Annotated in this window: 59 protein-coding genes and 1 tRNA gene (2 of these 60 cut by a window edge); 23 read left to right on the plus strand and 37 right to left on the minus strand. The window is 75.6% G+C overall.

The window, feature by feature from the left end; genetic code table 11:
* Positions 1-856 carry the 3' portion of an alpha/beta hydrolase gene (locus WJX68_RS12160; protein ID WP_340289779.1) on the plus strand. The gene continues 107 nt to the left of window position 1, outside the view, so the window shows 856 of its 963 coding nt (coding positions 108-963); its start codon lies beyond the left edge, outside the window; it ends in the stop codon at positions 854-856.
* A 51-nt stretch (positions 857-907) separates the two neighbouring features.
* Positions 908-1,981 (plus strand): CdaR family protein, encoded by a 1,074-nt coding sequence (locus tag WJX68_RS12165; RefSeq protein WP_340289781.1) that lies wholly within the window; start codon positions 908-910, stop codon positions 1,979-1,981.
* A gap of 265 nt (positions 1,982-2,246) precedes the next feature.
* On the opposite strand, the gene WJX68_RS12170 is transcribed toward WJX68_RS12165, so the two are convergent.
* The 6 genes from WJX68_RS12170 to WJX68_RS12195 form a co-directional block, all read right to left on the minus strand.
* Positions 2,247-2,320: transfer RNA gene (locus WJX68_RS12170), tRNA-Thr, on the minus strand.
* Positions 2,321-2,369: 49 nt separating this feature from the next.
* The gene (locus tag WJX68_RS12175) at positions 2,370-2,876 is read right to left on the minus strand and encodes a 2'-5' RNA ligase family protein (protein ID WP_340289785.1); all 507 of its coding nucleotides are present in this window, start codon (positions 2,874-2,876) and stop codon (positions 2,370-2,372) included.
* A complete protein-coding gene (locus WJX68_RS12180; RefSeq protein ID WP_340289788.1) occupies positions 2,869-4,020 on the minus strand; it encodes a DNA polymerase III subunit delta' in 1,152 nt (383 codons plus the stop codon). The genes WJX68_RS12175 and WJX68_RS12180 overlap by 8 nt, the downstream gene beginning before the upstream one ends.
* Complete coding sequence (locus tag WJX68_RS12185; protein ID WP_340289791.1) at positions 4,017-5,291, minus strand: MFS transporter; 1,275 nt, start codon at positions 5,289-5,291, stop codon at positions 4,017-4,019. Before WJX68_RS12185 ends, WJX68_RS12180 begins: the two co-directional genes overlap by 4 nt.
* A gap of 135 nt (positions 5,292-5,426) precedes the next feature.
* A complete protein-coding gene (locus WJX68_RS12190; protein WP_340289794.1) occupies positions 5,427-6,338 on the minus strand; it encodes a hypothetical protein in 912 nt (303 codons plus the stop codon).
* A gap of 92 nt (positions 6,339-6,430) precedes the next feature.
* Positions 6,431-8,809 (minus strand): penicillin-binding protein, encoded by a 2,379-nt coding sequence (locus WJX68_RS12195; RefSeq protein ID WP_340289797.1) that lies wholly within the window; start codon positions 8,807-8,809, stop codon positions 6,431-6,433.
* A gap of 157 nt (positions 8,810-8,966) precedes the next feature.
* Between WJX68_RS12195 and WJX68_RS12200 the strand changes: the two genes are divergently transcribed.
* Positions 8,967-9,329, plus strand: a complete 363-nt coding sequence (locus WJX68_RS12200) for a WhiB family transcriptional regulator (RefSeq protein WP_340289799.1) — start codon at positions 8,967-8,969, stop codon at positions 9,327-9,329.
* A 17-nt stretch (positions 9,330-9,346) separates the two neighbouring features.
* Complete coding sequence (locus WJX68_RS12205; protein WP_340289802.1) at positions 9,347-10,024, plus strand: class I SAM-dependent methyltransferase; 678 nt, start codon at positions 9,347-9,349, stop codon at positions 10,022-10,024.
* A 23-nt stretch (positions 10,025-10,047) separates the two neighbouring features.
* On the opposite strand, the gene bagB is transcribed toward WJX68_RS12205, so the two are convergent.
* Together bagB and bagA are read right to left on the minus strand one after the other, a co-directional pair.
* Entirely contained in the window at positions 10,048-11,187 is a 1,140-nt protein-coding gene (gene bagB, locus WJX68_RS12210; RefSeq protein ID WP_340289804.1) for an ArsA family ATPase, read from the minus strand.
* Positions 11,184-12,236, minus strand: coding sequence for an ATPase BagA (bagA, locus tag WJX68_RS12215; RefSeq protein ID WP_340289806.1), 1,053 nt, complete (start codon positions 12,234-12,236; stop codon positions 11,184-11,186). The genes bagB and bagA overlap by 4 nt, the downstream gene beginning before the upstream one ends.
* A gap of 134 nt (positions 12,237-12,370) precedes the next feature.
* Here bagA and WJX68_RS12220 point away from each other — a divergent pair, with 134 nt between their 5' ends.
* The 4 genes from WJX68_RS12220 to WJX68_RS12235 are packed head-to-tail and all read left to right on the plus strand — an operon-like array spanning position 12,371 to position 16,098.
* Positions 12,371-12,541 (plus strand): Sp36 family protein, encoded by a 171-nt coding sequence (locus tag WJX68_RS12220; protein WP_340289809.1) that lies wholly within the window; start codon positions 12,371-12,373, stop codon positions 12,539-12,541.
* Entirely contained in the window at positions 12,538-12,996 is a 459-nt protein-coding gene (locus WJX68_RS12225) for a RidA family protein (RefSeq protein ID WP_340289812.1), read from the plus strand. The genes WJX68_RS12220 and WJX68_RS12225 overlap by 4 nt, the downstream gene beginning before the upstream one ends.
* 1 nt (position 12,997) lies before the next feature.
* On the plus strand, positions 12,998-13,561 hold the full coding sequence (locus tag WJX68_RS12230) for a hypothetical protein (RefSeq protein WP_340289815.1): 564 nt from the start codon (positions 12,998-13,000) through the stop codon (positions 13,559-13,561).
* Between the two features lie 23 nt (positions 13,562-13,584).
* Complete coding sequence (locus tag WJX68_RS12235) at positions 13,585-16,098, plus strand: hypothetical protein (protein WP_340289818.1); 2,514 nt, start codon at positions 13,585-13,587, stop codon at positions 16,096-16,098.
* A gap of 23 nt (positions 16,099-16,121) precedes the next feature.
* Here WJX68_RS12235 and WJX68_RS12240 read toward each other — a convergent pair whose 3' ends face one another.
* Positions 16,122-17,015: a Gfo/Idh/MocA family protein gene (locus WJX68_RS12240; protein WP_340289820.1), complete on the minus strand. Its 894-nt coding sequence runs from the start codon at positions 17,013-17,015 to the stop codon at positions 16,122-16,124.
* Between the two features lie 51 nt (positions 17,016-17,066).
* Between WJX68_RS12240 and WJX68_RS12245 the strand changes: the two genes are divergently transcribed.
* A complete protein-coding gene (locus WJX68_RS12245; RefSeq protein WP_340289822.1) occupies positions 17,067-17,873 on the plus strand; it encodes an NUDIX hydrolase in 807 nt (268 codons plus the stop codon).
* Positions 17,870-18,658, plus strand: coding sequence for an MBL fold metallo-hydrolase (locus WJX68_RS12250; RefSeq protein ID WP_340289824.1), 789 nt, complete (start codon positions 17,870-17,872; stop codon positions 18,656-18,658). Before WJX68_RS12245 ends, WJX68_RS12250 begins: the two co-directional genes overlap by 4 nt.
* A gap of 3 nt (positions 18,659-18,661) precedes the next feature.
* Here the strand turns inward: WJX68_RS12250 and WJX68_RS12255 are convergent, their stop codons facing one another.
* From WJX68_RS12255 to WJX68_RS12270, 4 genes are all read right to left on the minus strand, one after another.
* Positions 18,662-19,360, minus strand: a complete 699-nt coding sequence (locus tag WJX68_RS12255) for an HD domain-containing protein (RefSeq protein ID WP_340289827.1) — start codon at positions 19,358-19,360, stop codon at positions 18,662-18,664.
* Positions 19,357-20,619, minus strand: a complete 1,263-nt coding sequence (locus tag WJX68_RS12260; protein ID WP_340289830.1) for an MFS transporter — start codon at positions 20,617-20,619, stop codon at positions 19,357-19,359. Before WJX68_RS12260 ends, WJX68_RS12255 begins: the two co-directional genes overlap by 4 nt.
* A gap of 51 nt (positions 20,620-20,670) precedes the next feature.
* Complete coding sequence (locus tag WJX68_RS12265; protein WP_340289832.1) at positions 20,671-21,345, minus strand: Crp/Fnr family transcriptional regulator; 675 nt, start codon at positions 21,343-21,345, stop codon at positions 20,671-20,673.
* Positions 21,346-21,485: 140 nt separating this feature from the next.
* Positions 21,486-21,734, minus strand: a complete 249-nt coding sequence (locus tag WJX68_RS12270; protein WP_060714143.1) for a hypothetical protein — start codon at positions 21,732-21,734, stop codon at positions 21,486-21,488.
* A gap of 224 nt (positions 21,735-21,958) precedes the next feature.
* Here WJX68_RS12270 and nth point away from each other — a divergent pair, with 224 nt between their 5' ends.
* From nth to WJX68_RS12295, 5 genes are read left to right on the plus strand one after another with little or no spacing between them, the layout of a single operon-like run.
* Entirely contained in the window at positions 21,959-22,792 is an 834-nt protein-coding gene (gene nth / locus WJX68_RS12275; protein ID WP_422785695.1) for an endonuclease III, read from the plus strand.
* Positions 22,789-23,454, plus strand: a complete 666-nt coding sequence (locus WJX68_RS12280; protein WP_340289840.1) for a TlpA family protein disulfide reductase — start codon at positions 22,789-22,791, stop codon at positions 23,452-23,454. Before nth ends, WJX68_RS12280 begins: the two co-directional genes overlap by 4 nt.
* A complete protein-coding gene (locus tag WJX68_RS12285) occupies positions 23,451-24,191 on the plus strand; it encodes an NUDIX hydrolase (protein WP_422785696.1) in 741 nt (246 codons plus the stop codon). Before WJX68_RS12280 ends, WJX68_RS12285 begins: the two co-directional genes overlap by 4 nt.
* 2 nt (positions 24,192-24,193) lie before the next feature.
* Positions 24,194-25,393 (plus strand): MarP family serine protease, encoded by a 1,200-nt coding sequence (locus WJX68_RS12290; protein WP_340289961.1) that lies wholly within the window; start codon positions 24,194-24,196, stop codon positions 25,391-25,393.
* Positions 25,394-25,449: 56 nt separating this feature from the next.
* Positions 25,450-26,667, plus strand: coding sequence for an MFS transporter (locus WJX68_RS12295; RefSeq protein ID WP_340289842.1), 1,218 nt, complete (start codon positions 25,450-25,452; stop codon positions 26,665-26,667).
* Here WJX68_RS12295 and WJX68_RS12300 read toward each other — a convergent pair.
* Positions 26,657-27,931 (minus strand): adenylosuccinate synthase, encoded by a 1,275-nt coding sequence (locus WJX68_RS12300; protein WP_340289845.1) that lies wholly within the window; start codon positions 27,929-27,931, stop codon positions 26,657-26,659. The two genes, WJX68_RS12295 and WJX68_RS12300, sit on opposite strands and share 11 nt — an antisense overlap.
* Before the next feature lie 204 nt (positions 27,932-28,135).
* Here WJX68_RS12300 and WJX68_RS12305 point away from each other — a divergent pair, with 204 nt between their 5' ends.
* On the plus strand, positions 28,136-28,717 hold the full coding sequence (locus tag WJX68_RS12305; RefSeq protein WP_340289847.1) for a hypothetical protein: 582 nt from the start codon (positions 28,136-28,138) through the stop codon (positions 28,715-28,717).
* Here the strand turns inward: WJX68_RS12305 and WJX68_RS12310 are convergent, their stop codons facing one another.
* The 7 genes from WJX68_RS12310 to fbaA all read right to left on the minus strand — a co-directional run bounded on the left by WJX68_RS12310 (position 28,718) and on the right by fbaA (position 34,552).
* On the minus strand, positions 28,718-30,070 hold the full coding sequence (locus WJX68_RS12310; protein ID WP_340289850.1) for a hypothetical protein: 1,353 nt from the start codon (positions 30,068-30,070) through the stop codon (positions 28,718-28,720). It lies immediately after the preceding gene.
* Positions 30,071-30,081: 11 nt separating this feature from the next.
* Positions 30,082-30,408, minus strand: coding sequence for a hypothetical protein (locus tag WJX68_RS12315; RefSeq protein WP_340289852.1), 327 nt, complete (start codon positions 30,406-30,408; stop codon positions 30,082-30,084).
* Positions 30,409-30,525: 117 nt separating this feature from the next.
* A complete protein-coding gene (locus WJX68_RS12320; protein WP_340289854.1) occupies positions 30,526-31,059 on the minus strand; it encodes a DUF3558 family protein in 534 nt (177 codons plus the stop codon).
* Between the two features lie 43 nt (positions 31,060-31,102).
* Positions 31,103-31,780 carry a lysophospholipid acyltransferase family protein gene (locus tag WJX68_RS12325; RefSeq protein ID WP_340289856.1) on the minus strand — a complete coding sequence of 226 codons (678 nt, stop codon included), beginning with the start codon at positions 31,778-31,780 and terminating at the stop codon, positions 31,103-31,105.
* Between the two features lie 120 nt (positions 31,781-31,900).
* A complete protein-coding gene (locus WJX68_RS12330) occupies positions 31,901-33,043 on the minus strand; it encodes an FUSC family protein (protein ID WP_340289859.1) in 1,143 nt (380 codons plus the stop codon).
* A gap of 7 nt (positions 33,044-33,050) precedes the next feature.
* Positions 33,051-33,464 carry a DUF3151 domain-containing protein gene (locus WJX68_RS12335; RefSeq protein ID WP_340289862.1) on the minus strand — a complete coding sequence of 138 codons (414 nt, stop codon included), beginning with the start codon at positions 33,462-33,464 and terminating at the stop codon, positions 33,051-33,053.
* Between the two features lie 59 nt (positions 33,465-33,523).
* Positions 33,524-34,552, minus strand: a complete 1,029-nt coding sequence (gene fbaA, locus WJX68_RS12340) for a class II fructose-bisphosphate aldolase (RefSeq protein ID WP_340289864.1) — start codon at positions 34,550-34,552, stop codon at positions 33,524-33,526.
* A gap of 181 nt (positions 34,553-34,733) precedes the next feature.
* Between fbaA and WJX68_RS12345 the strand changes: the two genes are divergently transcribed.
* From WJX68_RS12345 to WJX68_RS12355, 3 genes are all read left to right on the plus strand, one after another.
* A complete protein-coding gene (locus tag WJX68_RS12345) occupies positions 34,734-35,423 on the plus strand; it encodes an RNA polymerase sigma factor (RefSeq protein ID WP_340289866.1) in 690 nt (229 codons plus the stop codon).
* Positions 35,420-35,761 carry a hypothetical protein gene (locus WJX68_RS12350; RefSeq protein WP_340289868.1) on the plus strand — a complete coding sequence of 114 codons (342 nt, stop codon included), beginning with the start codon at positions 35,420-35,422 and terminating at the stop codon, positions 35,759-35,761. The genes WJX68_RS12345 and WJX68_RS12350 overlap by 4 nt, the downstream gene beginning before the upstream one ends.
* Positions 35,762-35,850: 89 nt before the next feature.
* Positions 35,851-36,870, plus strand: a complete 1,020-nt coding sequence (locus WJX68_RS12355; RefSeq protein WP_340289870.1) for a DedA family protein — start codon at positions 35,851-35,853, stop codon at positions 36,868-36,870.
* 24 nt (positions 36,871-36,894) lie between these two features.
* Here WJX68_RS12355 and WJX68_RS12360 read toward each other — a convergent pair whose 3' ends face one another.
* From WJX68_RS12360 to WJX68_RS12370, 3 genes are read right to left on the minus strand one after another with little or no spacing between them, the layout of a single operon-like run.
* Positions 36,895-37,569, minus strand: a complete 675-nt coding sequence (locus WJX68_RS12360; protein WP_340289872.1) for a TrmH family RNA methyltransferase — start codon at positions 37,567-37,569, stop codon at positions 36,895-36,897.
* A complete protein-coding gene (pyrE, locus tag WJX68_RS12365; protein ID WP_340289874.1) occupies positions 37,566-38,126 on the minus strand; it encodes an orotate phosphoribosyltransferase in 561 nt (186 codons plus the stop codon). The genes WJX68_RS12360 and pyrE overlap by 4 nt, the downstream gene beginning before the upstream one ends.
* Positions 38,123-38,896, minus strand: a complete 774-nt coding sequence (locus tag WJX68_RS12370) for an SDR family NAD(P)-dependent oxidoreductase (RefSeq protein WP_340289876.1) — start codon at positions 38,894-38,896, stop codon at positions 38,123-38,125. The genes pyrE and WJX68_RS12370 overlap by 4 nt, the downstream gene beginning before the upstream one ends.
* A 150-nt stretch (positions 38,897-39,046) precedes the next feature.
* On the opposite strand from WJX68_RS12370, the gene WJX68_RS12375 reads away from it, so the two are divergent.
* Positions 39,047-40,645, plus strand: coding sequence for a flavin-containing monooxygenase (locus WJX68_RS12375; RefSeq protein ID WP_340289878.1), 1,599 nt, complete (start codon positions 39,047-39,049; stop codon positions 40,643-40,645).
* Between the two features lie 51 nt (positions 40,646-40,696).
* Here the strand turns inward: WJX68_RS12375 and WJX68_RS12380 are convergent, their stop codons facing one another.
* Positions 40,697-41,695, minus strand: coding sequence for an adenosine deaminase (locus tag WJX68_RS12380; RefSeq protein WP_340289880.1), 999 nt, complete (start codon positions 41,693-41,695; stop codon positions 40,697-40,699).
* Between the two features lie 199 nt (positions 41,696-41,894).
* Here WJX68_RS12380 and WJX68_RS12385 point away from each other — a divergent pair, with 199 nt between their 5' ends.
* A complete protein-coding gene (locus WJX68_RS12385) occupies positions 41,895-42,524 on the plus strand; it encodes a nucleoside/nucleotide kinase family protein (protein ID WP_340289882.1) in 630 nt (209 codons plus the stop codon).
* Between the two features lie 18 nt (positions 42,525-42,542).
* Here WJX68_RS12385 and WJX68_RS12390 read toward each other — a convergent pair whose 3' ends face one another.
* The 8 genes from WJX68_RS12390 to WJX68_RS12425 all read right to left on the minus strand — a co-directional run bounded on the left by WJX68_RS12390 (position 42,543) and on the right by WJX68_RS12425 (position 50,075).
* A complete protein-coding gene (locus tag WJX68_RS12390) occupies positions 42,543-43,571 on the minus strand; it encodes an SDR family NAD(P)-dependent oxidoreductase (protein WP_340289884.1) in 1,029 nt (342 codons plus the stop codon).
* Between the two features lie 90 nt (positions 43,572-43,661).
* Complete coding sequence (locus WJX68_RS12395) at positions 43,662-44,309, minus strand: type III secretion system chaperone family protein (RefSeq protein WP_340289886.1); 648 nt, start codon at positions 44,307-44,309, stop codon at positions 43,662-43,664.
* 74 nt (positions 44,310-44,383) lie between these two features.
* On the minus strand, positions 44,384-45,247 hold the full coding sequence (locus WJX68_RS12400) for a WXG100 family type VII secretion target (protein ID WP_340289889.1): 864 nt from the start codon (positions 45,245-45,247) through the stop codon (positions 44,384-44,386).
* A complete protein-coding gene (locus WJX68_RS12405; RefSeq protein ID WP_340289891.1) occupies positions 45,244-45,582 on the minus strand; it encodes a type VII secretion target in 339 nt (112 codons plus the stop codon). The genes WJX68_RS12400 and WJX68_RS12405 overlap by 4 nt, the downstream gene beginning before the upstream one ends.
* Entirely contained in the window at positions 45,579-45,911 is a 333-nt protein-coding gene (locus tag WJX68_RS12410; protein WP_340289893.1) for a YbaB/EbfC family nucleoid-associated protein, read from the minus strand. Before WJX68_RS12410 ends, WJX68_RS12405 begins: the two co-directional genes overlap by 4 nt.
* A 49-nt stretch (positions 45,912-45,960) precedes the next feature.
* Positions 45,961-48,585: an ATP-dependent chaperone ClpB gene (gene clpB, locus WJX68_RS12415; RefSeq protein ID WP_340289895.1), complete on the minus strand. Its 2,625-nt coding sequence runs from the start codon at positions 48,583-48,585 to the stop codon at positions 45,961-45,963.
* A gap of 223 nt (positions 48,586-48,808) precedes the next feature.
* Entirely contained in the window at positions 48,809-49,162 is a 354-nt protein-coding gene (locus tag WJX68_RS12420; RefSeq protein WP_340289897.1) for a hypothetical protein, read from the minus strand.
* 205 nt (positions 49,163-49,367) lie between these two features.
* Positions 49,368-50,075: a pyridoxamine 5'-phosphate oxidase family protein gene (locus WJX68_RS12425; RefSeq protein WP_340289899.1), complete on the minus strand. Its 708-nt coding sequence runs from the start codon at positions 50,073-50,075 to the stop codon at positions 49,368-49,370.
* Between the two features lie 407 nt (positions 50,076-50,482).
* Here WJX68_RS12425 and WJX68_RS12430 point away from each other — a divergent pair, with 407 nt between their 5' ends.
* A complete protein-coding gene (locus tag WJX68_RS12430) occupies positions 50,483-51,655 on the plus strand; it encodes a globin domain-containing protein (protein ID WP_340289901.1) in 1,173 nt (390 codons plus the stop codon).
* 40 nt (positions 51,656-51,695) lie between these two features.
* Here the strand turns inward: WJX68_RS12430 and WJX68_RS12435 are convergent, their stop codons facing one another.
* Genes WJX68_RS12435 through WJX68_RS12450 form a run of 4 tightly spaced genes read right to left on the minus strand, consistent with a single transcriptional unit; the run spans position 51,696 to position 55,899 of the window.
* Positions 51,696-52,505, minus strand: coding sequence for a TauD/TfdA family dioxygenase (locus WJX68_RS12435; RefSeq protein WP_340289903.1), 810 nt, complete (start codon positions 52,503-52,505; stop codon positions 51,696-51,698).
* A gap of 57 nt (positions 52,506-52,562) precedes the next feature.
* On the minus strand, positions 52,563-53,417 hold the full coding sequence (locus WJX68_RS12440; protein ID WP_340289905.1) for an ABC transporter permease: 855 nt from the start codon (positions 53,415-53,417) through the stop codon (positions 52,563-52,565).
* On the minus strand, positions 53,414-54,355 hold the full coding sequence (locus WJX68_RS12445; RefSeq protein WP_340289907.1) for an ABC transporter permease: 942 nt from the start codon (positions 54,353-54,355) through the stop codon (positions 53,414-53,416). The genes WJX68_RS12440 and WJX68_RS12445 overlap by 4 nt, the downstream gene beginning before the upstream one ends.
* Positions 54,352-55,899 carry an ABC transporter substrate-binding protein gene (locus WJX68_RS12450; RefSeq protein WP_340289909.1) on the minus strand — a complete coding sequence of 516 codons (1,548 nt, stop codon included), beginning with the start codon at positions 55,897-55,899 and terminating at the stop codon, positions 54,352-54,354. The genes WJX68_RS12445 and WJX68_RS12450 overlap by 4 nt, the downstream gene beginning before the upstream one ends.
* Positions 55,900-56,056: 157 nt before the next feature.
* Here WJX68_RS12450 and WJX68_RS12455 point away from each other — a divergent pair, with 157 nt between their 5' ends.
* Positions 56,057-56,187 carry the start of an MDR family MFS transporter gene (locus WJX68_RS12455; protein WP_340289912.1) on the plus strand. It continues 1,168 nt past the right edge of the window, so the window shows 131 of its 1,299 coding nt (coding positions 1-131); it begins with the start codon at positions 56,057-56,059; its stop codon lies beyond the right edge, outside the window.

Genomic DNA, 56,187 nt, shown 5'->3' on the forward strand with positions numbered 1-56,187 from the left:
GCGGCGGTCTTATGCCTCCCCGCCGATCGACGACACCCTGCGGGGACGCGCGATCATACGCAGCGAGCACACGATCGCCGGTCATCGAGGCGAGCCGATCCAGGTGTCGGTGCTGCGCCCCACCCGAGCCGGCTCCCCCCGGCCCGGCATCGTCTTCGTCCACTCCGGTGGGCTGATGTTCGGCGACCGCTTCAGTGGAGCTGACCTGGTGCTCGACTGGGTCGACAAACTCGGCGCAGTCCTGGTCGCCGTCGAGTACCGGCTCGCGCCGGAGTTCCCGGACCCCTTCCCCAGGGAGGACTGCTACGCCGCGTTGGAGTGGGCGGCGGCGATGGCCGGGCAGTTGGGCATCCGCCACGACCGGCTCATGGTGGCCGGGGCCAGTTCTGGTGGTGGGCTCGCGGCCGGGATGGCGCTCGCGGCGCGGGATCGCGACGGCCCAGCCCTGTGCGGCCAGGTCCTCGACTACCCGATGCTCGACGACCGCGGCGTCACCGCCTCCACCGGCCAGTTCGACGGCGTCGGGGTCTGGGACCGCGTCAGCAACGAGACCGGCTGGTCCGCGCTGCTCGGCGAGGCGCGCGGTGGGCCGGACGTCTCCCCGTACGCGGCGCCGGCCCGGGCGACGGACCTGTCCGGGCTCCCGCCCGCCTTCATCGACGTCGGCGCCGCCGAGATCTTCCGCGACGAGGCGATCGCCTACGCCGACGGTCTCTGGGCCGCCGGTGGCGACGCCGAGCTGCACGTCTGGTCCGGCGGGTTCCACGCGTTCGACATCTTCGCCCCGCACACCGTCGTCGCCCGAGGCATGGTCCGGACGCGGGACACCTGGGTCGAGAAGATCCTCGCGGACTGATCCGGTGACCCACGCCACTAGACTGCACCCACCAGTCGTCGGGAGGTGCCCGTGCAAGAACTCCTCGGTCGGATCTCGGCGCTCGACCCGCAGGCGAGCCTCGGTCTGCGAGTCATCGCCTGCTTCGACGAACTGATCATCGGCAACGTCAACACCCGAGCACTGCTGAGTGCGGCCGCCTCCCTCTCCGGGTGCAACGCCGGCTACCAGAGCGTTCTCCCCCCGCGGTCGCTCCGGGTCAGCCCGCGCGGCGAGATCGTGGCCCCCGACGACGGGCCGCCGACGCCAGGGAGCTGCTCAGCCATCACGGCCGAGGGGTTGACCGTGTGGATCGAGCGCGACGGCGAGCCGCATGCGAACGACGCGATCGTCCTCGAACGCCTGGCGCTGGCCGTCCGCATCCGCCTCGGAGGAGGCCGACGAGAGATCGACGGCCGCCGCGATCTCGGCCTGCTGCTCGACCCGACCGTCCCGACCGAGACCCGTCGTCTCGCCGCGGCCCGACTCAATCTCGTGTCCACCGCGCGATACCGCGTCATCGCGGCGCCGTTGTTCGCGGTGTGGGACGAGCACCCGTCCGGCGCCGAGGACGTCGTCGCGACCCCCTACGGATCGATCCACGCCCTGGTCGTACCCCACGACCACGCGCCCGTCCCGGCACGGCCGATCGGAACCGGGCAGGCCACCGACGTCGACCACCTGCACAGGTCGTTCCGCACGGCGGTGGTCGCCCTGCGTCTGTGCGATCCCGAGTTCGCACCGTCGGTCCTCGCCGACGACTACGGCGGCCTGGTCGGCCTACTCGCCGATCTCCCCCTGGACAGCGACCTGCCCGACGTCGACTCCCTGGACGCGATCATGTCCCACCCGTGGGGTTCGGCCACCGTCGACGCACTCGTGCGAACCAGCTCCGTACGCCAGGCGGCGCGGAACGCCGGAGTCCACCACAGCACGTTGCAGACCCGGCTCGACACGATCATCACCGAACTGGGTTACGACCCCCTCGACAACGGCATCGGACGAACCCGATTCGGACTCGCTTCACTGGTCTGGCGACTCCGCAACTCCCGCGTTCTGGACCTTCCCGCCCCGACCACACCGTCGTCGCCCACCCCACTCCGATAACGAAGCGCCCGACGACGGTGTGGGTGGCTCCGCCGTCCCACCGATGTCGGTGATCACCGCCGACGACCGGAAGCAACGATCAATGTCGGACAGCCGCGCCCGCTGTGGACAGAGAACCATGAGCAAGGAGGTGCAACCGAGCGACGCACTCACGCGTGGAGGCCACGTCGCAGGCAACTGACCGGCAAGAACCCGCCTGAGAGAGGCCACGAGCCACGAAAGGAGACAGGAAAGATCCATAAGCGCGATCTGACCTGCGAAAACGAGCCGCCTTGGGGAGTCGAACCCCAGACCTACGCATTACGAGTGCGTCGCTCTAACCGACTGAGCTAAGGCGGCGTGGTGCGATCCCAGTGTACCGACCGGCCCGAACCCGCCCGCAGCCCCCTCACCCGCTGAACGGGAACCGCGGCCCGGGCTCCCAGGGCCCGCCGTCGTAGCGCCACAGGGCCAGGCCGGGGACGCCGGCGTCCCACGGCGCGAACCCCGCGGCCAGGTCGTCGTGCAGCGCCCGGGCCGCCGCCGGGGCGACCTTGTTCTGCACGGTGACGTGCAGGTCGGACTTCCCCGCGTCCTGATGGGTGAGCCGGTCCCGCCACCGGTCGGCGACGGCGCGGCGCAGGGTCGTCAGCCCGGGACAGTCCAGGGTGTACGCGACCCCGCGCCCGAGCAGCCGCAGCCCGGTGACGCGGGCGGTCATCGGACCGCGCGCGGTCGCGGCCGTCAGGTCGGCGGTGAGCCCGGCGACCGCGTCGCCGGGCAGGGCGTGGAACAGGGTCAGGTGCGCGGCGAGGTGGTTGCGTCCGGGCGGGAAGTGCCGGGTGCGCAGGTCGTCGAAGCGGCCCTGGGTGTCGTCGTCGAGCAGGGCCGTGAGGATCAGCGGCCGGTCATCCACGGTGCAGCGCGGTCATCATGGCCTCGACGGCGATCCGCGGCTTCACGTTCTGCAGCAGCGCCTCCCGGCAGGCCAGCACGGCCTCCAGCCGGCGCAGCGACGACACCGGGCCCCACTCGGCGGCGGCGATGCGGATCTCGCGGTCGCGGTCGGGATTGGTCAGCGGGACCGTCGCGCCGGTGGCGGCGACGATCGTGTCCCGGTAGAAGCCGGCGAGATCGACCAGGGCACGGTCGAGCGCGTCGCGCTGGGTCCGGGTCGCGCGGCTCTTCTGCCGCTTCTCCAGCTCGCGCTCGGCGGCCTTCGCCGAGCGGGCGGCCGTCGCGGCGCCCTTGCCGGTGCCGCCGGCACCCATCGCGACGGCGAGCTCCTCGCGCTCGGCCTCGTCGCGCGAGGACCGCAGCTCCTCGGCCTCCGCCTCGGCCGCGCGGATCAGCACGTCGGCGTGGAAGAACGCGTCGCCGAGGCGGCGCAGGGCCGTCGGCACGGCGAGGATCTCCTCGCGCCGGGCCCGGGCCTGCGGGTCGCGGGCCAGCCGGCGGGCGCGGCCGACGTGCCCCCCGCACACCGACGCCGCCCACTGCGCCTGCTCCGGGTCGACCCCGTCGCGGTCGCGCAGCACCCCGGCGACCGCCTCGGCCGACGGGCTGCGCAGGTGCACCATGCGGCACCGCGAACGGATGGTGATCGGCACGTCCTCGGGGTGGTCGGACGGCGCGCACAGCAGGAACACCGTCTCCGGCGCGGGCTCCTCGACGGCCTTGAGCAGCGCGTTCGACGCGCCCTCGGTGAGCCGGTCGGCGTCGGAGATGATCACGATCTGCCAGCTCCCGGTGGCCGGGCGGCGGGCGGCCAGCTGCACCAGCGAGCGCATCTCGGCGACCGAGATGGACAGTCCCTCGGGGACGATCTCGCGGACGTCGGAGTGGGTGCCGGCCAACACCGTCCGGCAGGCCGCGCACTCGCCGCACCCGTGGTACGGGCACTGCAGGGCGGCGGCGAAGGCGCGTGCGGCGTTCGACCGTCCCGAGCCGGGCGGGCCGGTGAACAGCCAGGCGTGCGTCATCGCCGAGGGGTCCGACGCGGCCCCGTCCAGCTCCGCGACGGCGGCGGGCTGGCCCACCACGTCGTCCCACACGCTCACCGTGACCGGCCTCCCGTCATCTGCCGGCGCGCGAGGGCGCCCACCACCGCCGCCAGGACCCCGCCGCCGGCGAGCACGAACCGGGTGCCGTCGACCGGGAGCACGGTGTCGCCGAGGGTGAGGGTCCGCGTCGCCACGATCCCGACGACGACCGGCACCACCGACATCGCCCCGAGCAGCACCAGCCGCACCAGCGACTGCACGAACGCGTTGACCCGGCCGCGGACCTCGTCGGCCACCTCGGTGCCGATGATCGTCAGACCGGTGAGGAACGCGACCCCGGCGAACGCGCCGACGGCCAGCACCGCGGCGATCGCCATGAACAGGTGCACCGCCACCGCGACGACGACCAGCGCCACCCCGGCGCCGACGATCGCGCTGCCGAACAGCCGCCGGTGCGGCACCCGCCGCGCCAGCCACGGCCCGGCCGCCATCCCGCTCGCGAGCCCGGCGAACACCGACGCGAACAGGATCGAGTACGCCGCGTCGCCCCCGCCGAGGCTGGACGCGTACAGCTTCGCCGTCGCGATGACGGCGCCGCCCGCGGTGAACGCGCCCACGATGCCGATCACCAGCCCGCGGACGAGCGGGGTGTGGACGACGAACCGGTAGCCGTCGCGCAGCAGGAACAGCATCGAGGGCGGGGCCTGGCGCCGCTCGCTCTCCGTCGCCCGCCCGGAGATCTCCGGGATCCGGAAGAACACCACCAGCGCCGAGAGCAGGAACGCGAACGCGTTCACGCACAGCGCCACGTACACCGTGCCCGTCCGGTCCGCGCCGAGCAGCGGCGCGACCTTGCTGATCAGCGCGAACAGCCCGGCCCCGCCGGCGACGGCGACGCCGTAGGTCACGACCAGCCCGAGCTGGGCGGCGCTCTCCATCTGGGCCGGGCTGCGCAGCAGGTTGGGGACCGCCGCGTCCTTGGCCGGGATCCAGAACATGGTGCACAGCTCGATGAGCAGGGTGACCACCAGCAGCCACCACAGCGCCCCGACGAACGGGATCGTCAGCAGCAGCGCGAACTTCGCCAGGTCGCAGGTGACCATGACCTTGCGGCGGTCGAAGCGGTCGGCGAGCACCCCGGCCAGCGGCCCGAACAGCAGCGACGGGATCAGCTTCGTCGCGACGACGCCGCCGAGCGCGAAGCTCTGCGCGGTGTACCCGGCCTCCGCGGTGAGGTGGGTGGCCAGCGACGTCAGCGCGAGCAGCGACATCCACTCGCCGGTCGAGGTCACCGCGGTGACCGACCAGAGCCTGCGGAAGGCCGGCACGGCCAGCACCGGGGTGCGGGGCGGCGCGACGGGCGTGACGCGCTCGGGCGGGGTCGTGATCGCGACACACCTCCTCCGGGCCGGGCCGTGCGGATCACCAGGCTAGACGGGGGGTCCGACAGCCGGCGGGCGGCCTCAGACGATGGAGGACAGCGTCTGGATCAGGATCACGAGGTAGACCAGGACGAAGACGGCCGTGAACACCCGGGCCCCGAACCGGCCCCGGGTGAGGCGGGAGAAGCCGAGCAGGCCCTCGTCGAGGTCGACCGGGGGGCGGGCGGAGACCGCAGGCGGCCGGTAGACCACCGGCGTCGCACTCTGCGGGCGCGGGGGGCGCGGCGCGGGCAGGCGCGGGGCCGGCCCGGTCGTGTTGCGGCGCGGGACCGGCGGGACCGGCGACGACGGCGCGGGCCCGCCGGGGCGACGCGGGCCGGGGACGGTGTCCGCGGGGGCGTCGGGGCCGTCGGGACCGGCCGGGTCGCGGGGACGGACGGGGGTCAGGGTCCGGTCGGTGGGCACCTCGACCGGCGGGGTCCCGGAGCGTTGCGCGCGGGGGGTGACCGGGGTCAGGGTGCGGGCGGTGGGGACCTCGGTGCCGTCCGGGTCCTCGCCGGGTCCCCCGTCGCCGGGCGCGTCCTCCCCGGTCTCCGGGCCACCGGGGTCGTCCGTCACGACCTCCGGGGCACCGGGGTCGTCGCCCGCGTCTGCGGCGCCGTCCTGGTCGGAGGACGCGGAGTCGCCCGCGGCGGACTCGCGGTCCGCGGGATCGGTGTCGGCGGGATGCAGATCCGCGCGATCGGTGCCGGCGGGATCGGAGACAGCGGGATCGGGGTCGGCGGGATCGGGGGCGGCGGGATCGGGGACGGCGGGATCGGGGACGGCGGAATCCGCGGCCGCGGGCCCGGCCGGGGATCCGGCGGTGCGTGGTGCGGCGCCGCCGCGGGCCCGGCGCTCCGCCTCGCGCTCGGCGACGAGCCGCGCCACGCCCCAGCGCCCGTCGTCGGCGGGGGCCGGCGCGGTGCGCCTGGTCCTCCACCGCACGGCCATGAGCGCATGCTAGGCCGCGACCAGCGGCGATGCCGTGTCACGCGATGGTGTGCCGCGCGCTCCCGCCCGGCCGGGTGACGGCCGGGGCGGGATCAGCCGCCGTCCGGCGGGCGGGCCTGGCCGGCGTCCGGCGGGCCGGTGGGCGGCGCCGGACTCGGGCTCGGGCCGGGGGGCGGCGGCGGGGCCGGGACCGAGCCGCTGCTGACCTGCAGGGTCACCTGCTCACCCGGCAGTGCGGCACCGCGCGGCTCCTGCCCGACGACCGTGCCCTCCGGCGCGTTGTTGTCCACGGTGCGGGTCGTGACCTGCCAGCCCGCGCCCTCGAGCTCGCCGCGCGCGGCCGAGGCCGAGCGCCCGACGACGTCCGGGATGCGGGACTCGGCGCCGCCGTCGAGGTAGCGGGGGTCGGTCGCGGGCAGCGGGGTCGGTGGCGTGTTCGCCACCAGCGGGGTGACGGCGCCGTACCAGGTCCGGGCCGGGGTCTTGCCGCCGAAGATGTTGCCGTTGCCGCAGGCGAACGGGGCGCCGCCGCCGTCGCAGAGCGGGCGCGGCCGGTTCGAGTTGTCGAAGGTGATGACCGCGCCGGCCATCTCCGGGATCGCGCCCATGAACGCGGCCGACTTGTGCTGCTGGGTGGTGCCGGTCTTGCCCGCCATCGGGCGGGCCCAGCCGGCGGCCTTCGCCGCGGCCGCCGAGGTCCCGGCGACGTCGTCCTTGCTCAGGCCGGTGACCAGGGTGTTCGCCAGCGCGGGCTCGACGGCCTGCTGGCAGGGCTCCTCGGTGATCGCGACGTTCTTGCCGTCGGCGTCGGTGATCGAGTCGATCGGCGTCGGCGGGCACCACGTGCCCTGGGAGAACAGGGTGGCGCCGACGTTCGCGAGCTCCAGCACCGACGTCGGGGTCACGCCCAGGGTGAACGACGCCAGCCGCTGGTCCTTGATGACCTCGGCGATCGACTTGTCGGTGCGCTTGCCGGTCCCCGGGTCGACGAACGGGGTCGTGGCCAGGGACTTCATCCCGAGACGGACGGCCATGTCGACCACGTCCGGCACCCCGGTGAACTCCTCCAGCTTGATGAACGCGGTGTTCGGCGACTGGGCGAGCGCGTCGGTCAGGCTCATCCGGCCGGGGTAGTTGCCGGCGTTCGCGACCGGGATGGGGCGGCCGCCGCCGTCGGTGTAGATCGGGGAGGCGTAGCCCGACGGCGGCACCTGCATCGAGTAGTTGATGCCGAGGCCCTTCTCCAGCGCGGTGGCCGCGGTGAAGATCTTGTACGTCGACCCGGCACCCAGGTTGACCGGCTGGTACGGCAGGCCGTAGCTGGTCTCCTCGGCGTCGGCGTTCAGGCCGAAGGTGCGGCTGGAGCCCATCGCGAGCACGCGGTGCTTGTCCTTGCCGGGCTGCACCAGCGACATGACGTTCGCGACGTTGGGCGTCTCCGGCGCGACCTCCTTGTCCAGCGAGCGCTTCACCTCGGTCATCGCGCGCCGGTCCAGCGTGGTGCGGATGGTGTAGCCGCCGCGGTTGATCTGCTCCTCGGAGAAGCCCGCCTCGGTCAGGTACTGCACGACGTACTTGCAGAAGAAGCCCATGTCGCCGGCGCCGATGCAGCCGTTCGGCACCCGGACCAGCGGATTCGCGACGCCCAGCGGCGCGGCCATGGCCTGCCGGGCCTGGACGTCGTCGATCATGCCCTGCTGGCGCATCTGGTCGATCACGACGTTGCGGCGCTGCAGCGCGGTCTGCGGGTTCTGCACCGGGTCGAACTGGGTGGTCGAGCGGACCATGCCGGCGAGCATCGCGGCCTGCGGGACGGTCAGCTTGTCCGGCGTGGTGTTGAAGTAGGTGCGCGCCCCGGCCGCGACGCCGTAGGAGCCGTTGCCCAGGAAGACGATGTTGAGGTAGCGGTTGAGGATCTCGTCCTTGGACAGCTGGCGCTCCAGCTGCAGGGCGATCCGCGCCTCCTTCAGCTTGCGCGCCGGGGTCTGCTCGGTGGCCTTGAGCCGCTCGGCCTCGGTCGTCGCGTCGACGTAGAGCATGTAGTTCTTGACGTACTGCTGGGTGATCGTCGAGGCGCCCTGCACGACGTCCCCGGACGCCGAGTTGGCGACGACCGCGCGCAGCGTGCCCTGCCAGTCGACGCCGTCGTGCTCGTAGAAGCGGCGGTCCTCGATCGCCAGCATCGCGCCCTTCATCGCCGCCGAGATCTGGTCGTTGGTGACCTCGGTGCGGTTCTGGTCGAACAGGTAGGCGATGGGTCGGCCGTCGGAGTCGGTGAGGGTCGTGGTGAGCGGCGCGCGGGTGCCGACCAGGTCCGCGGAGCTGGAGGTGACGCTGTCACCGGCCTCGTTCGACAGCACACCGAGGCCACCGGCCAGCGGGAAGGCCATCCCCGCCGTGACCACACCGAGCAGGACGCACAGGCCCGCGAGCACGCCGAGCGGGCGGAGCAGACGCCGGGGGAACCTCACGCGGGCCAGCGTACGGGCCGGGAGGTCAGACGGACGTCAGGTCGGTGTCCCCGGGTTGCGTAGTTTTGCGCGCTGACCCGGGCCCCCCGTGCGGTCGAGGATCGAACCGTCACGACGCGGGCCGGTCCGGCCCGCCCCGGCCCGAGAGGCGAGCACGATGCCCGACACCCTGCGTCCCGTCACCGGCAGGCCCCGCCTGCGCCCCGCCGTCGTCGTCCGCGCCTGCACCGCGGTGTGGAACTGGCGCTCCGCGGCGCGCTGCCGCACCGAGAACGCCGAGGAGCTGTTCGTGACCGGCGCGGACCAGCGCGAGGCCCGCGAGTTCTGCCTCGCCTGCCCGGTGCGGACCGAGTGCCTGGCGCACGCGCTGGACCACCAGGTCGAGTTCGGGGTGTGGGGCGGGATGACCGAGCGCGAGCGGCGGGCGGTCCTGCGGCGCCGCCCGGACGTCCGCGACTGGGCGGGCCTGCTGGGACGCGCGCGCTCCGACCACTACGCCGGACGCCGCAGGAGCGCCTGACCCGATAGCGTCGCCGCGTGCTCGACCTCCTGACCGGCCTCTACCGGACGCACGCCGACGACCTCGTCGCGGTGATCGGGCAGCAGCGCGCGCTGCTGGCCACGGGGACGATCACCCCGCAGCTCGACGACGTCGAGGCCGAGCTCACCTACCTGCTGCTGCGCCACCACCGGCCGGAGCAGGTCGTCGAGATCGGCACGTTCTACGGCTGGTCCACCACGTGGATCCTGTCCGCCCTGCGCGACAACGGGACCGGGCACCTCCACTCGTTCGACCGCGTGGAGCACGTGCGGAGCACCGTGCCCGCGGAGCTCGCCGGGGACCGCTGGACGTTCCACCCGGGGGACCTGCGCGACACCGTGGACCGGGTGCCCGCCGACACCGGCTACCTGTTCGTCGACGCCGACCACGGGCGCCGGTTCGCCCGCTGGTACCTGCGGCACCTGTTCGACCGGGTCCCGGCGGGCACCCCGACCAGCGTGCACGACGTCTACCACCTGCCCTGGGCGCGTCCGTTCACCGAGGGCGCGGAGGTGCTGCGCGCGCTGCGGTCCCGGGGGACGCCGTGGTTCACCGCGGCCCGGCCCGCCGCGCGCGCCACCCTGCGGGCGATCGAGGCCGTCCGCGGCGAGCTGGGGATCACCGGGGCGCGCGGGACCGACCGCAACCCGATGATCTTCTTCGCGATGCCCTGACCGCGGCCGGGCGCCCCGGCCGGTCAGCCGACGGTCGCGGCCGCCCCCGGCTCGCCCGCCCCGGCCAGCAGCGCGCCGACCCGGCGCAGCCCGTCGAGGTCGGCGATGTCGCCGGCCAGCGCGGGCACCCGCACCACGGGCACGCCCGGGTGCGCCGCGGAGAACCGGGTGAGCAGGTGCTCCTCGCGGTCGTGCAGGTCGGCGCGGTCGGCGTGCAGGCGCAGCACCGCGGCGGCGATCTGCGAACCGGGCCCGCCGACCTGTTCGGCACCGGCCCGGGCGCGGGCCGCGGACACCGGCGCGAGCACCGGGTGGGTGCGGTTGAGCACCAGCCCGGCCAGCGGCATGTCCTCCGACGACAGCCGCTCGGTGAAGTACGCGGCCTCGCGCAGCGCGTCCGGCTCCGGGGCGGCGACGACGAGGAACGCCGTCCCGGGCGAGCGCAGCAGGGCGTAGGTCTTCTCGGCCCGCTCGGCGAACCCGCCGAACAGGGTGTCGAAGGCCTGCACGAACGCCGACGCGTCCTGCAGCATCTGCCCGCCGATGATCGACCCGACGGCCTTGGCGAACAGGCCGAACCCCGCCTCGACGATCTTGCGCAGCCCGCGGCCGCCAGCCCGGGCGGGCGCGGCGAGGAGCCGGATCATGCGGCCGTCGAGGAAACGGGACATGCGCTGCGGCGCGTCGAGGAAGTCCAGTGCCGAGCGCGACGGCGGGGTGTCGACGACCACGAGGTCCCAGGTCCCGGCGCCCGCGAGCTGCCCCAGCTTCTCCATCGCCATGTACTCCTGCGTCCCGGAGAACGAGGAGGAGATCGTCTGGTAGAAGGGGTTCTCGATGATCTTCTGCGCCCGCTCGGGCGGCGCGTGCGACTCCACCATCTCGTCGAAGGTGCGGCGCATGTCCAGCATCATCGCGGCGAGCTCGCCGGTGGTCTCCTTCACCGGCGCCGGGTCGTTGGACAGCTCGTCGAGCCCGAGGGCCTGGGCGAGCCGGCGGGCCGGGTCGATCGTGAGCACGACGACCGAGCGGCCCCGTTCGGCGGCGCGCACGGCCAGCGCCGCCGACGTCGTCGTCTTGCCGACGCCGCCGGAGCCGCAGCACACGACGACGCGGGTGGCGGGGTCGTCGATCAGGGCGTCCAGGTCCAGGTCGGGGCTCATCGGCGGGCCTCCAGGTGCACGCCCTGCGCGGTCATCGACTCGGCGAGCTCGTAGAGCGAGCCCAGGTCCACGCCGCCGAGCAGGGCGGGCAGCGTGAGCCGCGGCAGCGGCGGGTCCGGCTCGGTCTCCAGGCGGCGCAGCGCCGCGGTCTCCCCCTCGACGGCGACGGCGTGCTCCACCGTCTCCGCGACCAGGCCGTCGATCTCGTCGGGCGCCAGCTCGATCCCGGCGCTGAGCAGGCCGTTGCGGATCCGGGCGGCGTCGACGCGGCCGCCGGCGGCCGCCGTCACCGACCGGTCCGGCAGCCACTGCTCGCGCATCCGGTTGACGACGACGGTGCCCAGCGGGATGCCGGCGGCCTCCAGCTCGCCGGCGGCGTCGAGGGTCTCGGTGACCGGGAGGTCCGACAGCAGCGTGACCAGGTGGACCGCCGTCAGCGGCGAGTGGATGAGCGCCTCGACGCCCTTGGCCTGGCCGTGGATGGGACCGACCTTGGCCAGGTCGGCCATCGCCCGGGTCACGTCGAGGAAGGTCACCAGCCGCCCGGTGGGCGGGGCGTCGAGGACGACGGCGTCGTAGGCGGGGCGCCCGTCGGGGTCGGTGCGGGTCACGCACTCCTTGGCCTTGCCGGTCAGCAGCACGTCGCGCAGGCCGGGGGCCAGCGTCGTCGCGAACTCGATCGCGCCCATCCGGCGCAGCGTCCGCCCGGCCATCCCGAGCCGGTAGAACATCTCGAAGTACTCGAGCAGCGCGGCCTCGGTGTCCACCGCGAGCGCGCGCACCTCGCCGCCGCCCGGGGCGACGGCGATGCGGCGCTCCTCGTAGGGCAGCGGTGCGGTGTCGAAGACCTGGGCGATGCCCTGGCGCCCCTCCACCTCGACGAGCAGCACCCGCTTGCCGCCGCCGGCCAGCGCGAGCGCCAGCGCCGCGGCCACCGTGGTCTTGCCGGTGCCGCCCTTGCCCGACACCACGTGCAGCCGCGCGCGCGACAGCGCCGCGGGCCACGGGGCGGGGCGGGTTCCGGGGTCGGTCCGGACGGTCGTCGTCACGGGGCCCAGCCTACGAGCGGGTACCGGCGGCGGCCCGCCGGCGAGGCGCGGCCCACACGGACGTCCGTCGCAGGGGGACGGCCATCCGTCGCGCCACGGCCGTGCGGGTCCGGCGCCCGGGATACAGTCCGCCCATGAGCTCCCCGGCCCTGAAGTGGGAATACCTGACCGCCCCGCTGCTGATCCACAACACCAAGGCGATCCTGGACAACTTCGGCCAGGACGGCTGGGAGCTGGTCACGGTCACGACCGGCGCGAACGCCGAGCAGCTGGTCGCGTTCTTCAAGCGCCCGGTGCAGCAGTGAGCGCACTCGCCCGCCTGCGGGACCTCGGCCTGACGCTGCCCGCGGTGGCGGCCCCGGCCGGCGCCTACATCCCGGCCCGGCGCAGCGGGAACCTGGTGTTCACCGCCGGGCAGGTCCCGTTCGTCGACGGGAAGGTCGCCGCGACCGGCAAGGTCGGCGCGGGGATCGACGCCGAGCAGGCGTACGACCTGGCCCGCATCTGCACCCTGAACGCGCTGGCCGCGATCGACGGCCTGGTCGGCCTCGACTCCGTCACCGGCGTGGTCAAGGTCGTCGGCTTCGTCGCCTCCGACCCGTCGTTCACCGGGCAGCCCGGAGTGATCAACGGCGCGTCGGACCTGCTCGGCGAGGTCTTCGGCGAGTCCGGGGCGCACGCGCGGTCGGCCGTCGGCGTCGCGGTGCTGCCGCTGGACGTGCCGGTCGAGGTGGAGCTGACCGTCGAGGTCGGGGGCTGACGTGTCGGCGCCCGCCCGGGTCCCGGCCGGTCACGAGCTGCTGCTGCGGCTCGCGGGCCGGGTCCCGGACGAGCTGCTCTGGCGGCTGCGCGACTGGCTGGCCGCCGGGGACACCGCAGCGCTCGGTGCCGTCCTGCCCCGCACGCTGCTCCGGCACCGCATCGGTCTGACCGACGGCGAACGCGCCCTGCTGGCCGACGTCGTCGGCCCCGGCGCCCCGTCGCGCCGCCTGGTCGACGCGGTCCTGCCCGGCGCGCCCCCCGCCCCGCCCGCGTTCACCGCGGGCGAGCCGGACCTCGCCGCCTGGTCGGCGCTGTCCGTGGTGCGCGACGAGGCGTCCGCGCTGCTCCTGGCCGTCCGGGCCGACGGGGCCCGGGTCCTGGTCGTGCGCGACGCACGCCGGCCGCACCTGCTCGCCGCCGCGGTGGCCCGCCTGCTGCGGGTGCACGGCGAGCGGGTCCCGCGCGTCGAGGTCCTCACCGGCGACGCCCCGACCGAGTACCACGAGGCCGCGTGCACGGCGGCGGCGTCGCTGTGGAGCCGCGAGCCGGTCCCCACCGGCTGACGCGGGACCGCGAAGGAGGCCCCATGTCCGACCCCACGTACCGCCTGCTGCGGGAACTGGCCGGCCGGGTGGACGACGACCTGCTCGCCACCGGGCGCGAGCTCGTCGCCGTCGGCGAGGAGGGGCACGCGCTGGAGCTGCTGGTCGCCGAGCTGGTCGCGGCCCGCGCCGTGCTGCCGGCGGCGCTGCGCGCGGGGCTGGTCGCCGCGGCCTCGGCGCGCCGGGTGCAGCCCGACGCCGGGCAGTGCCTGCCGGCGGCCGGGGAGGCGGCCGGGACCGCGCACCGGTTCACCGCCGAGGGCCCGCCCGGGGCGGCGGAGGCGATCGCGGCCGCGCTCGACGGCGTCCCGTCGCCGGGGACGGGCTGGACGCTGGCCTGGCGGACCACGCCCGCCGGCGCCGCGCCCGGACCGCTGCCGCAGCCGGTGCTGCTGGCACGGACCGGTCCCGGCGGTGCGCCGGAGGTCCTGACCTACCAGGCGCAGTCGGCGCTGGCCCGGGCCGGACTGGTCGTGTCGGTCGAGGTCGGCGACGGCGACGCGCCCGACCCCGGCTACCACCGCGCCGCCGACGACGTCGCGCGCCCGCTGCCGGTGGGGACCGCCGGTGCCGGTGCCCCCGAGGACGGGAGCTCCGCGGGGCCGGGAACCGCGCCGTCCTCACGGGTCCCCTCCGACGTCGTCCCGCACGACCGCACGGCCGTCACGGAGCCGGCCGGCACCGCCCCCGCGGCGACGGACCCGGCGCCGGCGGACCCGGCCGACCACGGTCCGGCCGACCACGGTCCGGCCGACCCGGGCCCGGCGGACCCGGGCCCGGTGGACCTGAGCCCGACCGACCTCGGCCCGGCGGACCTCGACCCGACCGACCTCGACCCGACCGACGACGGCCGGGCCGACCCCGTCCCGACCGACACGAGCCCCACCGACACGGGTCCGACCGGGATCGGCGCGGCCGGTGCCGGCCCCGTCGGCGACGCGCTGCCCGGTGACACCACGGCCCCCGGCCCCGGCGCGGCGGAGCGGGAGCCGGACGGTCCGGCGGGGGGCGCCCCGGGCGCCGAGCTGCCCGCCGTCGAGCCGCTCCACCCGGACTCCGCGGACGCCGACGGCGGTCCGGCGCCCGCCGACCCCGTCGGCGACGCCCCCGTGCCCCCCGGGGCCGGGCACGGAACACCCACCGGCGAGCCGGCCGCGGGACCGGAGACCCCCGTCGGCGGACTGCCGGTCCGCCGCCCGGCCGGCGACGCCGCGCACGGGACCGGCGACCTCCCCTCCAGCACCGGCGCCGGGCCCGCCCCGGGCGCGGGGACCTTCGACGCGGCCGTCCCCGGCCCCGGCGGACCGCGCAGCCCGGCCGGCCGTCGCTCCACCGCGCCGGCCGGGGACGCCGACGACACCCCCCATCCGGCGCCGCGGCCGTCGCCCCCGATCCGGGCGTTGCGGGAGGCCTCGGCGGGCGACTGGTTCGACGCCGCCGGCGACCGGGACGCGGTGGCGACCCCGGGCCACGGCCTCCCGCGCGACCTGCCGGGCGACGACGTCGCACCGGAGCCGGCCGCCGCCGCACCGCCGGACACGGACGGTGCGCACGCGTCGGCCCCCGGCCCCGCGGCCGGGCCGGAGCCCTCGCCCGCCGGGGACCCCGGCGCGGTTCGCGAGCCGGTGTCCGCCCCGTTCCCCGTGACCGGCCACGGTCACCCCGGCAACGGCGCGACCGGCAACGGGGCCGTCCCCCACGTGAACGGTGCCGGCCCGGCGCCGGTGCCGTGGACGTCGGCCACGCCGCCCCCGTCTCCGGTGGCGCCGGTCCCGGGCGTGCCGCCGGCGCCCCCCGCCGCGGTGCAGCGGCCCGCCGGCCGCCCGCCCGTCGGTCCCCCGGCCGCCCCCGCGCCCGACGAGGCAGCCTGGCTCGCCGACTGGGCCTCCGGCTCCTGGACCGGCGTCGCCCCGCACGTCGACCCGGTACCCGCGGCCGTCCCGGAGCCCGGACCGGCACCCCGTGACGGCGCGGACCCGGCCGTGCGGGGCGGTCCCGGTGACACCGTGCCCGGCACCCCGCGCGTCGTGCCCGCCGTCGCGACGGCCGTCGAGGACACCCCACCGGCGGCCGGTACCGCCCCGGGCACACCGGCCCACGCGGCCGACGCCGTGGAGCCGGAGCAGGAGCCGGTCGCCGAGCCCCGCACGCCGCCGGGCGTCCCGATGCTGCCCGCCACGGTCGTCCCCGGTCCCGCGACCGGCGAACGGCGCCCGCGGCACCTGCTCGTCACCGAGGACGACGACGAGGCCGAGGCGGCCGAGGACCCCACCGCACCGGCCGACGTGGTCGTCGAGGACGCGCCGGAGCAGCCCGGGCCGGCGGCCCCGCCGCGCCCGCGTCCGCAGCCCCGGCCGCGGCCGTCCGGCGGGCTCGCCGACCGGCTGACCCCCACCGAGCAGGAGCTGCTGCAGCGCCTGCACGAGGAGCTCGCGGCGCGCGAGACCGGCGGCGAGCCGACCCCGCGCAACGGCACGGCGCGCACCGACCGGGGCTGAGCCCCCGCGGGCGGCGCGCGCCGTCAGCCGACGGCGCGCACGACCCCGTCGATCACCTGCTGCAGGTGCAGTGCGCGGCGGGCGTCGACCGGGAGGTCGGTGCCGTCGGCGATCGCGGCCTCGAGGTCGTCGAGCAGGGCCCCGAAGCAGGCGACCGCGTCGGCCGGGCGGCGGTCGAGGACGTGGCGGCCGCGGCCGTCCGGGCCCATGCCCCCGGCCAGCGCCACCTCGAAGTCGGTCGGGTCCACCGGGATCCGCAGCGACAGCACCACCGAGCTGCGCGCCCCGCCCGCGTGGACCAGGCCGAACCGCCACAGGTCCGGCTCGTCGCGGTGGCCGTGGTCGACGCCGGTGACCGGGCCGAGCGCGGCGTCGAGGAGGTCGACGACGTGCGGCCCGACGTCGAGCAGCGCGCCGTGCTCGGCCCGCCACGCCGACGCCGCGAACGGGCCGCCGAGCAGCGCACCGGACAGCCAGCGGGCGGTCGCGGTCGTCCCGGGGCCGCCGGCGCCGTCGGGCACGGTGTCGAGCCAGGCGCGGATCGCCGGGTCGAAGCGCAGGGTCAGCATCGTCGCCGACCGGACCCCGGCGGCCCCGACCGCGGCGGCGGCCCGGCGGGCGGCGGGCAGGTCGGCGGCCAGCGGCTTCTCCAGCACCACGTGCTTCCCGGCCCCGACGACCGTCTCCAGCAGCCCGGCCTGCACGGCGGGCGGGACGGCGAACGCGACGGCGTCGCAGGCGTCGAGCAGGGACTCCACCGAGGTGTGGACCGGGCCGCCGGAGATCGCGGCGACCTCGGCGGCCGCCTCCGGCCGCCGGGCCCACACCCCGGCCGCCGACCAGCGCGGATGCGCGGCGATCGCCGGGGCGTGCACCGCCTGCGCCCACGGTCCGGCACCGAGCAGTCCGATACGCATGCGGGCATTGTCACGCACTCGACCACCCCGGAGATGACCTAGGGTCCGGCCATGAGCGTTGATCCGGCGGCGCAGCCGGTCGAGCCGCGGCCGGCCGCGACCGTCCTGCTGGTCCGTGACGAGCCCACCGGCGGTGACCTGCAGGTCTTCCTGCAGCGACGGGTCACCGGCATGGCGTTCGCCGGGGGCATGACCGTGTTCCCCGGCGGCGGGGTGTCCTCCGGCGACACCCCCGACCCGGCCCGCTGGCGGGGCCCGGAGCCGTCGCAGTTCGGCACCCGGTTCGCCCAGCCGGCCGACCTGGCCGCCGCGCTGGTCACCGCGGCCGTCCGCGAGACCTTCGAGGAGTGCGGCGTGCTGCTCGCCGCGCCCGCCGGGTCCGAGCCCGGCCCGATGAGCGGTGCCGCGGGCTGGCGCGACGAGCTCGTCAGCCGCCGCGCGACCCTGCCGGAGCTGCTGGCCGAGCACGACCTGGAGCTGCGCGCGGACCTGCTGGTGCCGTGGGCGCGCTGGATCACCCCGCCGCGCAACCCGAAGCGCTACGACACCGCGTTCCTGGTCGCGCGCGTCCCGGACGGCCAGGTCGCCGACGACGCCACCACCGAGGCCGTCGAGGCCCGCTGGTGGACCCCGGCCGAGGCCCTGGCCGGCTACGACGGCGGCGACCTGAAGCTCATGCCGCCGACCCTGCGGACCCTGCAGGAGCTCGACCGGCACGACACCGCGGCCGAGGTGCTGGCCGCGGCCGCGTCGCGGGACATCGAGCCGATCACGCCCGAGGTGCGGCGCGAGGGCCGGGTCGTCACGATCACCCTGCCCGGCGACCCCGACTGGATCTACGAGGAGGCGACCCGGTGAGCCACCCGCACTACGGCGCCCTGCGCACGGCGCACCCGCTGGCGTCGGTGCTGCTGCAGGACAACCCCGGCCCGATGACGCTGGACGGCACCAACACCTGGGTGCTCGCCGCCCCGGACTCGGGTGACCGGATCGTCGTCGACCCGGGCGAGGACGACGGCGTCCACCTCGAGGCGCTGGCCGACGGCCCGCCGGTCGCCGCGATCGTCCTCACCCACCGCCACCACGACCACGCCGGCGGCATCGACCGGTTCGTCGAGCTGACCGGGGCGCCGGTGCACGCTGCGGACCCGTCGCTGGCCTCGGGCACCGACCCGCTGACCGACGGCGCGGTGGTCGCCGGCGGCGGTGTCGAGCTGAGGGTGCTCACGACGCCGGGGCACACCTCGGACTCGGTGTCGCTGCTGCTGCGCGGCCCGGGCGACGACGGCACCGCCCTGCTGGCCGGTGACACCGTCCTCGGCCGGGGCACCACGGTGATCGCCCACCCGGACGGCGCGCTGGGGCCCTACCTGGACTCGCTGCGCCGGATCGCCGAGCTGCCGGCCGGTACCCCGCTGCTGCCCGGGCACGGTCCGGAGCTGCCCGACGCCGCCGAGATCGCCCGCCACTACCTGGCCCACCGCGAGCAGCGGCTGGAGCAGGTGCGCGCCGCGCTCGACGAGCTGGGGCCCGGTGCCTCGGCGCGCCAGGTCGTCGAGGTCGTCTACGCCGACGTCGACACCTCGCTGTGGGACGCGGCCGAGCTGTCCGTCCGCGCCCAGCTGGACCACCTGCGCGACTGAGGCTCAGGCCGCGGGCGGGGCGCCGTCGTCGTCGCCGTGGGCCTCGACCCACTCCTCCCGGAAGCGGCGCAGGAACTCCTGCAGCGCAGCGTGCCGCCGCTCGCCCAGCTCCCGGCCCGCCGCGGTGCGCAGCTCGCCGCGCAGCCGCAGGAGCTTCTCGTGGAAGTGCGCGACGACCGAGCCGGTCGGGCCGGACCGGTAGCCGCCGCCGTCGACGCCCGCGGCCGGGTCCCACAGCGGCTCGCCGATCGCGCCGCCGTAGGCGAACGCGCGGGCGATCCCGGTGGCGCCCATGGCGTCGAGCATGTCGGCGTCGTGCAGGCACGCCGCGATCCGGTCCGCGGTGGGCGCGCCGGGCTCGGCCCCGAACGAGTAGCGCCCGGTGGCCTCGACGGCGTCCAGGACGGGCTCCCAGAGGACCTCGTCGATCTCCGCGCGGCGCAGGGCGTCGCGGGCGTCGTCGCGGACCTCGGCCGGGGCGACGACCCGCCCGAGCCGGGCCTCGGCGGCGCGGTGGTGGTCGTGCACGTACGCGGCGACGGCGGCGACGAACCCGTCGAGCCCCTCCCGCGCCGCGAGCCGCGCGGACAGCCCCGCGACCCGGTCCAGGTGGGCGAGGTCGTGCGCGACGTCGGCGCCCGCCATGTCGTCCGCGACGACGTCGCGCAGGCGCCGCAGCCCGGCGCCGCTCGGCGCGCTCACGCCGGGCTCCCGACCGCGGCGGCCCGCGGGTCGGTCGCGGCGACGCTGCCGCGACGCAGCCACAGCAGCCCGGCGACGAGCAGCCCGAGCACGCCGCCGGCCGCGTACCCGGCCGGCCCGACGGCGTCGATCATGACGCCGGACACGGCCTGACCGGCGGAGACGCCGAGCACGGCGGCCATCACCATCCAGTTGAACGCCTCGGTCGCCGACCCCGCCGGGGCGGTCTGCTCGACGCCGAGGGAGTGCGCGGTGACCTGCGGGGTGATCAGCGCGCCGGCCACCATCATCACGACGGCGAGCAGCGCCAGCGAGCCGACCGGCGAGACCAGGCCCATCGCCGTCACCAGGACGGCGAAGCCGCCGAGCAGGACGGGCAGCCGCACGTGCAGCGGGCGCGGCCACGGCCGCAGCCCGTAGACGACACCGGTCAGCACCGAGACGACCGACCACAACGACAGCAGCACGCCGCCCGCCGCGGGGGACCCTGCGAACGCGGTCGCGGCGATCACACCGACCTCGGCGGTGCCCGCGACCAGCCCGAACCCGAGCGACGCCAGCGCCACCGTCCGCAGCCCGGGCCGGCGGAACACCCCGAGCAGGCCCGCCTCGACGGCGAGCGACCCGTCGGCCCGCTCGGCACGGATGCGGGCCGACCGCCGTCGCACGGCCGCGGTCAGCGCGAACCAGGTGGTCCCGACGATCTCCGCCGCCGCCGCGACGACGAGCGCCGTCCCCGGCCACGGCGTGGTCACCACCAGCACCGCGGCCAGCGCGGGCCCCAGGACGAAGAACGTCTCCAGGCTGATCGCCTCGTAGGTGTAGGCGGCCTCGCGGCGCGGCCCCGCCGGGGTCAGGTCCGACCAGAGGGCCCGCGAGGACCCCTCGAACGCGGGCGTCGCGAGCCCGGTGAGCACCGCCACCGCGACGGTCACCGGCAGCGCGGTCCGGCCCTCGATGCTCAGCACGAGTCCGGTCACCGCGACCAGGTAGACCGCCGCCAGCACCAGCATCGGCCGGGTGGGGCCGAGCCGGTCGAGCAGGCGCCCCTGCAGGACGGTGCCGACCGCCGTCCCGACCAGCAGCGACGCCGACACCGCACCGGCGACGGCGTAGGAGCCGTGCAGCTCGCGGACGTAGAGCAGCGTCGCGAGGCTGTGCATCGCGATCGGGAACCGCCCGATCACCGACGCGCAGACCGGCGCGGCCGCCCCGGGCGTACCCAGGGCGGCGCGGTAGTCGGACAGTGAGGCGGCCACCCGCCCAGCATCACACGGTCTGGTACGGGCGTACCAGCGGGTTCTGCCGGGTCAGCGGGCGCGGCGGGCCAGGCGCTCGGGCTCCAGGATCAGCACGCTCTTGCCCTCCAGCCGCAGCCAGCCGCGGTGGGCGAAGTCGGCGAGCGCCTTGTTCACGGTCTCGCGGGAGGCGCCGACGAGCTGGGCGATCTCCTCCTGCGTGAGGTCGTGGGTGACCCGCAGCAGGCCCGACTCCTGGGAGCCGAACTGGCGCGCGAGCTGCAGCAGCGACTTCGCGACGCGGCCCGGCACGTCGGTGAAGATCAGGTCCGCGAGCATGTTGTTGGTGCGGCGCAGGCGGCGGGCCAGCACGCGCAGCAGCTGCTCGGCGATCTCCGGGCGCTTGCCGATCCACTCCCGCAGCGCGCTGCGGTCCATGGTGAAGCAGCGCACCTCGGTGACCGCGGTCGCCGAGGAGGTGCGCGGGCCCGGGTCGAAGATGGACAGCTCGCCGAACATGTCCGACGGGCCGGCCACCATGAGCAGGTTCTCCCGGCCGTCGGGGGACTTGCGGCCGAGCTTCACCTTCCCCCCGGACACGATGTAGAGGCGGTCACCGGGCTCGCCCTCGGAGAAGATGACCTGCCCACGGGAGAACTCGGCGGTCTCCAGCGCCTCGGCCAGCGCCTCGGCGGCCTGGGGCTCGACACCCTGGAAGATCCCGGCCCGGATCAGAACCTCGTCCACTGCAATGCTCCTCGTTCACCGGCCGCTGTCGTCACGGCGGGTTGTCGGCGCGTCAGTGTAGAGGTCTTCGCCACACACGCGCGCACCACTGGCCCGATCGGATTGACATCCGATCGGGTCCGTTCACCCGGACGATCTTGTCAGGCGGACGGGACCTGGCTGCGCCGCGCCCCCCGGCGCCGCCGGTTGCGCAGCCGGAACAGCTCCAGCGCGCGGCCCGTACCGGACCGGAACAGGGCCCGGACCTCGTCGGGCCGGGGCTGTTCGAGCATCTCGTCGAGCTCGTCCTGGCGCACGGTGGACTCCCTCAGGCGGGACTCCACACGCTCCATGCCGAGCGCGAAGAACATCACGAGCAGCGGGACGAGGACGCTCAACCAGGCAGTCATGGCACTTCCGATTCTCCCGTACGGATTCGTACGCCGCGCCGCGGGGGGTAGCCGCGCCGACCGGTTCGTGACGCGTTCGTGACCTGCCCGGCCGTTCGCCGCACATCCGCCCGGCCGCCGGGGCCGTCCGGCGGGCCCGCGCGCCGGGCGGGGCGCCGGACGGGCCGGCCGCGTGGTGCGACACCGCGTCACGACCGTCGGTCCCCACCCGTACCCTCGGTCACGTGAGCACCTCCGCCGGACGGACGCCGCAGACCTCGCAGCCCGCGCGGCCCAGCCGCCGCGCCGCTGCGGGTCTCGCCGCACGGGTCGCGGCCGGGGAGAGCCGGATCGGCAGGGCCCGCCGGGTCAACCGCATCCTGCGCGCGCTGGCGGAGGCCTACCCGCACGCGCACTGCGAGCTGGACTTCACGACCCCGCTGGACCTCGCGGTCGCCACGATCCTGTCCGCCCAGTGCACCGACGAGCGGGTCAACCAGGTCACCCCGGCGCTGTTCGCGCGCTACCCCACCGCCGCGGACTACGCGGGCACCGACCGCACCGAGCTCGAGGAGATGATCCGCCCGACCGGCTTCTACCGGAACAAGGCGACGTCGCTGATCGGGCTGGGCGCCGCCGTCGTCGAGCGGCACGGCGGGGAGCTGCCCGCCACGCTCGACGAGCTGGTGAAGCTGCCGGGGATCGGGCGCAAGACCGCCAACGTCATCCTCGGCAACGCGTTCGACGTCCCCGGGATCACCGTCGACACGCACTTCGGACGCCTGGTGCGCCGCTGGGGCTGGACGACCGAGGAGGACCCGGTCAAGGTCGAGCACGCGATCGGCGAGCTCGTCCCGCGCCGGGACTGGACGATCGTCTCCCACCACGTGATCTTCCACGGCCGCCGGGTGTGCCACTCGCGCAAGCCGGCCTGCGGGGCGTGCACGCTGGCCGCGGACTGCCCCGCCTACGGCCTCGGCCCCACCGACCCGGCGGAGGCCGCGGCGCTGGTCAAGGGCCCGGAGCGCGAGCACCTGCTGGGCCTCGCCGGCATCGTCCCCGGCGGGGACGGCCGGTGACCCGGACCGGCGCCTCCCGCTCCGAGATCGTCTCGACCGTCGTGGTCGTCGTGCTCGTCGCGATCGCGGTGTGGGCGCTGTGGCCGTCCGGGTCCGGGTCCGCGCCGGACGCGGCCGGCCCGGGCACAACGGCCGCCGCCGACCGTCCGGAGAGCGACCCGGGTGCCGCCGACCCGCAGGCGCTCGCGGCCGCGCGGGCCTCGGCCCGCCTGCAGCCCTGCCCCGCCCCGACCGGCGCCGCACCCGCGGGGCCGCTGGCCGGGATCACGGTCCCCTGCCTCGGCGCCGACGGCAGCACCGACCTCGGCGCGGCCCTGGCCGGACGGCCGACGCTGGTGAACTTCTGGGCGTCGTGGTGCGTGCCGTGCCGCGAGGAGCTGCCCGCCCTGCAGGCCTACGCCGCCCGGCCGGGCGCGGTGCCGGTGCTGACCGTCGACGTGCAGGACGACCCGGTGACCGCGCTGCAGCTGGCGGCGCGGCTCGGGGTGCGGCTGCCGGCCGTCACCGACCCGCAGCGGGCCGTGCGCCGGGCGCTGGACGCGCCGCCGCTGCTGCCGGTGTCCTACGTGTCCCGTGCCGACGGCGGCCTCGCGATGGTCGACCCGCCGGTCCCGTTCCGCACCGCCGACGACGTCGCGGCCGCCGTGGAGCGGCTGCGGTGAGCGTGCTGCCGGGCGTCCCGGCCGTCCCCGATCCCGACCCGGCGGCCGCCCCGGCGGAGCTGCGCCCGCTCGTCGACGGCGCGCTGGGGCTGGACCCGGCGTGGTTCGGCGCGCGCCGGCAGGCACCGGCCGGTCCCGTCCCGCGACGGGCGTCGGTGCTGATGCTGTTCACCGCGGGCCCCGACCCGGAGGTGCTGCTCACCGAGCGGGCCTCGACCCTGCGCTCGCACGCCGGCCAGGTCGCCTTCCCCGGCGGGCGGGTCGACCCGACCGACACCGGCCCGGTGCACGCGGCCCTGCGCGAGGCGCGCGAGGAGACCGGGCTGGACCCGGCCGGGGTCGTGCCGCTGGCCGTCCTGCCGGAGCTGTTCATCCCCCCGACCGGCTTCCTGGTGTCCCCGGTGCTCGCGCACTGGGCGGCCCCGTCCCCGGTCCGGGTGGTCGACGCCGGCGAGGTCGCGCGCGTGCTCCGCGTCCCGGTCGGCGTGCTGACCGACCCCGCCCACCGCTTCACCGTGCGCGGCCCCCGCGGGCACACCGGACCCGCGTTCCGCTGCGCGGGCCTGGTGATCTGGGGGTTCACCGGGGGCCTATTGTCCGCGCTGCTGCACCGGTCCGGCTGGGAGCGTCCCTGGGACGCCGGCCGGATCGAGGACCTCGACGACGCCTGGGCGCGCGCCCGGGACACCGACCAGGGAGGAGCCCGGGTGAGCGACCACGGCGTGGTGGACCGGTGAGCATCAGCTGGGTCGACGTGGTCGTCGTCATCCTGGCGCTGCTGGCCGCGGCGTCGGGCTGGCGGCACGGGGTGGCGGTGGCGCTGCTGTCGTTCGTCGGGGTGCTGACGGGCGCGGTGCTCGGGCTGCGGCTCGCGCCGCTGCTCGCCGCGCAGGTGGAGTCGCAGCAGGGCAAGGTGCTGCTGGGCATCGGCGTCGTGGTGCTGCTCGTCGCGCTCGGCGAGGCGACCGGGGTCTACCTGGGCCGGTTCATCCGCGACCGGATCCGCGGCGAGGGCACGCTGAAGGTCGACTCGGCCCTCGGGGCCGGGGTGCAGGCCGTCGCCGTGGTCGTCGCCGCGTGGCTGATCGCGCTCCCGCTGTCCTCGACGAGCTTCGCCACCCTGACCTCGGGCCTGCGGGACTCCCGCGTGCTGGCCGGGGTCGACGAGGTCATGCCCGACCAGGCGCGCAAGCTGCCCGCCGAACTGCGCCAGCTGCTCGACGACTCCGGCTTCCCCGATGTGGTCAGCCCGTTCTCGCGCACACCGGTCGCCGCGGTCGGGCCGCCGGACTCCGCGCTCGCCCGGTCCCCGGTGGTCACCGAGGTCCGCGACCGGGTGCTCAAGGTCCGCGGGCGCGCGCCGTCGTGCCGGCGCGCGCTGGAGGGCACCGGGTTCGTCGTCGCCCCGCAGCGGGTCATGACGAACGCGCACGTCGTCGCCGGGACCTCGAGCACCACCGTCGAGGTGACCACGGCGAGCGGGCGCACCCGCCAGCTCGACGCCGACGTCGTGTTCTACGACCCCGAGGTCGACGTCGCGGTGCTCGCCGTGCCCGATCTGGAGGAGCAGCCGCTGCAGTTCAGCCCGGACCCGGCCCGCGTCGGCGACGACGTGATCATCCTGGGCTACCCGCTGGACGGCCCGTACACGGTGACCCCCGGCAAGATCCGCGAGCGGATCCGGCTGCGCGGCCCGGACATCTACGAGCAGGGCAGCGTGCTGCGCGACGTCTACACCGTCCGTGCGGTGGTCCGCTCCGGCAACTCCGGCGGCCCCATGATCGCGCCGGACGGCCGCGTCGTCGGCGTGGTGTTCGGTGCGGCCCTGGACGACTCGGAGACGGGCTTCGTGCTGACCGCCGAGCAGGTCGCCCAGGCGCTGAACGTGGCCGCGAGCGGTGCGACGGCGTCCGCGGACACCGGGAGCTGCGCCTCCTGATTCCCAGGATGCGGGACACGCTGGCCGTATCGTGGGACGATGCTTAGCGTAGACACATGACCGTCGCCGACGTGACCCGCACCCGCCGACGCTGGCTGGTGCTGGCCGTCGGCGTGTTCGCCCAGACCGCGGCGTGCTCGTTCGTCTACGGCCTGCCCTTCGTCGTGCCGCTGCTGCGCGACACCGCCGGGCTGTCGCTGGCCCAGGTCGGCGCCTACGTCGGCGCCCCCACCGTCGGCCTGCTGTGCACCCTGGTGCTGTGGGGCGCGGCCGCGGACCGGTCCGGCGAGCGCGGGGTCATGACGATCGGGCTCGCGGTGTGCGCCGTCGCCGTCGCCGGGGCGGCGCTGCTGCCGCTGGGACCCGGGCCGGTGCTGCTGGTGCTGCTCGGTCTCGGCGGGGCCGGGGCCGCGTCGGTGTTCGCGGCGAGCGGCCGGATGGTGATGGGCTGGTTCGCCGCCCACGAACGCGGGACGGCGATGGGGATCCGGCAGACCTCGCAGCCGCTCGGCGTCGCCGTGGCCGGGCTGACGCTGCCGACCCTGGCCGCCGCCGTCGGGCCGTTCCGGGCGCTGCTGCTGCCCGCGGCGCTGTGCGTGGTCGCCGCGGTGCTCGTGGCGACGCTGGCACCGGACCCGCCGCGCGCGCCGCGGCCCGCGGGGGCCGCGCCGGAGCGCTCGCCGTACCGGACGGCGGTGCTGTGGCGGGTGCACGGCGCCAGCGCGCTGCTGGTGGTCTCGCAGTTCGCGGTGGCCTCGTTCGCCACCGAGTACCTGGTCCGTGAGCAGGGCTGGCACGTCGCCGCGGCGGGCGCGTTCGTCGCCGGCGGCCAGATCGCCGGTGCCGTCGGCCGGATCGCGACCGGGGCGTGGTCGGACCGGGCCGGATCCCGGCTGCGCCCGATGCGCCAGGTCGCCCTGGCCGCGACGGCGGTGCTGCTGCTGTTCGCGCTGGGCGACGCGGTCGCCGGGTGGCTCGCCGTCACGATGCTCGCGGTCGGTGCGGTCGTGACCGTCGCCCCGAACGGGCTGGCGTTCACCAGCACCGCCGAACTCGCCGGGCCGTCCTGGTCCGGGCGGGCGCTCGGGGTGCAGAACACCGGGCAGAACGCCGTCGCCTCGGTGGTGCCGGTCGCGCTCGGCGCGCTGGTCGGGGCGACCGGCTACGCGGCGGCGTTCGCGATCGCGGCCGTGGCGCCGCTGGCCGCCGCGGCCGTGACCCCGGTCCGCGACGAGCGGAACGGGGCCCGGCGGGCGGAGCGGGTCAGCGGGTGATCGTCTGGTCCCGGCCGGGGCCGACGCCGATCGCGGACACCGGCGCGCCGGTGAGCTCCTCGATCCGCTGCACGTACGCCTGCGCGGCCGCCGGCAGGTCCTCCCAGGCACGGGCCCCGGAGAGGTCCTCGACCCAGCCGGGCATCTCCTCGTACACCGGGACGGCGTGGTGGAAGCCGGTCTGGGTCATCGGCATCTCGTCGACGCGGTGGCCGTCGACCTCGTAGCCCACGCAGATCGGCACCGACTCCAGCCCGGACAGGACGTCCAGCTTGGTCAGGAACACGTCGGTGATCCCGTTGACCCGCACCGCGTAGCGCCCGATGACGGCGTCGAACCAGCCGCAGCGACGGGCGCGGCCGGTGTTGACGCCGACCTCGCCGCCGGTCTTGCGGAGGAACTCGCCCATCTCGTCGTGCAGCTCGGTCGGGAACGGACCGGAGCCGACACGGGTGGTGTACGCCTTCAGGATCCCGATCACCCGGGTGATCTTGTTCGGGCCGATGCCCGAGCCGACCGAGGCACCGCCCGCGGTCGGGTTCGAGCTGGTCACGAACGGGTAGGTGCCGTGGTCGACGTCGAGCAGGGTGCCCTGCGAGCCCTCCAGCAGCAGCGTCTCGCCGCGCTCCAGGGCCTCGTTCAGCATCAGCCGGGTGTCGACGATCTTGTCGGCGAACTCCTTCGACTGCTCCAGGACGGTGTCGACGACCTCGTGGAAGTCGAGGGCGCGGCGGTTGTAGACCTTGACCAGGATCTGGTTCTTCAGCTCGAGGGCCGCCTCCACCTTCTGGTGCAGGATCTTCTCGTCGAGCAGGTCCGCGGCGCGGACGCCGACCCGGGCCACCTTGTCCTGGTAGGCGGGCCCGATGCCGCGGCCGGTGGTGCCGATCTTGGCCTTGCCGAGGTAGCGCTCGGTGACGCGGTCGATCGCCACGTGGTACGGCATGATCAGGTGCGAGTCGGCCGAGATCAGCAGGCCGGAGGTGTCGACGCCGCGGCGCTCCAGCCCGGCCTTCTCCTCGATCAGTGCCTCGGGGTTCACGACGACCCCGTTGCCGATCACGTTCTTCACGCCCGGGGAGAGGATCCCGGACGGGATGAGCTTCAGCGCGAAGTCACGGCCGTCGGGGGTGACCACGGTGTGCCCGGCGTTGTTGCCGCCCTGGTAGCGCACGACCCAGCCGAACTGCCCGCCCAGCAGGTCCGTCGCCTTGCCCTTGCCCTCGTCGCCCCACTGGGCGCCGATCAACACGATTGCGGGCATGTAAGAGACTCCAGTTCACACACGCTCGTCACGGTCGCGGGCCCGGGCGTGATTTCCGGATTCCGCGGCGAGGAGGGTACTCGATCAGTGGTTCCGACCGATCCCGAAGCGGTGCTCCTCGACTGCCTGCCGCAGCGGCGTCACCGTCTTCCCTTCCACGGTATCCGGCCCGGCTCGCGGCGGGAACGCCCACCGTCGTCGCTGGTGTCCGATCCCGCGGTGCGTTCGGTCACCGTGGGTCCACGCCCCGGCAAGGCCGAGATCGACGGCCTGCTCCCGGCCCGCCGGCTGATCGTCCACGGCGACGACGCCGACCTCGCCGCGGTGCTCGTGCGCCTGCTGCGCCGCGACGCGCTCGGCACCGAGGTCGCCTACCTGCCGGTGTCGCGACGGTCGCGCGCCGCCGTGAGCTGGGGGTTCCCGTCGTCGTTCGGTGACGCCGTCGCGCTCGCCCGGTCCGGTACCGCGCGGGACATGCCGCTCGTGCGCGACGACAACGGCGGCGTCCTCGCCGGGCGCGGCGAGATCCGCGACCTCTACGGCGAGGCCTACTGCGACGCGACGCGGGTGCTGCACGGCCGCGTGCGGTCGCTCGTCGTCGACGCGGGCCCGGAGGGGGTGCACGTCCGCGGCGGGCGCGGCGTGACCGCGGCGACCGGCCGGGCGATCCAGATCGGGACCACCGGCGCGACGCCCGTCCGCGACGGCGTCGCGCACCCGCGCGAGATCAAGCGCTGGGCCTGGTACAGGCACACCGAGCCGTGGCGGCCGGTGCTCCCGGGCTGATCAGCGTCCCGGGTCCTCCGGTGCGAGGACGGCGTCGGTGGCGGTGACCCCGACGTCGAACACCTCGTCGGTGGGGACGACGTAGCGGTTGCGGTGCTCCTGCCCGTCGCGCCCGGCGCCCATGCCGCCGGCCATCGGGCCGTAGCCGCCGGTGGCGCCGCGCGGCTCGACGCCGCGGGCGCCCGCCCACGTCTCGGCCTGCGCGGTACGCCCGCCGGGCACGCGCGATTCCGTCCCCCACGCCGTCCCGGGGCCCCCGCGGGAGCCCGGCAGATGCGGCTCGGTGGTCGGGCCGGGCCCCCGCCCGCCGCCCGGCAGGGGCGGGGTCGTGCGGCCGCCCCTGTACCGCTCGACGGTGCCGGGCCGCAGCAGCTGCTGCCGGCGGGACCGGTCGGCGAACTCGCGGGCGCGGTCGTCGCGCAGGGTCGTAGGGTCCGGCCGCGGGACCCGGGACCGATACGGCGACGGCGACCACGGGGCGCGGGCATCGCCGGGGTCCAGCGGATTCCGGGGCGCCGGGGGCGGGGTTCGCGTGTCCGCGCTCGTGGTGACCGGCGTCGGGACGGTCGGGGTCCCACCCGCGCCGCTGCCACCGGATCCCCCACCGCCGCCTGCGGAGGTCACCGTGGGCGCACCGCCGCCCCCACCGCCCGGTTCGAGCGCGCCGGGGCCTCCGCCGCCGTGCTGTCCGGCCGCGATCGTCGAGGGGATCGTCGTGCCGCCGGGCAGGGGGTCGGGTGCGGTGGACACCGGTCCTGCGGAACCCGGCGGAATGCCCGGGCTCCCTCCGACCTGCCCGGCCGGGGCGGGCGGACCAGCAGCGGCCTCGGTGGTGAACCGGTCGTCGAGATCGGAGGTCTCCGACTCGTACTGACGCAGCGCGCGATTGGCGGCCTCGTCGTTGACCTGGTTGCGCTCGGCGATGGTGACGTGGTCGGTGCCGTCGCCCTGCAGGGCCTGCCAGGCCTCGCTCAGGTTGTCACCGACCCGCTGGACCCAGGAGTACTGCGCCGGGTCCACGAAGTCGATCCGGGCCCGCATCCGTTCGAACGCGACGCCGTGGTCGACGATCCGCGCGGCGCCGTTCGCGGCCACGGTCGCAGTACCGTCGACGCCGTTCGCCGTGCGGGTGAGCGATTCCTGCGCCGCCTCGGCCGCAGGGCCCTGCCAGGAGATGCCGAGGTCGGCCATGCCGCGATCGAGGGTCTGCTTGGTCGTCGCCATGTCATCGACCAGTCGCCCCAGCCCGTCGGACGTCTGTCGGGTCGCCGCAGAGCCCGGCTTGCCCGTGATCCACGCGACCTTGGTCGCGAGGTCGTAGGCCTCGAAGTAGTTGCAGCGCGGGAGAGCCACGGGGGCACCGTCTACCGGTCGACCGTGGGCTGCGCAGGAACTGCTGTGGAACGCAGTGCTGCCACGTTGTCCGCCTCGACCAGGCCGTAGCCGACTGCCGCGGCTTCGAGTGCATCGCGCGCCCGGAACAGTTCTGTGAGATACGCGTGGTGCGTCGCCATGATCGAACCGATCTTCGGCTGGAACACCGATACCGCATCCCTCGACACCGGATCGTCCGCACACGGCTGAATCCGCCGGAGGTCCATCGCGCGTCCGAGTACTCTTTGCATCTCTTCGCATCGCGCATGAAGAAGTCGATGGACACCGACAACGTTGTCGCGGTCGATCTGCACCATCAACGCATCCGTCGCCCGGGTTCGAGGGTCCCTGAGAGTGTCCACGGGCGCGAGGCTAGGAGCCGCGACCCGCTCGCGGGCCCGTTCCCGCAGATCCCGTTCCGATAGCGAATACGGTCAGCCTGTCCCACGGAGGTTCTCGACGATCGTCGTCGCGACGGACGACGCTGCCGAGCACACGTCTTCGACGTGTTCCGGCCGTCCGGCCTCGGTCTCGAAGGTCGCCTGGGCCTGAACCCGAATACTGCCAACTTCCGACGTGTCGATGTACAGCTCGCATGTCGGTGCGGAATCCTCGAACGCCGTGCTGCGAACTGCTCCGAAGCCGGCCAGGGTCTGCACCACGACTCCGGGGGAGCCGACGAATACCGAAGCCGGCTGCTCGACGATCCGCAGACCGTAGTTGAATCCGGAGTCGTAATCGTTCCACAGGCATCCGGCGCCGAAACCTTCCTGAGACCTCGCTCCGGTCGGATCGCCCACTTCGACACCCAACTCGCCCTGCTGTGCGGGAGTGAGCGCGGTGCACGGATCGACCGATCCGACATCGATCTCCACCGGCCGCTCCGGGAACGGCCCCGCCGGCTCCGCCGCCCCACACCCCCCGAGCACCCCGACGACCACGACCAGCCCCAGAACCACACGCAGCACCGGCGCAGGCTAGCCCGCGCCCGTCGCGAACAGGCCGGAACGCTCAGGCCGCGGCGGCACCCTCGTCCGGACGTCGGTGGTAGCTGTCCACGTAGGTCTGCCCGGACAGGTCGGCGATCGCGTCCATGATCTCGTCGGTCACCGCCCGCCGGATCGCCGGCGCCCCCTCCAGCCCCTCGTAGCGGCTGAACTCCAGCGGCCGCCCGAACCGGATCTCGACGCGGGCCAGGCGCGGGATCAGCCGTCCGATCGGCTGCACCCGCTCGGTCCCGATCAGCCCCACCGGCACCACGACGGCGCCGGTCGACAGCGCCAGCGCCGCGACGCCGGTGTGGCCGCGGTGCAGACGGCCGTCGAGCGAGCGGGTGCCCTCGGGGTAGATGCCGAAGGCGCCGCCGCGGCGCAGCACCTCGCGGCCGGCGGACAGCGCGGCGAGTCCGGCGCGGGCGTTGCCGCGGTCGACCGGGATGTAGCCGAGCGCGCCCAGGAAGGCGGCCATCAGGCGTCCGCGCAGGTCACGGCCGGTGAAGTACTCGGCCTTGCCGAGGAAGGCGACCCTGCGCGGCGCGACCAGCGGGATGAACGCGGTGTCGACGGCCGCGCGGTGGTTGGCCGCGAGGATGACCGGGCCGGAGAGCGGGATCCGGTCCGCGCCGCGCACCCGGGGCCGCCACACGAGGCGGACGAGCGGCGCGAGGACGTAGCGGATGAGCAGCTGCACGGTGCACCCCGATCGGTGAGCGACGTCCACAACTCCGTGCAGGGGGACCCGACGTCCCGGCGCCGAACAGCGCCTGATTCTGCTCCGTGACCGGGTCGTGACGGAACCCCCGCCGCCCGATCAGCCGATGTGCGGGTCGGTGAGCTGCTCCCGCAGCGCGCGCAGGGCCTCGCTGCGGGTCAGGCCGGTCGCCTGCAGCAGGTCGACCGCGATCGAGCGGACCTGGGCGACGAGCACCGGCGCGGACACGGCCGGGGCGACCGGCCCGTCCGGTGGCCGGACGACGACCGCGCCGGGGTCGGCGAGGACCGGCGCGTGCTGCACGGCCTCCAGGATGGGCCCGCGGGCGCGGACGCGGTCGCCGTCCTGACCCAGCTCCGCGATGAGCGCCTCGACGGCGCCGGCGAGCTCGGCGATCGCGTCGGGCAGTCCCGGCGGGACCGGCTCGCCGTCCTCGATCGCGGTCATGGACCGGCGGGCGAGGACACGGGCGTTGCGGTGGGCGTAGTCGGCGCGCTCGGCCAGCGTCCGGTACCGGCGCAGCAGGGCCCGGCGGGGGCGGTGCAGCGGCGAGACCGTCGCGACCTCGCCCGCCGAGCTGACGGCCGTGCGGAGCTCGTCGACGACGGTCTGGGTGTCCCGGGCCCGGGCCAGCGCCCGCGAGGCGCTCTCGCGGTCGCCCTCCCGCAGCGCGGTCGCGGTCTCGGTGAGCACGGTCACCAGGTCGTCGAGGACCCGCCGCGCCACCCGCCGCACGATCCGCACCGGGTGCACCGGGATGACCGCGGCGATCAGGATCCCGGCGAGGCCGCCGATCAGGGCGTCGACACAGCGATCGATCCCGCCGGTCTCGCCGGGCGGCAGCAGCGTCGTCACCAGCACCGCGGACACCGCGGCCTGGTTGACGAACAGCGTGCCGCCGTCGGTGAACACGGCCACGACCAGCGCCAGCGCGACGACCAGCACCAGCTGCCAGATCCCGCCGCCGATCTGCGCGATGAGCAGGTCGCCGACGAGCACGCCGATGCTCACCCCGACCACCAGCTCGACGGTGCGCCGCAGCCGGGAGTTCAGCGACATGCCCAGGCTCAGCACGGCCGCGATCGGGGCGAAGAACGGCCGGGCGTGCCCGACGAGGTCACCGGCCACCCAGAGGGCGAGCCCCGCGGCGACCGAGCACTGCAGGATCGGCAGCCACGACGCGCGGACCCGCCGGGCCCCGGTGCGGCCGCGCGAGCGGACCCGGTCCCACGCGGCCGTCATCGCCGGGTCAGGACACGCCGAGCGCGGCGAGCGCCTGCGGGTCCGAGTCGGAGATCAGGGTGCGCAGACGCTCGACCTCGGGGGCCTCGCCGACGGCGTCGGCGGCACGCAGCAGCGCCCCGCAGGACCGCAGGAAGCCGCGGTTCGGCTCGTGCGACCACGGCACCGGGCCGAAGCCCTTCCAGCCGTTGCGGCGCAGCTGGTCCAGCCCGCGGTGGTAGCCGGTGCGGGCGTAGGCGTACGCGGCGACGGCCTCGCCGGCGTCGAGGGCGCGCTCCGCGAGGACCGCCCAGGCGATCGACGACGACGGCGATCCCGCCGCCACCTCCGACGGGTCCGTGCCCGCGTCCAGGTCGGCCGCCGCGGGGTCGACCGGCAGGCGCGTGGCGTCGGGCTCGAGCAGGTTGCCGTGCAGACTCATGACGCCATCCTGGCGCGCGCCCACCGGCCGTCGCCAACCGGTGGGCGCGCGGGAGGGTCTCAGAGGGCCTTGCCGGCCGACTTCAGCGACTCGCAGGCCTCGATGATGCGCTCGCTCATCGCGACCTCGGCCTTCTTCAGGTACGACCGCGGGTCGTAGACCTTCTTGTTGCCGACCTCGCCGTCGACCTTCAGCACGCCGCCGTAGTTCTCGAACATGTGCGCCGCGATCGGCCGGGTGAAGGCGTACTGGGTGTCGGTGTCGACGTTCATCTTCACGACGCCGTAGGTCAGCGACTCGTGGATCTCCTCCAGCAGCGAGCCGGAGCCCCCGTGGAAGACCAGGTCGAACGGCTTGGCGCCGGCGTCGAGACCGAGCTTCTGCACGGCGACCTCCTGGCCCTGCTTCAGGATCTCCGGGCGGAGCTTGACGTTGCCCGGCTTGTAGACGCCGTGCACGTTGCCGAAGGTCGCGGCCAGCAGGTAGCGGCCCTTCTCGCCGGCCCCGAGGACCTCGACGGTGCGCTCGTAGTCGCCCGGCGCGGTGTAGAGCTTGTCGTTGATGTCGTTCGCGACGCCGTCCTCCTCGCCGCCGACGACGCCGATCTCGACCTCGAGGATGATCTTCGCGTTCGCGGCCTCCTCGAGCAGCTCGGCGGCGATCTTGAGGTTCTCCTCGAGCTCGACCGCGGAGCCGTCCCACATGTGCGACTGGAACAGCGGGTTCTTCCCCTTGCTCACGCGCTCCTGGCTGATCGCGATCAGCGGGCGGACGAAGCCGTCCAGCTTGTCCTTGGGGCAGTGGTCGGTGTGCAGCGCGATGTTGACCGGGTACTTGTCCGCGACGACGTGCGCGAACTCGGCCAGGCCGACCGAGCCGGTGACCATGTCCTTGACCCGGGTGCCGGACAGGAACTCCGCACCACCGGTCGAGATCTGCACGATGCCGTCCGAGCCGGCCTCGGCGAACCCGCGCAGCGCCGCGTTCAGGGTCTCCGTGCTGGTCACGTTGATCGCCGGGTAGGCGAACTCGCCGCTCTTGGCGTTGTCCAGCATCTGGTTGTAGATCTCGGGCGTGGCGATGGGCACGGGCCTGCCTCCTCGTCGTCGGCGGTCGCTGCTCCGCGCAGCGCTCCTTGTCTCCGGGTGAGTATCACGTACCCGGTGGGCGGCGGGAGTCATCGTCGTCATGGGGCTGGTCTCACCGCGCCGGGCGCGGTGACCGGTAACGCTGCGAGGGCCGTCGGTGGTGGTCGCTAGGGTGGAACGCGTGGAGGAGGAGCGCGCCGAGAACGCCGTCGACCGGACGTTGGGCCGGTTGCGCGCCATCGACAGCCGTCCGGCCCCCGACGGGACCGGGCCGCACCCGTTCCCCGCACCGTCGGCCGCGGCCCCGGCCGACGGGCCGGGCGGATCCGGCGCGCAGGACGGGCCGGACACGCCGCTGACGCTGGCCGACCTCTACCGCGACCACCGCCTGCGTCTGATGCGCCTGGCGATGCTGCTCGTCGACATCCCGGCCACCGCCGAGGACGTCGTGCAGGAGGCGTTCACCGGGCTGCACCGGCACTGGTCGGGCCTGCGGGACGAGACGGCCGCCGTCGCCTACCTGCGCGCCGCCGTGGTGAACGGCTCGCGGTCGGTGCTGCGCCGGCGTCGCACGGCACGCGAGTACGTCCCCCCGCACGCCGCGAACGCGCGCTCCGCCGAGTCGCTGGCCATGCTGTCGGCCGAGCACCAGTCGGTCGTCGACGCGCTGGGCCAGCTGCCGCCGCGCCAGCGCGAGGTGCTGGTGCTGCGCTACTACGGCGGGCTCACCGAGTCCGAGATCTCCGAGGCCGCCGGCATGAGCCGCGGCACCGTGAAGTCGACCGCGAGCCGCGCGCTCGACGCCGTCGCCCGGATCATGGCCGAGCGGGCCGGGACCGAGGCCGTCCGCCGTCCGGGGGAGGCACGATGACCGGGCCCCAGCCCGCCGGGCGCGACGACGCCGCCCGCCGCATCGGCGAGGCCCTGCAGGCTCAGGCCCGCGGGCGCCCCATGCCGCCCCGCCCGGCAGGCGGTCCGCCGCCCGCGCCGCCGCGGATGCCCGGGCGGATCCCGCCGCCGGCGCCCCGGCCCGCGCCGCCGCAGCAGCGCCGTCCGGTGCCGCAGCCGCCCGCGCCGGAGCCCGCGCGGCCGCTCACCGGGCAGATCGTGTGGGCCGCGCTCGTCGCGCTGCTGGTCGGCGCGCTGCTCGGCGGCGGCCTGGCGCTGGTCTCGGTGCTGCTGCCCGGGGCGCTGCCCGCGCTGGGCTGACGCCCGGTTCGCCCGAGCTGTCCGTTCAGTCCGTTTCGGCTGGTGACGGGCCCGCAGGACGCGATCACCCGGCCGGTACCGTCGATGAGGTGACGGTTCTCGCCGCGACGCAGGCAATCGCCCTCGGCCCCGACTGGCTGGACCCGGCGGTGATCATCGAGTCCCTGGGCCCGTGGGCCCTCGTGGGGGTCGCGGCGATCATCTTCGCCGAGTGCGGGCTGCTGCTCGGCTTCTTCCTCCCGGGCGACTCGCTGCTGTTCACGGCGGGCCTGTTCGTCGCCCAGGGCGCGATCGGCATCCCGCTGTGGCTGGTGTGCCTGGTGCTGGTGGTGTCGGCCTTCGCCGGCAACGCCGTCGGCTACGGGATCGGCTACCGCGCCGGGCCCGCCGTCTTCGACAAGCCGAAGTCGAAGCTGTTCAACCCCACGCACGTCGAGAAGACCCACGAGTTCTTCGAGAAGTACGGCAACCGGGCCATCGTCCTGGGCCGCTTCGTGCCGATCGTGCGGACGTTCATCACGGTCAGCGCCGGCGTCGCGCGGATGGACCCGAAGCGCTACCTCACCTACTCGCTCATCGGCGGCGTCGCCTGGGCCGCGGGCGTGACGGTGCTCGGCTACTTCCTCGGCCAGTTCACCTTCGTCCGCGAGCACATCGACCTGATCCTCATCGCGATCGTGCTGATCTCGGTGCTGCCGATCGTGTTCGAGGTGCTGCGGGCGCGGGCGGTGTCGAAGCGCGGTGGACCCGCGACCGCGGTCGACGGTGTCGCCGGCGCCGCGGGCGGGGCGGCCGCCGCCACCGTCACCGGGCGCGACGGCGAGGACGACCCGGCCGCGGTCACCATGCGGATGCCGGCGGTCGGGACCGGCCCCGCGCCGCACGGCGAGCAGGCCCCGCGCCCCGGCGCCGCACCGTACGGGGCGCCCCCGCAGCACGGCGGTCCCGCCCCGCTGGACGGCGCGCCGCAGCACGGCGGGCTCGTCCCGCCGAACGGGCCGGCGCCGCGTCCCGGCGGCCCGGCCCCGGGCACCCCGCAGGGCGGCGGGGAGCCGCCGTACCGGCACACCACCGGCCGTCCCTCGATGCCGCCCCGCCCGGGGCGCTGAGCCCGCCCCGCCCGGGGAGGCCGGTCACCACGCGTCGGACAGGTCCGCGTGCGCGCGGACCCAGCCGTGCATCACGATACCGGACGCGACCCCCGCGTTGACCGACCGCGTCGAGCCGAACTGGGCGATGGACACGGCGAGGTCGGCCGCGGCGCGCAGCTCCGGCGACAGGCCCGGCCCCTCCGCCCCGAAGACGAGCACGCACTCGCGCGGCAGGGTCGTCTCCTCCAGCCGCAGGGCGCCGGGCACGTTGTCCACCGCGACGACCGCGAGGCCGTGCCCGCGGGCGAACGCGACGAGGCCCGCCGCGCCGGCGTGGTGGTGCAGCCGCAGGTAGCGGTCGGTGACCATCGCGCCGCGCCGGTTCCACCGCCGTCGCCCGACGATGTGCACCCCGGCCGCGCCGAACGCGTTCGCCGTCCGGACGACGGTGCCGATGTTGTGGTCGTGCCCCAGGTTCTCGATCGCCACGTGGAACGGGTGCGCGCGGCGGGCCAGGTCCGCGGCGACGGCCTCGCGGCGCCAGTAGCGGTACGGGTCGACGACGTTGCGCCGGTCCCCGTGCTCGAGCAGCTCCGGGTCCCAGTGCTCCCCCGCGGGCCACGACCCCTCCCAGGGGCCGACCCCGACCTGGCCGGGGACCGTCCACCCGCTCGGTCCGGGGTCGCCGCCGGGGTCCGGCCCGGGCTCGGGCGTCATCCCAGCTGCAGGTCCGCCAGCCCCAGCAGCGCGCGGTACGGCACGCCCTCGGCCTCGACGGCCTGCCGCGCCCCGGTGTCGCGGTCGACGACCGTGCAGACGCCGACGACGTCCGCCCCGGCCTGCAGGACCGAGCGGACCGCGGTCAGCACCGAGCCGCCGGTGGTGGAGGTGTCCTCGACGACGAGCACCGGGCGGCCTGCGATGTCGGGGCCCTCGATGAGCCGCTGCATGCCGTGCCGCTTGGTCTCCTTGCGCACGACGAACGCGTCGACCGGGTCGGCACCGGGCTCGGCGGCGGCCGCGTGCAGGACCGCCGTCGCGACCGGGTCGGCGCCGAGGGTCAGCCCGCCCACCGAGCGGTAGGTCCAGTCCTCGGTCAGGGCGCGCAGCAGGCGTCCGATCAGCGGGGACGCCTCGTGGTGCAGCGTGACGCGGCGCAGGTCGACGTAGTAGTCGGCCTCGGCGCCCGAGGAGAGCGTGACCCGCTCGTGGACGACGGCGATCTCCCGCACCAGCGCGGCGAGGCGGGCGCGGTCGGCGTGTGCGGTGCTCATGTGCGGTCCCTGTCGAACGTCGCCGTGATGCGTCGCAGCAGGCCACGGGGCAGCACCCCGGTCACCCCCACGATCGCCTTGTACTGCGTGGACGGCACCGAGACGACGCGGCCCCGGTCCAGGTCCGCGAGCGCCTCGTCGACGACCCGCGAGGGCTCCAGCCACAGCGGGCCGCGCCGCGCACCGACGTCGATGCCGGCCCGCTCGTGGAACTCGGTACGCACGTAGCCGGGGCACAGCACCATCGCGCGCACCCCGGTGCCCTGCAGCGACGCCGCGACGCCCTCGGTGAAGGAGATGACCCACGCCTTGTCGGCGGGGTAGGTCGAGCCGCGCCCGGCGAGGAAGCCGGCGACGCTGGCGACGTTCAGGACCGCGCCGGTGCCCCGGTCGACCATCCCCGGCAGCGCGGCACGCGTCAGCTCCAGCACGGCGGCCACGTTGACCTGCAGCTGGCGGGCGAGTTCGGCCGCGTCGTTCTCCAGGAAGGGGGCGCCCAGCGCGAGGCCCGCGTTGTTGACGAGCAGGTCGACCGGCGCGACGTCGGGGTCGGCGAGCCGCCGGACGACCCGGGCCCGCTCGGCCGGGTCGGCGAGGTCGGCGGGCAGCACCTCGACGGCGACGCCCAGGTCGCGGTAGCGCTGCGCGGCGGCCTGCAGGCGCTCGGCGTCGCGCGCCACGAGCACGAGGTCGCGGCCGTCGGCGGCGAGCCGGTCGGCGAACGCCGCCCCGATCCCCGACGACGCGCCCGTGATCATGACGGAGGGCACGCGGCGAGCGTAGTGCGTCGGCGGGGCGCGGGCGCACGGGCAAGGGTTACCGGCGGGTCGGTGTGACCCGCGCGACACCGGACCCCGGCGACCTCGTGAGACGGGCCGCTCTCGCGTGCCGCCGCCCCATGAAGCCTTTACCGTCGAGCCATGACGTCCGAGGCGCTGTCGATCCGGCGACCGGTCGATCCCGCTTCTCCCGGCGCCCCCGGCGCGCCGACCGGACCGTCGCCCCGGCACTCCCGGGTCGCCGTCGTGGGCGCGGGCTTCACCGGACTCGCCGTGGGCCTGGCCCTGCTCCGGCGGGGCGTGCACGACTTCGTGCTCCTGGAACGGGCCGACGACGTCGGTGGCGTCTGGCGCGACAACACCTACCCGGGCGTCGGCGTCGACACCCCGTCGCCGCTCTACCAGCTGCGCGCCATGACCAACCCGGAGTGGAGCGAGCTCTACGCGCCCGGCCACGAGGTGCAGGACTACGCGCGCCGCCTCGCCCGCTCCACCGGCCTGGCCGACCACGTCCGGTTCGGCGCCGACGTGCTCTCCGCGCGGTGGGACGCCGACGCCGCCCGCTGGCGGATCGACACCCCGACCGGCGAGTTCACCGCGGACGTCCTGGTCAGCGCGGCCGGGCTGGTCGCCGACCCGAAGCAGCCCGACGTCGCGGGCCTCGACGCGTTCCCCGGCCCGGTGTTCCACTCCGCCCGCTGGGACCACACCGCCGACCTCGCCGGATCGCGGGTCGCAGTCGTCGGCACCGGGGCGACGGCGATCCAGCTCGTCCCGCGGCTGCAGCCGCAGGTGTCGCAGCTGCACGTCCTGCAGCGCACCCCGGCCTGGATCCTCCCCAAGCCCGAACGGCCGGTCGGCGAGCGCACCCGGCGTGCGCTGGCGGCCAACCCGCTGCTGAGCCGGATGCAGTTCGACGTCATCTACGTCGGCGCCGAGCTGCTCGCGGCGACCCGGCGCTCGCGGCTGCTGCGCGAGGCCCTGACCCGGGTCGGGCGGCGGCACCTGACCTCCCAGGTCACCGACCCCGCGCTGCGGGCGCGGCTGACGCCCGACTTCGACTACGCGTGCAAGCGCCCGCTGGTGTCCAACGACTACCTGCCCGCGATGACGGCGCCGAACACCACGCTGCACACCGGCGGGCTCGCCCGGGTCGAGGGGCGCACCGTCGTCTCCGGCGACGGCAGCCGCGCCGAGGTCGACGCGATCGTGCTGACCACCGGCTTCGAGGTGGGCGCGACCGCCCCCATCGCGCGCCGCCTGCACGACGCCGCCGGCCGCTCGCTGCACGAGCACTGGGGCGCCTACCCCCGCGCGTACCTGGGGATGAGCTACCCGGGCTTCCCGAACCTGTTCCTCATGCAGGGCCCGAACGCCACCAGCGGCGCGAGCTCGACACTGCTGTTCTCCGAGGCGCAGGCCCGCTACGTCGCCGACGCCGTCTGCCGGATGGCCGCCGAGGGCATCCGCAGCCTGGACGTGCGGGCCGACGCCGAGGAGCGCTGGACGCGCCGCATCCGCCGCCGCTCGGCCCGCACCGTCTACGAGACCGGCGGCTGCTCGAGCTACTACCAGAACGACGAGGGCGTCAACGTCGTCATGTGGCCGGCGAACACCGCGGAGTACCAGCTGCGGACCCGCCGGTTCCGGCTGTCGCCGTTCGACGTCGAGCGCGGCCGGACCGGCGCCGGGCGACCGCTGCACCCGCTGCGCCCGGTCCGGCTGGCCGCGACCGCGTAGGCGGCTCGGCCCCCGGGCGTCGTGCACGGTGTCCGGGGCGCCGGAAGCCACTCACGAGCGCTGCCAGGCGCCCACCTCCGCGGTGAACCGCTGCACGGCCGGCTCGTCGAGGAAGGACGAGGCGAAGGAGTTGGCGGCCAGGGTCCGGAGCTGGTCGTCGGTGAAGCCGAGACCGTCGCGGACGGCGGCGTAGTTCGTGTCGGCGTAGCCGCCGAAGTAGGCCGGGTCGTCGGAGTGCACGGACACGTTCAGCCCGGCGGCCAGCATCTCCGGCAGCGGGTGCAGCCCGATCCCCGGCACGCACGCCAGGCGCACGTTGGACAGCGGGCAGACCGTCAGCGGCGTACGGTCGCGGACCAGCCGGGCGACCAGCTCGTCGTCCTCGATGGAGCGGATGCCGTGGTCGACGCGCTCGACGCCGAGCTCGTCGAGGGCCTCGCGGACGTAGCCGGCCGGGCCCTCCTCACCGGCGTGCGCGACCGGGCGCAGCCCCAACCCGCGGGCCCGGTCGAAGACCTCGGTGAACTTCGTCGGCGGGTGGCCGACCTCGGCCGAGTCCAGCCCGACCCCGACGATCCGGTCCAGGTACGGCTCCGCGGCGCGCAGGGTGTCGAGGGCCTCGCTCGCGGAGCGGTCACGCAGGAAGCAGAGGATCAGCCCCGCCGAGACGTCGGCGGCGTGCGCCTCGATCGCGTCGGTGAGCCCGCCGACGACGTCGCCCATGGCCACGCCGCGGGAGGTGTGGGCCTGCGGGTCGAAGAACATCTCGACGTGGCGGACCCCCTGCTCCGGGCAGGTCCGCAGGTAGGCCGACGCGAGCTCGGCGAAGTCGTCGCGGGTCCGCAGGACGGCCATGTTGGCGTAGTAGACGTCCAGGAAGGACTGCAGGTCGGTGAAGTCGTAGGCGGCGCGCAGGTCCTCCACCGAGGCGTGGGGCAGCGCGACGTCGTGCCGCCGGGCCAGCTCGAACACGGTCTCGGGCTCGAGCGTGCCCTCGATGTGCAGGTGCAGCTCGGCCTTCGGCAGCGGCGGGGTCCCGGTGGTCGTCACCCCGACATCATCGCGCGCGCCCCGCGCCGCTCCCCGGCCCGCCTCCACCGGCGACGGCCGCGTGCGAGGATGCGCGCGGTCCACCGCTGCCGTCCGGAGGAGGGGTCGTGCGTCCGTGCCCGGACACCGCCGACCGCGGGGCCGACCGGCCCGGCCCGCGTCCCGCCGCCCTGCGGACGGCCACGTGAAGGAGCCCGCGGTGGCCGAGCTGACCGTGGCCGATCTCGTGGAGCGGGCCCGCGGTCTCGCCGCCCGCGGGCCGCGCACGGTGCTGGGGGTCACCGGCCCGCCCGGGGCCGGCAAGTCGACGCTGGCCCGGGCCGTGGCCGACGCGCTCGGGCCCGCCGTGTGCGCGCTCGTCCCGATGGACGGCTTCCACCTCGCCGACGCCACCCTGCGGGCGTGGGGGCGCCGCGACCGCAAGGGCGCCTGCGACACCTTCGACCGCGACGGCTACGTCGCGCTGCTGCGCCGCCTGCGGGCGGCCGAGGACGAGGTCGTGCACGCGCCCGACTTCGACCGCACGATCGACGAGCCGATCGGCTCCGCGATCCCGGTGCCGCGGACCGTGCCCCTGGTCCTGACCGAGGGCAACTACCTGCTGACCGCCGAGGACGGCTGGTCGCGGGTCGCGGAGCTGCTCGACGAGAGCTGGTACGTGGAGCTCGACCCCGCGACCCGGCGCGACCGGCTCACGCTGCGCCACGAGCGGCACGGGAAGAGCCACGACGACGCCGTGGCCTGGACCCTGGGCAGCGACGAGGCCAACGCCGGGGTCGTCACCCGCGGCCGGGAGCGGGCGGACCTGGTGGTGCGGGTCCGGCCCTGAGCGGCCGGACCCGCCCGCTCAGGCGCTGGTGACGCTCGCGGTGGCGTGCGGGGAGGTGTGACGGGTCCGGGACCGGGCCCGGGCGGCCGCCGTCGCGCGGGCACGCTGCTCCGCGGTCCGCAGGGAACCCGCGGCCCAGTGCCGCCCGCACTCCGCGGCCGCGCCGACCGCGCGCCCGGCGCCGGGCCGCGACGGCAGGTCCGGCAGCCGCGACGGTGCGCGCCGGACCACGGACGTGCCGGCGAGCAGCTCCTCCGGGGTCGCCGCAGGCACCTGCCGTGTCCCGGGTGACGCGGGTGCCGCCGGGACGTCCGGGGCCGTCGCGGCGGCGTCGGACGCCGGCTCCCAGGTCGCGTCGTGCAGCAGTTCCGCGCCCCGGCGCGCCACCCGGACACCGGCCGCGACGGCGCGGCGGGCCGCACCGGGCCGCACCGGCTCGGGCCGCGGCTCACTGACGATCACTCCGGCGTCGAGGTCGTCCAGCACGGCCTCGGCGGCCGCGGCGCTCCAGTGGTCGCGGTCGTCGGCCCGCACGGTGACGACGCCGACGCCGCTGCCGTACAGGGTCGGGGCCAGCGCGGTCACGAACGACACCGCCCAGGCGGCCGCGGGACCGTCGGCGGGGGCCGGCGAGCCGGCGACCGCGACGATCCCGCCGGTGCCGCGGCGGAGCATCCCGGGCAGCGCGGCGTGGGTGAGGCGCATCGTCGCGGTGACGCCGAGGTCGATGCGGGCCTGCTGCTCGTCCGGCGCCACGGAGGCGATGCCGGGCGCCTCGGACAGGGCGTCGTGCACGAGCAGGTCGACGGCCGGGGCCTCGGGCCCGGAGAGATGGGCCTCCAGCCGGAACAGGCCGTGCCGGGTCCCGAGGTCGGCGACGAGGACGTCCGCGCGGACCCCGTACCGGGCGGCGAGCGCCCGGGCGGAGGCGGCCACGCGGTCGGGGTCGCGGGTGACGAGCAGGAGGTCGTGTCCGCGCGCGGCCAGTCGGTCGGCCAGAGCCGCGCCGAGACCCGTACCGCCGCCGGTGATGAGAGCCAGAGCCACACGATCAGGCTATCGGGACCCGTTCGGCTTAACGCATTCGGGTGGTCACATCGCGTTGCGGTGGATCTACGGAGCGTAGATAGTCGCTGCTCAGGACTCGATCGCGGGACGACGGGCGTGCAGCCCCTCCTCCAGAGCGGTGGCGACCTCGGCCAGGTCGGCGAGCAGGTCCTGCATCCGGTCGGCGGAGATGCCGACGGGTGCGGCGGCCAGCACCCAGGCGTCCTCGGCCCAGAGCAGCTCCACGTCCTCGCCGATCGCGTCGCTGGCGTCGGCGACCCGGGGGGTCAGCAGCGGGCGGACGGCGTCGGCGTCGCTGACGAAGGCGTAGCGCTCGCCGACGGGCTCGAGCAGGTCCAGGCCGGCGTCGTCGGGCAGCGGGGCCGAGGGCAGCCGCAGCTCGACGGCGGCCGGCAGCGACACGTGGACCTGCACCGCGCACAGCACCGAGCTGATCCGGCCGGCCTGCTCGTGGTCGAACGCGTAGGCCTTGCGCGGGCCGTCCGGGGTCGGGACGTCACCGGAGACCAGGTTGCGGGCCACGCCGGGGCCGCCCTGGTGGATCGTCCCGTAGCGCCAGCGGCTGGGCAGGACGGGATCGGACTCGAGGTACTCCCACTCCCGCATCGAGGCCCAGCGGCGGCGGTCACGCGTCGCGCCCCCGCGGAACCGGTCGAAGAGCAGCAGACCGACACCGACGACGATCGCGACGATGGCGATGACGAACCAGACCGACATGCCGCGGAGCGTAGTCCCGACCGGCGCCGACGCGTGGTAACGCCACGGATCCGGACGTGCACGTCGCGCGGTGTTCAGCCGGGCGGAGCCGCGGCGTCCCACTCCGCGGCGGTGGCCCGGCGGGCCGCGTCGTTCTTGCCGTACTCCAGCACGGCGTCCTGGCCCCGGGTCACGGCCTCCTCGGCCGCGGCGCCCGCGGTGCCGGGCAGGAGGCCGGTCCGCATGGTGTCCTCCAGCCGTCGCGCCACGGTGGCGGCCTCCGCCAGCAGCCCGACCACGGCCTCGACCCGGCGGGCGAGCGTCCGCGCGAGCTCGACCGCGTCGAGCACGAGCACGGCGAGCCCGACCGGGGCCGCGGCGCCGGCGGTGACGGCCGCCCCCGCGGCCCACGCGAGGAGCTTCGGCACAAGCCACACGACGAACTCGGCGATCAGGTCCCGCACGATCGCCCGCTCCGTCCCGACGGCCGAGGCGGAGGCGAGGACGACGTCGGCGACGTCGTGCGCCGCGCCGGACAGCCGGCGTACCGCGTCGGCGCGGTCGGCGACGGTGCCGTGGAACGCGGCGGCCGCCGCACCGCTCCAGTCCTGCGGCCGGGCGAGCACGGCCTCGACGTCGGCGGCGCGGGCGAGCAGCTCGCCCGAGATCTGCTGCCAGTCCTTCGCCCTCGCCTCGATCTGCCGGGCGTCGCCGCACAGCCGGTCGAGCGGCTCCCGCAGGAAGGCGAACCGCTCGATGGCCCACCCGACGCCGGCGGCGCCCAGCTCGTCGAGGGGCTCCATGACCAGGCTCAGGGTGTCGAGGCCCGCCACGGTCGCAGCGACGGCGACCCCCGGCGCGTCCTGCTCGGTGACCGCCTTGCCCACGTCCGCGTAGGAGGAGAAGACACCCGCGCCCTCGAGCGGGCCGGGTGGCTCGACCGCGACCGGTGCCGTCACCGGGAGCCGCCGACCCGGTCCGGGGCCGACGGGACCTCGACCTCCCCGAAGCGGGCGGCTGCGGCGAGCTCGGTCTCGAGGTAGGCCGCCGCGGCGTCGCGGGCCGATCCGGCGAGCTCCCGCAGCTCCGCGGCCAGGACCTCCAGCGCCTCGACCCCGGCGCGCATCGCCGCGGTGGCGTGGGCGGAGAAGAAGGCGCCGACCACGCCGTACGCGCCGCTGTCCAGCTCCGCCTGCGCCGGGCGCATCCCGGCGACGGCGGCGCCGGCCTCCTCCAGCGCCCGCGCCCGGGCGGTCACCGCGTCGGGCACGACGACGAGCTCGGGCCGGCTCACGACCCGGCCCCGGCCGTCAGCGGCGCCATGATGCGCTCGACCTGCGCCGTCGCGTCCGCGGCGGCCTCCCGGCTCAGCCGCAGCACCGTCTCGGCCAGCCGGGTCCGCGGCAGGTCCTCCGCCCGCACCCCGAGCTGCAGGTCGGTCAGCGTCCCGGACGCGTCGACGGTGACCACGACCGCACCGTCGCGGGTGCGTGCGGTCGCGGTCACCGTCGCCACCCGGTCGCGGGCCTGCTCGGCCCGCAGCCGGATCGTCTCGACGCGCTCGCGGTACTCGTCCAGCCAGGTGCGTCCGGCGCCCGGCCGGCCGTCGGTGTGGGGCTCCATGGCCCCGACGATGACGGGCACCGCCGGGGCCCACGGGCGAACCGCGGGATCAGTTCGCGATCGCGACCGGCTCCCCGACCGACTTCCCGACGACGAGGCCGCCGGTGCCGCCGTCGGCGGACGGGTCGAGGTCGACCCGCACCGTGTCGCCCTCGCGGACGGTGCCGGACAGCAGCTCGCGGGCCAGCTGGTCACCGATGGCGGACTGCACCAGGCGGCGCAGCGGGCGCGCGCCGTAGACCGGGTCGAACCCGTTCAGGGCGAGCCACTCGCGGGCCGCGTCGGAGACCTCCAGGCTCAGCCGCCGCCTCGCCAGGCGCCGGCCCAGCACGCCGACCTGGATGTCGACGATGTGGGTCAGCTCCTCGGTCGACAGCGCGTGGAAGACCACGACGTCGTCGAGGCGGTTGAGGAACTCGGGCTTGAAGTGCGTCCGGACCACGGCCATGACCGCGTCCTCGCGCGCCTTCTCGTCGAGCGCCTGGTCGGCGATCGCCTGGCTGCCCAGGTTGGAGGTCAGCACCAGGATGGTGTTGCGGAAGTCCACCGTGCGGCCCTGGCCGTCGGTGAGCCGGCCGTCGTCGAGCACCTGCAGGAGCGTGTCGAAGACGTCGGGGTGGGCCTTCTCGACCTCGTCGAGCAGTACCACCGAGTACGGGCGCCGCCGTACGGCCTCGGTGAGCTGGCCGCCCTGGTCGTAGCCGACGTAGCCGGGGGGCGCACCGACCAGGCGGGCCACCGAGTGCTTCTCGGAGTACTCGCTCATGTCGATGCGGATCATCGCCCGCTCGTCGTCGAACAGGAACTCGGCCAGCGCCTTGGCCAGCTCGGTCTTGCCGACGCCGGTCGGCCCGAGGAACAGGAACGACCCGGTCGGCCGGTTCTCGTCCGCGACGCCGGCCCGGGCCCGGCGCACCGCGTCGGACACCACGCGCACGGCCTCGGCCTGGCCGACCACGCGCCGGCCCAGCTCGTCCTCCATGCGCAGGAGCTTGGCGGTCTCGCCCTCCAGCATCCGGCCGGCGGGGACGCCGGTCCAGGAGCTGACGACGTCGGCGACGTCGTCCGGGCCGACCTCCTCCTTGAGCATGACCTCCTCCTGCCGCTCGACGACGGCGGTCTTCTCGGCCAGCTCCTTCTCCAGCGCCGGGATGCGCCCGTAGCGCAGCTCCGCGGCCCGGCCCAGGTCACCGTCGCGCTCGGCCCGGTCGGACTCGCCGCGCAGCTGCTCCAGCTGCTCCTTGAGCTCGCGGGTCGCCTCGATGGCGCCCTTCTCGTTCTGCCAGCGGGCGGTCAGTGCCGCGAGCTCCTCGCGCTTCTCGGCCAGCTCGGCGCGCAGCGCGACCAGGCGGTCGGCGGACGCGGCGTCGCTCTCCTTGGCCAGCGCCATCTCCTCGATCTCCAGCCGGCGGACGGCGCGCTCCACGGTGTCGATCTCCACCGGGCGCGAGTCGATCTCCATCCGGAGCCGGGAGGCGGCCTCGTCGACCAGGTCGATGGCCTTGTCCGGGAGGAACCGGGCGGTGATGTAGCGGTCGGACAGGGTCGCGGCGGCGACGAGCGCGGCGTCGGTGATCCGGACGCCGTGGTGCACCTCGTAGCGCTCCTTGAGCCCGCGCAGGATGCCGACGGTGTCCTCGACCGACGGCTCGCCGACCAGCACCTGCTGGAAGCGGCGCTCCAGGGCCGGGTCCTTCTCGATGTGCTGGCGGTACTCGTCGAGCGTGGTGGCGCCGACCATCCGCAGCTCGCCGCGGGCGAGCATCGGCTTGATCATGTTGCCGGCGTCCATCGCGCCCTCACCGGTCGCGCCCGCGCCGACGATCGTGTGCAGCTCGTCGATGAAGGTGATGACCTCTCCGGCGGAGTCGGTGATCTCCTTGAGGACGGCCTTGAGCCGCTCCTCGAACTCGCCGCGGTACTTCGCGCCCGCGACCATCGACCCGAGGTCGAGCGCCACGACGCGCTTGCCGCGCAGCGACTCGGGGACGTCGCCGGCCACGATGCGCTGGGCGAGCCCCTCGACGATCGCGGTCTTGCCGACGCCCGGCTCGCCGATCAGCACGGGGTTGTTCTTCGTGCGGCGCGAGAGCACCTGCACGACGCGGCGGATCTCGGTGTCGCGGCCGATGACGGGGTCGAGCCCGCCCTCCTTGGCGCGCGCGGTGAGGTCCTGGCCGTACTTCTCCAGGGCCTGGTAGCTGCCCTCCGGGTCCGGGCTGGTCACCCGGGCCGAGCCGCGGACCCTGCCGAACGCCTCGCGCAGCGCGTCCGGCCCGGCGCCGTGGCGCTGCAGGAGCTGCGCGACCGGGCCGCCGGCCCGGGCGAGCCCGACGAGCAGGTGCTCGGTCGAGACGTACTCGTCGCCCATCTCGGTGGCGAGCTGCTGCGCGGCGGTGATCGAGGCCAGCGCGTCGCGCGACAGCTGGGGCGCGCTCATGGAGGAGCCCGAGGCCGACGGCAGCCGGTTGCCCAGCGCGGTCAGCTCGGCCCGGACGGCGCCCGCGTCGGCACCGGCGGCGGCCAGCAGGGGCGCGGCGATGCCGTCGCCCTGGGCCAGCAGGGCGCCCAGCAGGTGGGTCGGCCCGACGTCCGGGTTGCCGGCCAGTGTCGCGGCCTGCACGGCGGCGGAGACGGCCTGCTGGGTACGGGTGGTGGGGTTGAAGGAGTCCATGCTCCGCTGTTCCTCCCGGTCCTTCTCGGTCGATGGTCTGTGACGGGGAGCGGCACCCCGGGCCGCTGCTCACAGTGTGCCCGGCCGGTGCGCCTCTCGACAGGTCCAACGGCAGGAAAGTTGAGTCCATTCCACTCAACGCGAGGAAGTTCCGCGATTTTCTCCGGACACGACCGCGGCCCGCCCGGAAGGATCCGGACGGGCCGCGGGTGGGACGACGAGCTCAGTCGCGGTTGTCGACCAGCGTCATCTTGTTGGTGTTGTGGCTGAAGTTGCCGTTGCCGTTGTCACCGTTGAGGTTGTCCCGGACGTTGTCGTTCAGGAAGTCGCTGCAGTTGCCCGCCTGGCCGATGTTCGAGCCGGCGACCGGGGCCTGCGCGAGCGCGGCACCGAAGTCGCTGCGGACCTTGCCCTCGGCGGCGGCGTCGCCACCCTCGAAGGCGCAGGCCTTCGCCGGGGCACCGTGGTGGTCGCCCTTGTCGTGGCCGTAGTCGCCCGCGAAGGCGAACGGCGCGGCGGCGGCCAGGGTGGCGGCGGTGCCGGCCACGACGAGGCCGATCTTCTTCTTCGACAGCATCTCTGCTTCTCCTGTGTGAATCCGATGCAGGACGACGGCGGCGGCCCCCGGAGCCCGTGGGGGTCGCCTGTCGTCCGACCGCCCGGGGCGACCGAGCGTGCTCGGTCGGTGACGGTCTGCAGCGGTCAACGAGAGGCGAACGAGGAGGTTGCGCTCAGCGATTCACCCGATCGGAGCATCCTGCCGTGCGCCACATCGCCCCAGGTCAGCGGGCGTGCGGCCGTCGGCGCAGCGTCCGGGAGGCGCCGGATCCGAGGTGCGTGGTGCTCGGGAAGCGCCGCCGCGCGGGCCGCGGGGCCCGCGGCGCGGTGCCCCGTGCCCCGAAGAAGTCGCCGCCCTTGCGGGCCGGGTCGTCGGTGCCCCAGGCCCGCCGCTGCGTCACCCGCTCCATCCGCGGGATGTGCTTGCGGCAGTGGATGTAGGCCTCCTCCACGTCCACGACCACCCAGCGCTCGGCCCGCCGGCCCGCGGCGTGGTCCTGGGTGTGGCCCGGGTGGGCGGCGCGGAAGGCGTCGTCGTCCATGATCCGGGCGCGGCCGTTGACGTGCAGCCCGATCAGCGACTCGGTGAAGTCCACCATCAGCAGCCCGACGTGCGGGTTCTCCACCAGGTTGCCGAGGCTGGCGTAGACCCCGTTGCCCCGGTACTCGGGGTAGGCGAGCGTGTGCGGGTCGAGCACCCGCAGGAACCCGGGCGGGCCGGCGCGCAGCGAGCTGTCGCACTCCCCGTGCGCGTCGGAGGTGGCGACGAAGGCCATCTCCATCCGCCCGACGAACTCGGCCATCCGCGGCAGCAGCCGGTCGCGGACCTGGTCGCCGTAGAAGCGGTCGGCCCGCGCGGTGCTGCCGACCTCGGCCTGCAGCGCGTGCTCGCCCGCGGAGCCGGGCCGGTGCGGAGCCTCGGCGGGGTCCACCGGGAGGTGCGGCGACACCGGCGCGGGAGGGGCGGGGGGCTCGGCCGGACGGTCCCGTCCGGGCAGTACGACGGCGGGCGTTCGCAACGGCACCCCTCAACGGTGCCATCCGCGACGGCCAGGACCAAACGATCATGTCCGGAGACCTCCGGGGCCCCGCCACGTCGGCATTCCGCGCCGCGGGCGCTATCCTGACCCCGGCGCCACCCACGCCATGACGAGTGACCACCGTCCCCGAACGGATGAAGAGTGACCATGCGTACCCGCTCACCTCGCCACGGTGAGCCGGACTGCGCACGCCGTTCCGGCATATGGAGTCTCTCGCGTACCCTAACCGGCGGAACCCGGGCGCTGGCGTCCGGTGGGACCGCGGCACGGAGCACGACCGAGGAGAGTGTCCGCCAGGCATGACTGCTGACCAGCTGATCGCCGGCGACGTCGCCCCGCCGCGGCGCCCCGCTTCGGAGGCGGACCGGACCGTCGAGCTCATTCGCGCCAGCTTCGCCCTCGTCGAGCCGCAGGCCGAGGAGATCGGCAAACACTTCTACGCGACGCTGTTCAGCCAGGCCCCGGAGACGCGCGACCTGTTCCCGGTGAACATGGAGGTGCAGCGCAGCCGCCTGCTGCGCGCCCTCGTGCACGTGGTGCAGATGGTCGACCAGCCCGACGACCTGGTGCCGTTCCTGCAGCAGCTCGGTCGCGACCACCGCAAGTTCGGGGTGCTCTCCCAGCACTACGACGCGGTCGGCGCCGCGCTCCTGTCCGCGATCGCCACCTACGCCGGCGAGAACTGGACCCCGGAGATCGAGCAGGCGTGGGTCGGCGCCTACGGCATCGTCGCGGACGCCATGCAGCAGGCCGCCGCCGCCGAGCGCGGGCCGGCCTCGTGGCTGGGCCGCGTCGTCGAGCACCGCCGGATCGGCTGGGACCTCGCGGTCGTCACCGTCGCCACCGACCAGCCGGTGCCCTACCAGGCCGGCCAGTACGTCTCGGTCGAGACGCCGCACCGCCCGCGGCTGTGGCGCTACCTGTCCCCGGCCAACGCCCCCCGGCGCGACGGGACGATCCAGTTCCACGTGCGCGCGGTCGAGGGCGGCTGGGTGAGCCGCGCGATCGTCGCGCACAGCCGGGTCGGCGAGACCTGGCGGATCGGCCCGCCGATGGGCCGCATGGCCGTCCCGCAGAACACCCGGCGCGAGCTGCTGATGGTCGCGGGCGGCACTGGCGTCGCGCCGATGAAGGCCCTGCTCGACGAGGTCGGCCGGCGGCCGCGCCCGCCCCGCACCCAGGTGTTCGTCGGCGGCCGGACCTGGGACGACCTCTACGACTTCACCTCGCTGCGGAAGCTGTCCTACAACTTCCCCTGGCTCGACGTCATCCCGGTCGTGGAGTACGAGGACGAGCCGTCCGGGGCCGAGACCGGCACCCTGGCCGACGTCGTGACCCGCTTCGGCGCGTGGAGCGACCACGACGTGCTGGTCTGCGGGTCGCCCTCGATGATCCGCTCGACCGTGTCGCGGATGCTGGTCGCGGGCACGCCGCTGGACCGCATCACCTACGACCCGTTCACGATGGACTGACCGGGGTGGGGGCGGGCCGTGCCCGCCTCCCACCCCGCGCTCAGAACGCCTCGGTGGTGCGCACCGAGAGCACGTGCAGCTCGCGGCGCCCGGTGAAGGCGTCGCGCCCGTGCAGGAACCGGTAGTTGTCGAGCACCAGCAGGTCACCGGCCTCCAGCCGGAACCGCGGCGCCGCCTCGAACGCGGTCGCCAGCAGGTCGGCGTACTCCTCGACGTGGGCCAGGTGGGCGTCCCACTCCGGCTCGCGCGGGACGGGCAGGGCGTAGTCGCTGGCCCGCACGGCCCGGCGGCCGCCACGGGTGTGCTCGACCATCCGCCGCAGCAGCGGGGTGGCGGGCACGCCGCGGGGCGGGTTCGTCCGGCTGCCGAAGAAGTCGACGTCGCAGCGCGTCAGGAACGCGTGCAGCGACGGGTGCCCGGCCGCGAGCCGGTCGACGAGGGCGTAGCCGTCGACGAGCACCGAGTCGCCGCCCGCGGGCGCCGGGGCGGTGCAGTGCATGAACAGCACGTCCTCGTCGGGGTCGCGCAGCCGGACGGTGCGCCCGTGCACGTCGGCCTCGAGGTGGGCGCCGTCGTTGTGCAGCCCGAGCGCCGGGGAGTCGGTGCCGCCCTGCGGGCGGATGCCGAACAGCTCGCGCAGCCGGCCGCCGAGCAGGGTGGCCGCGGCGACGACCATCGCCTCCGGGTCGGAGCCGGCGCCGGGGATCCGGACGACGCCGTCGCCGTCCAGGACCGGCCGCGCCTCGTCGAGGGCCACCGCCCGCGGGACGACGCCGACGTCGTCCACCAGGTCCTTCAGCTCCGGCCGGGCCTCGCCCCGTCGCCGTCCGTCCGCTCCGGTCACCGCCACGACGTACCTCCTGCAGCTCGTGCGTTCCCGCACCAGTGTTGCAGGAACGGGCGGCCGTCAGAACTGACCGGACGGCCCGGTCGCCCACCGCGCCTCCAGCACGCGTCCGAACGCGCTCACCAGCAGGGCGGTCCCGACGATCGCCGCCGCCGGGAGCAGCACCAGCTGCGGGGCGTGGAACAGGAACTGCCGGCCGTCGGCGAGCATGGCGCCCCACTCCGGGGTGGGCGGCTGCGGCCCGAGCCCGAGGAACGACAGCCCGGCCACCGTGAGCAGCACGTTCGCGAACCGCAGGCACAGGTGCGACAGCAGCGGGCGGGCCAGGTTGGGCAGCACGTGCCGGACGGCGATCCGCAGCGGCCCGGCGCCCACGGCGACCGCGCCCTCGACGTACTCGCGGGCCCGCTCGCGCACGACGAGCTGGTAGGTCAGCCGCGCGAACGGCGTCCACCCGGCGACGACGATCGCCACCAGCAGCGACCACGTCCCCGGTGCGCCGCCGGACGCGGCCACCACGACCAGCCCGATCAGCACCGCCGGGATCGCGACGAGCACGTCGACGACGCGCTGGAACAGCTGCCCCACCGCCCGCCCGGCCCACCCCGCCAGCAGCCCCGTCGCCGTCCCGATCGCCGCGCACAGCGCGAGCGCGACCAGGGTGAACCCGACCGAGACCCGCGCGCCCATGGCGAGCCGGGCGAGCAGGTCGCGGCCCAGCTGGTCGGTGCCCAGCGGGTGCGCCGCCGACGGCCCGGCGAAGCGGTGGGACAGGTCGTTCGCGACCGGGTCCAGCGGCAGCAGCGCGACGACGACGAGCACCGCCGCCAGCGCCAGGCCGCCGAGGAGCAGCGGGGTCCGCCACCCGGACCGGGCCGGTGCGCCCACCGCGCGCGCGAGGGTCGAGGCGGTCACCGGACGGCGCTCCGGGCGACCGGGTCCAGCGCGAGCGCCGCCAGCTCGGCGGCGATCCCGGCGACGGCCGCGACCAGCACGACCGTCAGCAGCCCGGCCTGGACCACGGGCAGGTCCTGGGCGAGCACGGCGTCGTAGAGCAGGCGGCCCAGGCCGGGGATCGCGAACAGCACCTCGACCACGACCGAGCCGCCCAGCAGGCCGCCGAGGAACAGCCCGGACAGCGAGGTCACCGAGGTCAGGGCGAGGCGTCCGCCGTGGCGCCACAGCACCCGCCGGTCGGACAGCCCCTTCGACCGGGCGACGACGACGTGCGGGCGGCCCAGCGCGTCGACGGTCTCGGCCCGGACCAGCTGCGTCGCGAGGGCGGCCGGGAACGCGGCGAGCGTGACCACCGGCAGCACCGCCTGCGCCGGTGCGCCCCAGCCGGTCGCGGGCAGCACCGGCACGGTGACGGCGAAGGCCAGCACCAGGGCGGTGCCCAGCACGAACTCCGGGATCGCGACGCCGAGCACCGACCCGGCCCCGAGCACCCGGTCCAGCCGCCCGCCGGGCCGGCGGGCGGCGTGCACCCCGAGCGGGACGCCGACGAGCGCCGCGAGCACCAGCGCGGCGACACTCAGGGTCAGCGACACCCCGAGCGCGGGCAGCAGCAGGTCGGTGACCGGTGTCCGGCTGGTCCAGGAGATCCCCAGGTCACCGCGCAGCACCGCGCCCGCCCACCCGGTGAACTGGTCCCACCAGCTGCCGTCGAGGCCGTACTCGGCGCGCAGCGCGGCCTGCACGGCCGGGTCCGGGTCCGCCTCCCCGGTCCGGCTGCGCATGATCGCCAGCGCGGTGTCCTGCCCGGAGAACCGCGGCAGCAGGAACACCAGCACGGCCGCGGCCACGGCGACCAGCGGCAGCGCCAGCAGCCTGCGCGCGACGAGTGCGGTCACTCCGTCGTCGCCAGCCCCGGGACCACGAGCGTCTTGGCCAGCGGGTCGACGGTGTAGCCGGTGACCCGGTGCCCGACCCCGCCCGCGTTGGTGTGCACCAGCGGGATGCCGACGACGTCGGCGGTCAGCCGGGCCGAGGCCTCGGTGAAGACCTTCTGCCGGGCGGCCGGGTCGGTCTCGGTGGCCAGCGGCGCCAGCAGCGCGTCGAACTGCGGCGAGCAGTAGTGGTTGAGGTTGTAGGAGCCCTGGCAGGTGTAGTCGGAGGTGAGGGTGGCGCCGGCGTCCGGCACGTCGAGCAGGTAGCTGCGCGAGAGCAGGTACATGTCGACGTCGCCGGCGAGCAGCTGCGGCTCGCGGGCGTCGTAGTCGCCGATGCGCACGGTCGCCTCGATGCCGGCCGCCCGCAGCATCTCCTGGACGGCGGTCGCCAGCGTCGGGAGCTCGGCGCGGGCGCCGTAGGTGCCCAGCTCCACGCGCAGCGGGTTCCCCGGGCCGTGCCCGGCCTCGGCCAGCAGCTGCCGGGCGCGGGCCGGGTCGGCGGGCGGCGGCGCGTCCTGCGACCCCCACGCGACGGCCGGGCCGAACAGCTCCGAGGCGGGGACCGCGGACCCGGCGAGGGCCTGCTCGCCGAGCGCGGTGCGGTCGAGCGCGGCCGCGACGGCCTGGCGGACCCGGATGTCGGAGAACGGCGCGCGGGACTGGTTGAGGATCAGCGACGCGGTGCGCGGCGCGGCGACGGTCTGGTTCACGTACTCGTCGCCGGTGAACTCCAGGGCCGCGGACTCGGGCAGCTCCTGGGCGATGTCGGCGTCGCCGGCGCGCAGCGCGAGGGCGCGCGCGGCGGGGTCGGGCACGAAGTTCGCGGTGACCCCGGCCAGCAGCGGGCGCTCGCCCCAGTAGCGGTCGTTGCGGGCGAGGGTGACCGACTGGGTGCCGTTCACCTCGGTGACGGTCATCGGCCCGGTCCCCGTGCCCTGCACCGACGGCGGGGTGCTGCGGTACGCCGAGGGGGCCAGGATCGCGGTGCTCGCGCCGGACAGGCGCAGCGGCAGGATCGGGTCGGCCGCGGTCGTCGTGACGCGGACGGCCCCGGTCCCGTCGGCGGCGGCCCGCAGGCCGATCCCGCGGACGGCGCGCGGCGGGGCGGCGACGCCGGCGACCCGGTTGAGCGCCTCGGCGGCGGCCTGGCCGGTCAGCGGCTCGCCGTTCTGGAAGCTGACACCGGGACGCAGCTCGAACCGCCACGTGCGGGGGTCGGCCTGCTGGGCCCAGGCCGTCGCGAGCGCGGGGCGGGGACGGCCGTCCGGGCCGGAGGCGACGAGGGACTCGGTGACGCCGAGCTGGGACAGGACGAACGCGTCGTCGGTGTCGACGGCGTATCCCGCGGACGGGCCGAACGCCATCGCGATGGTGACCCGGCCGTCGGGGACGACCCGGCCGGTGCCGCCGCCGGTGCCGCCGCAGGCGGTGAGGACCGCGACACACGCCAGCAGAGCGGCGGCGGCACGGACGGGGGAACGGCGTCGGGACGCGACGACGGGCATGCGACCTGTCCTCTCCTGCGCCCTCGACCGTGTGTCACCCGGCGCTCGGGAGATCTTCGGTAAGCCTGTACATACGGTCAAGTGTCTGCATGTATGCGCATATGTAGTTACTGCCATCAAGTCGCGACAGCCGCAGGGGCTCTGGTACCACTTCGACGTGCTCCGCAGCCTGCTCCGACGCCCCGCCGCCCCCGGGGTGACCACGCCCCCCGCGGCCGCCGTCCGGGGCGGCCTGTGGGCGCGCTTCGTCGAGCTCCCCCCGGTGATGCGGCTGCTGATCAGCACCCA

It is taken from the genome of Pseudonocardia spirodelae, from assembly GCF_037727765.1.
Lineage (GTDB): Bacteria > Actinomycetota > Actinomycetes > Mycobacteriales > Pseudonocardiaceae > Pseudonocardia > Pseudonocardia spirodelae.

Bases quoted from the DNA above. Each gene is read 5' to 3' on its own strand.
- WJX68_RS12190 (WP_340289794.1), bottom strand. From the start codon at position 6,338: ATGGCCGTGCGGTGGAGGACCAGGCGCACCGCGCCGGCCCCCGCCGAC.
- WJX68_RS12200 (WP_340289799.1), top strand. From the start codon at position 8,967: ATGCCCGACACCCTGCGTCCCGTCACCGGCAGGCCCCGCCTGCGCCCC.
- bagB (WP_340289804.1), bottom strand. From the start codon at position 11,187: ATGAGCCCCGACCTGGACCTGGACGCCCTGATCGACGACCCCGCCACC.
- WJX68_RS12220 (WP_340289809.1), top strand. From the start codon at position 12,371: ATGAGCTCCCCGGCCCTGAAGTGGGAATACCTGACCGCCCCGCTGCTG.
- WJX68_RS12235 (WP_340289818.1), top strand. From the start codon at position 13,585: ATGTCCGACCCCACGTACCGCCTGCTGCGGGAACTGGCCGGCCGGGTG.
- WJX68_RS12240 (WP_340289820.1), bottom strand. From the start codon at position 17,015: ATGCGTATCGGACTGCTCGGTGCCGGACCGTGGGCGCAGGCGGTGCAC.
- WJX68_RS12245 (WP_340289822.1), top strand. From the start codon at position 17,067: ATGAGCGTTGATCCGGCGGCGCAGCCGGTCGAGCCGCGGCCGGCCGCG.
- WJX68_RS12270 (WP_060714143.1), bottom strand. From the start codon at position 21,734: ATGACTGCCTGGTTGAGCGTCCTCGTCCCGCTGCTCGTGATGTTCTTC.
- WJX68_RS12295 (WP_340289842.1), top strand. From the start codon at position 25,450: ATGACCGTCGCCGACGTGACCCGCACCCGCCGACGCTGGCTGGTGCTG.
- WJX68_RS12300 (WP_340289845.1), bottom strand. From the start codon at position 27,931: ATGCCCGCAATCGTGTTGATCGGCGCCCAGTGGGGCGACGAGGGCAAG.
- WJX68_RS12315 (WP_340289852.1), bottom strand. From the start codon at position 30,408: ATGGTGCAGATCGACCGCGACAACGTTGTCGGTGTCCATCGACTTCTT.
- WJX68_RS12330 (WP_340289859.1), bottom strand. From the start codon at position 33,043: ATGACGGCCGCGTGGGACCGGGTCCGCTCGCGCGGCCGCACCGGGGCC.
- WJX68_RS12335 (WP_340289862.1), bottom strand. From the start codon at position 33,464: ATGAGTCTGCACGGCAACCTGCTCGAGCCCGACGCCACGCGCCTGCCG.
- WJX68_RS12350 (WP_340289868.1), top strand. From the start codon at position 35,420: ATGACCGGGCCCCAGCCCGCCGGGCGCGACGACGCCGCCCGCCGCATC.
- WJX68_RS12360 (WP_340289872.1), bottom strand. From the start codon at position 37,569: ATGACGCCCGAGCCCGGGCCGGACCCCGGCGGCGACCCCGGACCGAGC.
- pyrE (WP_340289874.1), bottom strand. From the start codon at position 38,126: ATGAGCACCGCACACGCCGACCGCGCCCGCCTCGCCGCGCTGGTGCGG.
- WJX68_RS12375 (WP_340289878.1), top strand. From the start codon at position 39,047: ATGACGTCCGAGGCGCTGTCGATCCGGCGACCGGTCGATCCCGCTTCT.
- WJX68_RS12395 (WP_340289886.1), bottom strand. From the start codon at position 44,309: ATGTCGGTCTGGTTCGTCATCGCCATCGTCGCGATCGTCGTCGGTGTC.
- WJX68_RS12410 (WP_340289893.1), bottom strand. From the start codon at position 45,911: ATGGAGCCCCACACCGACGGCCGGCCGGGCGCCGGACGCACCTGGCTG.
- clpB (WP_340289895.1), bottom strand. From the start codon at position 48,585: ATGGACTCCTTCAACCCCACCACCCGTACCCAGCAGGCCGTCTCCGCC.
- WJX68_RS12420 (WP_340289897.1), bottom strand. From the start codon at position 49,162: ATGCTGTCGAAGAAGAAGATCGGCCTCGTCGTGGCCGGCACCGCCGCC.
- WJX68_RS12430 (WP_340289901.1), top strand. From the start codon at position 50,483: ATGACTGCTGACCAGCTGATCGCCGGCGACGTCGCCCCGCCGCGGCGC.
- WJX68_RS12450 (WP_340289909.1), bottom strand. From the start codon at position 55,899: ATGCCCGTCGTCGCGTCCCGACGCCGTTCCCCCGTCCGTGCCGCCGCC.